Genomic DNA, 56,708 nt, shown 5'->3' on the forward strand with positions numbered 1-56,708 from the left:
ACTGCACCTGTTCGTTGGCGTTCAGATTGGGGTCATCGCTTTGTCCGGGCCGGAGCACCCAGAACGCAAAGAGCGGCTTATCCGTCGATCGCATGGCATGTCTTATTCCCGGCGGGTTGTAGAACGACCCGCCGATACCGGGTGAAAACCAGGCAGCCTTCCCGTGCTGGAACTCTCCCTCGGACATCACGAGATAAACCTCTTCGGGGGCATGGTCGTGATCGGGGTATCGCACGTTCGGCGCCATTAAGGTGGCGCCAAACCAGACGTCATTGCGCTCCTCCAAGCCTCCCGGTCCGATGATCATCGCGTTCGCATGCCCATCCTGAAAGTTCTCGCTTGCAGTACCGGAGGCATCCTGGCGGCAGCGCCAAGTGAGAAGTGGCTCAATTGCCTGGAAGCGAGCATAAAGGTCCCGCAACAGCTGCGAACCGGCATCGAGCGAAATCATGGACAAGAACTGGCACACTGGTAGTCGGCTTCCTTTCCCCGGACGCTGTTCGCCTGACACCTGGAGGATCGAAAAGACCTGGCTGAACGATTGCCGGCTTTGAGGATCCTCGGCATGACTGTCGAACGCCAGATTTGCGGCGTCGATTAGAAGCTGCAGCTGATCACAACGTTCTGCCACTGACAGATCTCCGTTCGTTCAAAACGCGTTCTTGCGCGGTCTAGAGGTCCTTCGCGATGCGCAGACCATCGTATATGGCCGCATGGGTATTGCGCGCCGCGACCGCATCGCCGATCCGGAATAGCTGGAATTTTCCTTCAGCGTTGCGGACCACCGATTGCGGCTCGCCTGCCAACAGCTGGTCGTAGGAGGTCTCGCCGAGATTGCTCGAAAGAGGCTTGAGGTCAAAGTAGAGCTCATCGAGCGGGATCGTGCCGTGGTTGACGACAATCTGGTCGACCACCCGCTGTTTTGAAACGCCGCCATAGTCGCTTCCGACGCTGGCAACGAGCTGGTTTCCGTTCCTTTCGGCGGACTCAAGGCGGAAGGTGACTGTGAAGGTCACGTCCAGCTTCTGGAGAGACCGCATATACGGGACAAGGTTCATGGCCATGACTTCGGGCGCAAAGGAGCGATCGGGCGTCATGATCTCGACCTTTGCGCCAGCCTTTGCAAGGAACTCGGCTGCCTGCAGGCCTGCGTGATCTCCGGCATCGTCGAAGACGAGGACATTCGATCCCGGTTTCACGTCGCCGGAAATGATATCCCACGACGACACGACAAGATCGTTGCCCTTGGTCAAAACCTCCGTGTGAGGAAGGCCTCCTGTCGCGATGATGACGACGTCGGGCCTTTCCGCGATGATCGTGTCTGCTTCCGCCCACCTATTGAAATGGAAGACGACGCCGTATTTTTCGCACTGGGCCATCCGCCAGTCGATGATGCTGATCATCTCTCGGCGACGTTCACTCTGGGCAGTCAGGCGGATCTGCCCGCCCGGGTTGCTCGCGGCTTCGAAGACGATGACCTGGTGGCCGCGCTCGGCAGCGACGCGGGCCGCTTCGAGGCCCGCCGGGCCGGCGCCAACGACGACGACCTTCTTACGAGTCTCGGCCTTGGGAACGACATGAGGCATGGTCTGTTCGCGGCCGGTGGCGGCGTTGTGAATGCAGAACGCCATGCCACCTTGGTAGATGCGATCAAGACAGTAGTTGGCGCCGACGCAAGGGCGGATGTCGTCCTCGCGCTTCTCGATGATCTTCCGGACGATGTGAGGATCCGTCATATGCGCACGCGTCATGCCAACCATATCGACCTTGCCCGCGGCGATAGCGTGACGGGCAGTAGCAACATCCGGAATCTTCGCGGCATGGAACGTCGGGAAATTCGTTGCAGCGCGGATCTCGCCGGCAAAATCGAGGTGGGGCGAGTTGGCCATGCCTTGGATCGGAATGACGTCGGTCAGGCCCGGATCCGTGTCGATGTGACCACGAATGACGTTCAGGTAGTCGACTAGACCGCTGTCGCGCAACCGCTTCGAAATTTCGATCCCTTCGGCCTTGCCTGTACCACCTGGAAGGCACTCGTCCGCGGTGTAACGGATGCCGAGGATGAAATCGTCGCCGACCCTCTCGCGCATCGCCTTGAACACGTCCAGACAGAAGCGCATGCGATTTTCGAGCGGTCCTCCGTACGGACCTTCGAGCTCGTTGGTCAGCGGAGAGGCAAACTGATCGATCAGGTGTCCATAGGCTTCCAGTTCCACGCCGTCCATGCCGCCCGCCTTCATGCGCTCGGCGGCGTCGGCAAAGTCCTTGATGATGCGCTCGATATCCCAATCTTCCAGCTTCTTCGGAAACGCCCGGTGGGCCGCTTCGCGGTGATGAGATGGAGCTACGACCGGAAGCCAGTCGCCTTTGTCCCAGCGCGTACGCCGACCGAGATGGGTGAGTTGGATCATGATTGCCGCGCCCTGCTCGTGCACTGCATCGGTCATCTCCCGGATCCACGGGACGATCTCGTCCTTGTAGGCGAGCAGATTGTTGAAGACGGGTGGACTGTCCTTGGACACGGCTGCCGACCCCGCGGTCATCGTCATGGCAACACCGCCTTTGGCCCGTTCGACCGTGTAGGCCCGGTAGCGTTCCTTGGGCATGCCGTCCTCAGGATAGGCCGGCTCATGGGATGTCACGAGGATGCGGTTGCGTAGCGTCAGATGCTTGAGTTGATACGGCTGCAGGAGGGGATCATTCGACATCGGTCGTGCTCCGAATTAGGAATTGGTTCGGACGCTAAGCACAATGTACACATGTGTCAATCATCAAAACACGTTAGTCGAATTGGATTGACAGTTATGTACATTTTGATTGCGTCGCCCATACCGATTTGCTAGGAGTTCGTTATGGACCAAAGTTTAAGCGACAGTGGCTGGCGTGGATCGCAGGAGGGATGGCTGGCGGCGGCCTATGACTCCCTGCTGGAGTCCGGGGTCGATTCCGTGAAGATCTTGCCTCTGGCCAAGAAGCTCAATCTCTCGCGCACAAGCTTTTACTGGTTCTTCAAGGATCGAGAGGAGCTGCTGGCGGCACTGGTGTCGCGTTGGCGCGAAAAGAACACCGGCAGCATCGTCAAGCAATCGGAAGCCTATGCCGAGACTCTGGCCGAGGCGATGCTAAACGTGTTCGACTGCTGGCTCGATTTCAGGCTCTTTGACAGCAAGTTCGAATTTGCCGTCAGAAGTTGGGCGCTCCAGTCAGACGAGATCCTCGCAGAGGTCCGCGAGGCCGATCGGACCAGAATGGAGGCGCTCACGCGCATGTTCATGCGGTTCGGCCACGCCGAGAACACGGCCGACGTTCGCGCACGAACGACTTACCTCGTGCAGATCGGCTACATCTCCATGCAGGCCAAGGAAGACGTGGCGGTAAGGATGAAGAGAATCCCGGAATACATCGCGATCTACACTGGCGAGATACCGCAGCAGCGAGAGCTCGATCGCTTTTACGCACGACACGGATACAGGCCCGGCTAGGAGGAAAGGACGATGAACGTCTCGTTGAGGATCGGAGTGATTGGCGCAGCCGGATGGCTCGGAGGCGCAATTGCCAACTCCATGCTCAATGCCGGCATCGTCAGGTCAGAGCACCTTTCGCTTTCTTATCGCAGCGCGAAACCGGAACGCTTCCCTAGCGCCTTTTGGACGACAGATAATCAGGAGCTGGTGGACAGGTCCGATGTCGTGATCATGTCAGTTCGACCGCAGGACTGGGACGCCGTCTCGATCGACGCCAAGCAGAAGCTGCTTATCTCGGTGATGGCGGGCATTCGTATTTCCGCGCTGCGGGAAAGGCATAAGACCGAACGGGTGGTGCGAACGCTTCCCAATGCTGCGGCCGAAGTTTCGATGTCCTATACCCCATGGATCGCATCGAAAGCTGTGCAGGAACACGACCGTGATATCGTCAGAGCCATCTTTAGTGCCTGCGGAATCCAAGACGAGGTTAAGAGCGAACGCGACATCGACTATCTCACCGGCTTCTCGGGCACTGGGCCTGCCTTTCCGTCCTTGCTGGCGTCGGCAATGATGGAACACGCGGTCGGCCATGGACTTTCCGTCGACGTGGCACGTCGCGCGGTGGTCACGCTCCTTGCGGGGACGGGTCGCCTTCTGGAAAAACGCCAGGAATGTCCGAACGACATCGTGCGCGCCTTTGTCGACTACCGCGGGGTGACCGCGGCGGCGATCGAGGAAATGCTTGCAGCCGGCCTCAACGACGCCGTCTCCAGGGGACTGACCGTCGCGTTCAAGAAATCGGAGAGCATGGGAGATTCCTCATGATAACCGTGGGGTGGGACTACGCGGCATCCCACTCTCAAAACATGCGCCGCCATAAAAGAGGGAACGGGAATGAAAAAACTATTGGCATCCACATGCATGATGTTCGGGCTGCTGGGAGTGGCCTCATATGCGAACGCCGCCGATTGTGGCTCCGTGACGATCGCCAGTATGAACTGGCAGAGCGCCGAGGTTCTTTCGAATCTCGATAAGATTATCTTGAACGAGGGATACGGCTGCCAGGCGGAAATTACCGTCGGCGACACCGTCCCGACGATCACCTCAATGGCCGAGAAGGGCGAACCCGACATCGCGCCAGAGGCCTGGATTGATCTTCTTCCCGACGTCGTGAAGAAAGGCACTGATGAAGGACGCATAATCAAAGTTGGTTCGCCCCTTCCCGATGGCGGTATCCAAGGTTGGTGGATCCCCAAATATCTCGCGGACGCCCACCCCGATGTGAAGACGATTCCGGACATGCTCAAGCACCCGGAACTGTTCCCTGACCCGGAGGATTCTTCCAAGGGGGCAATTTACAACGGACCGCAAGGTTGGGGCGGAACGGTCGTCACCTCTCAGCTCTATAAGGCTTTCGATGCAGAAAAGGCGGGCTTCAAGCTTGTGGACACGGGCTCGGCGGCCGGTCTCGATGGCTCGATTGCGAAGGCATACGAGCGCAAGCAGGGCTGGGTCGGCTACTATTGGGCCCCGACCGCTTTGCTCGGCAAGTATGAAATGGTGAAGCTGGAAGCCGGCGTCCCTGCTGATGCCGCTGAATGGAAACGCTGCAACACGGTGGCGGATTGCGCAGATCCCAAGCCGAATGCATGGCCCGTCGACACGATTGTCACACTGGTGGCGAAGCCATTCTCCGAAAAAGCTGGCCCGGATGTCATGTCCTACCTGCAGAAGCGCTCCTGGAGCAACGACACGGTCAACAAGGTCATGGCGTGGATGACCGACAACCAGGCAAGCGGCGAAGATGCTGCAAAGCACTTCCTCAAGGAAAACAAGGACATCTGGACAAAGTGGGTGTCGGAAGACGCAGCAAAGAAAGTCGAAGCCTCGCTTTGATAGTTGAGTGGGCGGCGCGTTCTGACGCGCCGCCACTTCAAAAGCCGAAAATAATCAAAAGACTTGCCACGGCTCTTTCAGAGAAAGGGGAACCGAATGGAATGGTTTTACAAATTTCCGCATATGAACGACGACAGTCTTCGTGATCTCAAGAAGATGATCGACGACGGATTTCGAGGTTTCACGCGCGCCTATGGCGACGCGATCGAGAGCTTCTTTTCTCCGTTGCAACACTTCCTGATCGCTGTCGACCGGTTCATGACGCAGACGCCATGGCCGATCATAACCCTTATGGTCCTCGTTATTGCGTGGCTAGCGAGCCGCAGCCTGAAGATTGTGTTGAGCTGTCTCGTGACGTTGTTGCTCATCGGTTACTTCGGCATGTGGGACGACACCATGCGGACCGTCTCGATGATCTTCGTCTGCACGGTCTTGTCCATCGCGCTCGGCTTGCCGATCGGCATTCTGATGGCGCGTTCCGACCGGTTCCAGCGCGTTGTCCATCCGATCCTCGACGTCATGCAGACAATGCCGAGCTTCGTCTACCTGATCCCTGTCGTCATGCTGCTCGGGATTGGCCGTGTTCCCGGTCTCATCGCCGTCGTGATCTATGCAATTCCGCCGATGATCCGACTGACCGACCTCGGTATTCGACTGGTCGACAAGGACGTGCTTGAGGCAGCCGATGCCTTCGGAGTTTCGAATTCCCAGAAGCTTTTCAAGGTACAGATGCCGCTTGCATTGCCAACCATCATGGCTGGCATCAACCAGACGATCATGATGGCGCTGGCGATGGTCGTGATAGCATCGATGATCGGCGTCCAGGGGCTTGGACAGCCTGTTTTAAAAGCGATTGCCAATCAGTACTTCACGCTGGGCATTTTCAACGGCCTTGCCATCGTCGGCATCGCCATCATCTTCGATCGAGTCAGCCAGGCATACGGCAAGCGGCTCCAGAAGCATCGGGAGATTGTCCATGGCTGATCATGATTTCGGCGGCATCAGGATCCGCCACCTTTTCAAGATCTTCGGTCCGAATGCCAGTTCCTATATCGAGGCGGTCCAGAACGGGCTGACCAAGTCTGAATTGAACCGAAAGCACGGCCACGTCCTTGGACTGCGCGATATCAACATCGAAATGCCGTCGGGCTACATCCAGGTCATCATGGGCCTGTCCGGTTCGGGAAAGTCGACGCTCATTCGCCACATCAACCGACTGATCGACCCGACGGCCGGCGAAGTGCTGGTCAACGGCAAAGACGTCGTCAAGATGGACGAGACCGAGCTTCGCACATTCCGCAGGCACCAGACGGCGATGGTGTTTCAGAAGTTCGCGCTCCTGCCGCATCGCAACGTTCTCGATAACACGCTCTTCGGCCTTGAAGTCCAAGGTGTGGAGCGTTCGAAGGCCGTCGACATCGCAATGCGATGGCTTGAGCGCGTCGGCTTGAAGGGCTTTGAGGAGAAATATCCGAACCAGCTTTCAGGCGGCATGCAGCAGCGCGTCGGCCTGGCGCGCGCACTCTCGAACGACGCCCCGGTCCTTCTGATGGATGAAGCCTATTCTGCGCTCGACCCGCTTATCCGAACGGATATGCAGACAGTGTTGCTCGACATCCAGCAGGAGATCAAGAAGACGATCGTCTTCATTACACACGATCTCGATGAGGCGCTGAGATTGGGAGATCAGATCGCTATCCTGCGTGATGGCGAAATCATTCAGCAAGGCAGCAGCCAGGACATCGTGTTGCGGCCGGCAGATGAGTATGTCGCCAACTTCGTAAAGGAGGTCAACCGCGGTCGCGTGGTTCAGGTAAGCGCTGTCATGAGCCCTTTGCGGCCTGGAGCCGCCGTCAGCAGTTTCACCGTCGACGCTTCGACGACTGTCGAGGAGGCCGTTCGTCTGCTCGCGTCGGCTCCCGATGGCGATGTAACAGTCGTCGGGCAAGGATCTCGTCCTGTCGGTGTCGTCACTTTCCGCCAGCTTGCGGCCGCGATGGTCAACTCGGACGTCGCTCAAATGAGCAACGATGCTGTTGCCCTCGTGCGGTGAGGCTCTTCGCACAAAAGGTTCGACCACAATGCCTGTTGGAATGGATCCCCCTGTGCATGGGAGTTGTCGCGAGTTCCATGCACGACAGCGCCTGCCAGGACACAGGGTTGCCCGTCGAAATCCTCGCAAGCATGTTCAGTCCCGACGATAGGGCGTCGACGCGCTCGGGCAAGCGCTCCTTTTCTCCGGCGCCGCAATTGTCCCCTGCTCTCAAGTCCATGACATCCGAAAGACCATCGTAGCCAAAGTCTAGCAAAGACCTGCAACCCGGAAGCGATCATGCCCGAAAAGTTTCCCCGCCTGTTCAGTCCGCTCCTGATCCGTGGGCACACCCTTCGCAACCGCATTGTATTTGGCGCTCATACAGCAAACATGGCCGTCGATGGACTGCCGACCGAGCGCCATGTCGCCTATTACGCCGAGCGCGCGATCGGCGGCGCCGCGATGATCGTCGTCGAACCGATGCCGGTCCATGCTGCTGCGGTTCTGACACAGAGAAACTTCCGTCATAGCGACGATACCGTCGTCCCCCACTTTGCCAAGGTTGTTCGGGCCATCAAGGAGAACGGGGCTGTCGCGATCCAGCAGCTCTATCACGTTGGAGCGCACGGCGACTCCGACAATTCCTTCCATCCTCACTGGTCGCCGTCTGGTCTACCGAGCTACCACGACAGCGACGGATCGCATCCGATGAGCGAAGCCGAGATCTGGGAAACGATCGACGGGTTTGTTCAAGCGGCGCGGCGATGTTGCGAGGCCGGCTTCGACGGTGTGGAAGTCTGGGCAGCGTATCTGGGCATGGTCGACCAATTCTGGACGCCATGGAGCAATCGACGTGAAGATCAATGGGGAGGGTCGCTCGAAAACCGGACACGTATGTCTCGCGAGATTCTTTCCCGGATACGAGAGGCCTGTGGACCGAATTTCATTATAGGTCTTGCGGTTAGTGACGAGCCGGACGTGAAGGCAGCTCTCCAGCGAGAAGACCTTGCCGAGATCGTGAAGCTTCACGATGCGCTCGGTCTCGTCGACTACGTAACCTGCGGGTCGGGTGGCTACCTCGACTTCTACAAGCTGATGCCGACGTTTATCTATCCAGAAAAGCTCGGCGCCGATCTTGCCGCATCTCTGAAGAAGGTCGTGAAGACCGCCGTCGTCATCGCCGAAAGTCACATCCGAACACCTGAGAATGCCGAGACGGTCCTCGGCGAAGGCGCGTGCGACCTTGTGTCCATCGTGCGCGGACAGATCGCCGACCCTCATCTGGCGCGCAAGGCCAGCGAAGGGCGTCCTGAAGACATTCGTGGGTGCATCTCTTGCAACCAGATGTGCTGGGGGCGACGCTCTAGAGACTACTGGATAAGCTGTCTGATCAATCCTTCGGCGGGGCGTGAATTCGAATGGAACGGCGATCAATTCACCAAGACCTCTGATCCAAAGCGAGTATTTGTCATCGGTGGCGGTCCAGCAGGGCTCGAGGCGGCAAGGGTAGCGGCAGAACGCGGTCATAGCGTCGTCCTCTCGGAAGCCGGCATGCGCCTCGGCGGCAACTTTCTGCTCGCTGGTCTGCAGCCCAGGCGCGCCCAGATCCTTGATCTGCTCGGCTGGTACGAACGCCAACTGGACAAGCTCGGCGTTGACGTCAGGCTGAACACCTACGTGGAAGCCGACGAAATCGACCTATCGGAGGTGGATGTCGTTGTGGTGGCTACCGGTTCTTATTCCCCTGAGACCGGGTTTCAGAAGGCTTTGCCAACCGTTGAGGCGATGCCCGGCATCGACAAGCGCAGCGTTTTCACCATCGAAGCGGTGATGGCAAAGCAGGCAAGACCAGGCAAGCGTGTCCTTCTCCTGGACGAGGGAGGAGGCTGGCGTGGATGCGGGACGGCTTGGAAGCTGGCGGAAGATGGCCATCATGTCACAATCATCACGCCCGACCCGTTTGTCGGAAAAGAACTGCAAAGAACGGCCGCCGATGTGCCGATGCGACAGGCTTTGAAAAAGCTGGGCGTTCAATGGATCACGGAGGTCAGTGTCGTCAAATGGCACGGCAACGGTGCAACGATTTTGGATCATACCACCGGTGAGCGCCGCTTCATCGAGGCGGAGGGGTTGGTCACCGCAACGACCAATCATCCGATGGACTGGCTGATGCCACGCCTTCTTGAATTGGGCGTTGCCACGCGACAGATCGGAGATTGCGCGGCACCGCGCCAGGCTCCTTACGCGTTCTACGAAGGCAGAAAAGCAGGGCTGGAGATCTGACATGTCCGACGATGTCGTGCTGAGGAGGAAGGACGCCGAGGAACTTGCAATGAAAGCGTGCCTGGCTTGCGGTAGCGCCGTATCGAGCGCACGTTCGCTCGTGGATGCTACGTTGTCGGCGGCAATCTACGGGCCACCTACCCTCGGATTTCCGCACCTCGTGGACTATCTCGATGGCTTCCGCGAGGGACGGATAAATCGTGATCCAAACCCGCAGTTGGAGCGTGCCTTTCCTGCATTTCTCGTTTCCGACGCAGATCGCGGCATCGCCCAGCTGGGGTTCGATCTTGCCTTTACGGATCTGCTCGAAGCCGTTCGCAATTTTGGTGTTGCTGTCTTCACGCAGACCAACAGCTATACGACCGGAGAGCTCGGATATTACGTCCGCAGACTTTGCAATGAAGGTGTGGTTGGACTGGCAGCGACGAATGCAAATGCCATGATGGTGGCCAAAGCCGGAGGACCTGTCGTCTACAGCACAAATCCGATGGCGTTCGGATTTCCGCTTGGCGAGTGCATGCCTCCAATGATTATCGATCAGGCGTCGAGCGCAACCGCTTACGTAAACATCGTGAGGGCAGCCGAAAAAGGAAAGGCGATCCCTGAAGGTTGGGCGGTGGACGCAGACGGTAACGCAACCCAGGATGCAGAAACGGCGCTGACGGGAGCCTTGTTGCCCTTCGGCGGCCGCAAAGGCGCAAATATCGCGCTTCTTGTGGAGATGCTGTCGGCTGGACTTTCCGGTGGCCCCTGGTCTCTGGATGCGCCGGATTTCAGGTCGGGTACGGCGTCGCCCGCAGTCGGGCTGAGTGTCGTCGCAATCATGCCTGGGCAAGCAGCTGACGGGCGGATTGATCGAGCACTGCGCCAAACACGTCGCCTGCAGGACAAAGGCGTGTTCGTTCCAGGCGTTAGCGGAATAGAGTCCACTCAGACATCAAGGGAACTATCCATCCCCCGCAGCGTCTATGAAAAGATCGTCGCCATCACGACCAAATAGGCGAGGCTTGGAAGCTTGCCAGCCTGTCGAGATTCAACAACTTTCCTGTCAAAAGACACAGAAAGCCTCACGACCAGGCCATGCTCCTTCGTTGGCGATAACACCATGCACGAAATCACCACCGTTCAGCTCTGGCCGTTAACCCCTAAGCACTCTACGCAGGCGGTGAATGTGTCCGGCGCCGATCCCGCAGCAACCGCCGACTATGGTTGCACCGGCCTCCGCCCACGAACAGGCGAAGCGCGAATAGATGTCATCATCGAGGTCACTCCGAGTCTCGTGGAGGCCTTGGTTGGCAGCAGCATCTCCTTGCTCGCCCTCAAAGGCGTTCGCATATACGCCGATTTTGAGGGGCGAGGCATAATCCTTGAAAATCTGGGCCGCCGCGCCGACGGCCGCGCGCATGACTTCCGGCTTGCTGCAGTTGAACAGGAGCGCCTGCGTACCCGATTGCGCCGCCCATGACGCAGCCTGCTCTACCAACTCGCCCGAGCGGAGCTTTGGTGGTGCGCCGCTTGTCTGCACTGCATCGTCGGCCAGGGTGAATGAGATCCAGAATGGTTTTCCGGTTTGCGCAACCGCCTCGCGAACGGCATCCCCTTCGGCGATGAGGCTCAGCGTTTCGCCTAGCCAGACATCGACATAAGGAGCGAGATTTTGCACGAGTACCGCAAGATACTTCTGTACCCGCAGAGGATCAAAATTCTGCGGCTCGTAGGAACCGAAAACGGGCGGTAGCGAACCGGCAACCAGGACCTTGCGGTCCCTGCAGGCATCCGCGGCGTCGCGGGCAAGCTTGCCTGAGCGCGCGATCAATGCGGCGCCTTCCTCCCAAAATCGGTCCTCGCCGATGTGAAACGGCACGAGAGCATAGCTGTTGGTCGTAATGACATCGGAGCCCGCGGCAACGAATTCGTCGTGGACCTTGCGAACAATGTCTGGCGAATTGATAAGCGCGAGAGCCGACCATTCCGGCTGCTTCAGCTCGGCGCCAAGCCGTAAAAGTTCGCGGCTCATGCCGCCGTCGAGGATGCAGACTTCATTCATGGAAGCATTCCGAATTTGGATCAGGGGGTTATCAGGGGCCAGAGAGCCGCAATCATCGTTGGAGCCGCTGGAAGTCGAGAAGACATGATCGTTCCTCTTGTTACCGTCGCACCGGCACCTCCGCCTCAAGCTGGCGGAAGACGCCGGCAATAGTGGCGGTGAGAATAAGATAGAACACCGTCACCACGATCAGCGGCTCGTAGACGAGCAATGTGTCCTGGCGTACTTTGCTTGCCACCGCATAGAGATCCATCACGGTGACGGTGAAGGCGAGCGGGGTCGCTTTCAGCTGCATGACGATTTCACCACCAATCGTTGGCAATGCGATGCGGATGGCCCGCGGCAGCCAGATGCGCCGGGTTAGCGTGAAGCGCGACATGCCGAACGCGCGGCCTGCTTCCAACTCACCTTTCGGTACAGCAAGCAGCGCGCCGCGCAACACTTCCGCCTCGTAGGCGGCGTAGTTCAGGGTGAAACTCACGGCCGCAAAGAAGAAACCCTCGCGCAGCATGGGCCAGAACAGGCTCTGGCGGATACCGGGAATCATCGGCAGTAGCGAACCGACACCATAGTAGAGAAGCCAAAGCTGGATGAGCAGAGGCGTGCCACGGAAGAAGGTGCAATAGCCCCTAGCGAAATACCTGACGAGGGGGCCGCCGCTTACCTGCGCAAAGGCAAGACCGATCGCAATTGCAAAGCCGAAGACGACCGAGATCACCAGGAGCAGAACGGTCTGTGCGGCGCCTGCCAGTAGAAGCGGCCAGTAAGAGGCCATCCATGTGAAGGTCATGCTGTCCACTCCTCAGACTGGCTTCGGTTGGCCGCGCCGCACATGACGCTCGATCAGACTGAAGACGACGTTGGAGACGAGCGTGATGGCGAGGTAAAGAAGCGCTGCGGCCAGGAAGAAGATGAAGTAATGCTTGGTACTCGCGCCGGCCAGGCGAGTGGCGAGCGCGAGTTCCTGGTAACCGACGACGGCAACCAGCGCGCTGTCCTTGGTGATCGACATCCAGAGATTGGCAAGGCCCGGCAACGCGTTCGGCAAGAGTGCCGGCAGGATGACACGACGAAAACGCAATTGTGGCCCCATGCCGAAGGCCTTCGCCGCCTCGATTTCGCCAGCGGGAATGGCAAGGATCGCTCCCCTCAGCACTTCCGTCATGTAGGCACCCTGCACGAAGCCGAGCACAGCGACGGCGACGACGAAGCCATTCACCTCGATCTCCGGCAGACGAAACGTTGCCAGCAGCCGATTGAGGCCGTCCATGCCGGCATAATAGAGCCCGACGATCAAAATCAGTTCCGGAATGGCTCGAATAGCCGTCGTATAAAGATCGAGTACCAGACGAAGCGGCCGGTTACCGGAAAGCTTGCCAAGAGCGCCTCCCGTCCCGAGCAGAAGGCCGATCAGGAAGGCGCCGGCAGAAATTGCAATCGTGGAGACGGCACCCACGAGCAACGTCCCACCCCATCCAGGTGGATAGGGTGAAAGAAGCTCGAGGATTCCTTGGGTAGCCGCCATCGTCCGGACCGCTTACTTTGCGCCGTAGATGTCGAAGTCGAAGTACGTCTTGGTGATTTCGTCATACTTGCCGCTGGCGCGTACCGCAGCGATCGCGGCGTTGAGCTTTGCCTTCAGTTCGGTATCTTCCTTGCGCAGGCCGCCGGACACCCCTGCCCCGAGAATCTCCTTGTCATCTGCAACATCACCGGCCTTGGCGCAGCAATCCTTGCCGCTGTCGCTTTTCAGGAAGGCATCAAGAGCAAGCGAATCCCCGAATACGTAGTCGATGCGTCCGGCGGCGAGGTCCTGGAACGCCTCATCGAGCGTCTGATAGGTCTTCTCGTCCGCGACCCCGGCAAAATACTTCTTGAAGTAATCCGACTGAATGGTGGAGACCTGGATGCCGATGGTCTTGCCCTTCACATCCTGCGCAGTTGCGCCGACCTTCTCATCCTTGGGCCCAATCAGCGTGCTGGGGGTGTTGTAGTATTTGTCTGTGAAATCGATGACCTTCGAACGCTCAGGGGTATTCGACATGGACGACCAAATAACGTCGAACTTCTTGCTCTGCAGCGCAGGAATGAGGCCATCCCAGGACAGCTCCACGATTGAGCATTGCTCTTTCATCTCTCCGCATACGGCGTTCATCAGATCGATTTCCCAGCCCTGCCATTGACCGGAGGCATCCTTGGCGAAGAACGGCGGATAAGATTCGTTCATAATGCCGAAACGAACCTCAGCCTGAGCGGTGATGGCCGAAAAAGTCAGCGTAGCGCCGGCAAGAAGCATGGGGAGTAGTTTCATTTTTCAAGATTCTCCTGATGTTGTCGTGTGTGAAAGCGCCGAGGATTAGCGCGTGAGCATGCCGGTGAATTCGCGGCAGCGCGCGCTAAGAGGAGCGTCGAAGATCTGTTCCGGGCGCCCCTCTTCCTCGATCCGCCCCTGGTGCAGGAAGAGGATGTGGCTCGAGACATCGCGCGCAAAACGCATCTCGTGGGTAACGATGAGCATGGTTCGCCCCTCCTCGGCGAGGTCGCGTATGACCTTGAGCACTTCACCGACCAGCTCCGGGTCGAGTGCCGACGTCGGCTCGTCGAAGAGCATCACTGACGGCTCGATGCAAAGGGCGCGGGCGATCGCCGCTCTTTGCTGCTGGCCGCCGGAGAGAAAAGCTGGGTAAACATCGCGCTTGTCGTAAAGACCTACCTTGCTAAGGAGCGCTTCTGCCTTCTCGATCGCCTCGCGGCGTGGAATGCGCAGGACGTGAACCGGGGCCTCGATAATGTTTTCGAGCACTGTCTTGTGTGCCCACAGATTGAAACTCTGGAAGACCATGCCGAGGCCGGCACGCATCCGCTCGATCTGCCGCCAGCTCTTCGGCTGCAATTGCCTCCGATGCGTCCGCTTCCAGGCCACTTCCTCACCATTCACGATGATACGACCGCGATCGGGAACGTCTAGCAGATTGATGCAGCGCAGAAAGGTGCTCTTTCCAGACCCGGACGATCCGATGATCGAAATCACGTCACCTTGACGGGCCTTTGCCGAAACGCCCTTGAGGACTTCGTGCGCGCCGAAGCTCTTGTGTAGATCATCGACACATAGTGCCTGAGAGGATGGTTCTGGCATTCACAATTCCGTAAAAGCAATTTGGGCAGAATATCGCGGATGTGCGATAATTTTGCGCGCAAAGCTAAACTAAAATGAATAATATGTGCAAAAATCTCTTCCCATTGCTTGTTTTCGGATAGAATGAACGAAGCAGCTTACAGCGCGATGGCCAAAGGAGACAAAATGGAAAAACTGGATCACTTTGACCGCGACATTCTCCAGCTCGTTCAGCGTAATTGCCAGCGAACCGCCGAGAGCATCGCCGACGACGTCGGCCTCTCAACGTCGGCCGTTCAACGGCGTCTGAAGCGCCTGCGCGAAGATGGGATCATCAAGGCGGAGGTGGCGGTCGTCGAGCGCAAGGCAACCGGCACACCTATGGTGTTTATCGTCGGCATGGAAATTGAGCGAGACAACTACGATGCACTGGCGAAATTCCGGCTTTGGGCGGAAAAACAGGATCATATCCAGCAGGTCTACTATGTCACGGGAGCCGTGGATCTCATTGCAATCGTCACCGCCCGTGACGTCGAGCACTATGACGATATTGCAGCCTTGATCATGGCGGAAAACCCTCAGATTCGGCGCATGCACACCAATGTGGTACTTCGCGACGTAAAGCTTGGGCTCTTCGTCCCGCTTTCAGCTGAAGCCGATGACTGATTGGGAACGCACGCACATCGACGCCAGTGTTGTCTTTACGAACCAGCGTGTTGGCCGCCCTGAATAACTGGAAACGCCGGGTTTTCTGGTCCCGAGCGGAAGGGATAGATAACCGGCTGGTTGAAGCATGGCCGCGCCACAGCCGGTTATCACGGCGCCGCTTCGGGTTGCTGTCGCAGGCCCATGTGGGAACCTTGGCGCAGAACACTCCGCGTCTCATGATGGAAGTCGGACTTGGCGTGTCCAAGCCGTCAAAGCGGCGTTATCACGGTGAGCCAGTTATACGATAATCAAGCTTTCCGCAGCCGGCCCGATTGGGCCGGCACCGACCGGTAAGGGCTGCTTCTGGCAGATGGAAGTGGCAGACAGTTCAGCGCCCGGCGCGATCCTGCTGGCGGTGGCCATCGATGAAATCTTCTTCTAAGACGGCATTCCAAGAGGGAGCGGATCGACGACGCTGCCCTTCACGGAAAGCACGAGGATCAGTGCAACCGACGCGATGGCGGCGAGAGCCGTTCCGGTTGCTGGTCGATCCAAGTGCCCTATATACCTATACAATGTGACAGCAGATGAAGACGGCGAACCTCGCAGACGCCAGGTGAAGTCTGAAGCCACGGATGCCGCATCTAAATCCCGCCTCAGGTACGCCACAATCAGGCGAAGACAATGGCACGCGCCGCAGCTATATTGGAGTTGGCTTTCCTCTGCCTCGCATCAAGTGCACAGGCGGAGGACGGCGGCTCGGCGTTTCGGTTTTTCGAGCGCCTCTGCTTGTCGCGCGGACCCGATTATGAACGCACCGTCGCGACTGCCGAGACGAGCGGCTGGTTGCCGCTCCCCGCGGAGGTGCTCGTTGGGCTCGCTCCCCTGGCCAATCCGGAAGCGGTCGAGGGATGGGCTATATCTGGCAATGACCTCCCGCAGCGAATGATCTTGGAGATCAGCAAACACACCCTGAGCGGCAAGCTGGTGCATGCCTGCACCATTGTCGCATTCGGTATCAACAGCATCGAATTCGAGAAGGCTTTCTTCCAACGGACGGATGGCGAGGCAATCCAACAAGCTCGCAGCGCGACGCACGTTCACAAGCTTTTTAGTTTGGATTTAAGCGGCCGCAGCGAACTTGTCACCCTGACGGTTCCTGTGGAATCGAATGGCGCGGATAACCTGATGGCGAGTTCGATCGCGGAAGCAGAATGGGAGAACTGACAGGAGCAAGTGCTGACTGCGGCGCGGCCCTTGGAGGCAGACGTTGAAGGCTGTCGCGGCCCTCGCAGGACTGATCCTCGTCGTCGTCTGCGTCACCCTTCCTCCGGCGGCTTCAACCGCCGGAACTGCATCAAGAGCAGCAGATCGTAGACGATCTTCAACGCACCGCAGATGATGAGCGGCCACGCTCGGAAGGAGGCGGCGAAGAGAGCGCCCGCCAGGACGGGGCTGGCGGAGGCGGCAAGACTGCGCGGCACCGACGTGAAGCTTGCAGCGGCCGCCCGCTCCGTCTCGGTGACGACGGCCATCACGTACGAGGAACGCGTCGGCACGTCCATCTGGGACAATCCAGCGCGGACAAGCAGAAAGAAGAGCGCGAAGGGCAGCGTGGGCGCAAGTGCCGCCAGCATCAGAGCGATGCTGGACGGAATGTGCGTGAACACCATCGTATTGATCAGTCCGACGCGTTCCGACAGCCATGCGGCCACGGGAAAGGACAACGCCGAGAGCACACCCGACCAGAAGAAAAAGACGCCTGCCTCTGAAAGCGACAGGCCAAATCTCTCGAAGAGCCAAAGGGCCAGCAGCGACTGCACGACGAAGCCGCCGGCGAAGGCGTCGAGACTGAAGAGAGCCGCCAGCTTGAAGACAGTGTGGCGCGAAGGGCCGAGCGTGGCTGTCGTGCCCGCTTCTGGTGCCGGGTGGCGCGGAATACGCGCGTAGAGCAGACCGCCGAACAGCCCCAGCAGCGCGTAAAGCACGAACATCGCCCTGATGCCGTCAATCCGATCGAGACCAATCGGGCCGAGAAGGTCAGGCACCGCTGAAGCAAGTCCGCCAATGGCTCCGGCGAACGCGCCGACGAGGCTGTAGCGCGCGAACATCCTGGTTCGCTCACGCTCCGTGACTTCGCGTGTGAGAACAGCGTGCTCCAATGGCACGAATACGCTGACACTGCCGGCCGATGGATTGATCGTGCCGGTAAACGCGATGACCAGGAGCAACGCGTAGTCGTGAACAACGGCGAAGGCCACGCCCGTTGCAATCATCAAGCTCGCTCCGGCCAGCAAAAGTTGGCGGTGATCGTATCGGGTCCCGATGAAGCCGACGCATATCGTCAGCAGCGCGGAGCCAAGGAGCGATGCGGTCGCGATGACGCCGACCTCAAGCGCAGTAAATCCGAGAGCGAGCAGATAGATCGGCAACAGCACGGCCACGAAGCCGTCGCCGATGTCGCGCAAGGCGCGCGCCGCGAAGAGGAAGGTTGCCGGATGAATACGCAGCACCGATCTGGTCTCTCGAGCATTGATTGCTTGCATCGGCGGCATGGCCTTTGCCAGGGGCCACGCACAACTGAAGTCGAGATGATGATGCCTGAACGGAGCGTCGATTGCCACCGGCCGCCGCAGGACGGCGCGTTGCCGTCTGTTAATTGAACGGCAACGCGCGCACCGGCCGGTTCCCTTTAGTCGTTCACCGGCTCGCCGAGCGTATGCATCAGGCGGTTCGCCCAGCCAAAGATGGCGGACGAGAGGACGAGATCGACAGCTTCGAGTTCGTCGAGCCCGACGTCGGCCAATGCCTGCGCGTCGGCCGCGGTCGCCTTGGGCGGCGTGGTCGACAGCCGTGCCGAGAAGTCGAATATCGCCTGGAGGTGCTCGTCGAGCGTCGCCGCGAGGCCATCGGCGAACACGGCTTCGATGACATCCGTGCGTTTCGTCAGGCTGTTGAACCGGGATGCATGCACGGCGGCGCAGTAGACGCAGCGGTTGACGACGGACGCAGCGACGGCGCCCAGCTCGCGCTCGCTCGACGCAAGCCCGTCCTTGCCGTACATGATCAGGTTGAACAGGGGCGAGCGGACCGCGAGCGTTTCGGGGTCGTGGGCCAGCGTCAGCACATAGGGCGAGATACCCTTGTTGGACGGCGTCGTCTGCATCGCCGCATGCTGCTCGTCGGTGGCGGTCGCGAAGTCGACTGGAACGACATAGGGCTGCCAGCGCGGCACCTTGGTGGTGAAGGTGTGGACCACCTCGCTCATCGCATCTCTCCAAGCAGCTTCAGGCCGGCTAGAACGCGGACCTGATAGTTGACGAAGGCCGCAAGCTCCGCGAGCCGGACGATGTCGGCGTCGGTTACCCCGACCTGGCGCAGGGCCTCGATATGCGCTCGCGTCGCATCGCGTGGCGCGACCGTCAGCCGGTCGGCTTGACGGACGATCTCGGCGTCGGCTGCTACGACGAGGGCAATAACAGGCATCGCCGGAGCCTGCTATTCGAGCAATCACTGATGTGTTGCTACAATCCGAAGCTTCTTGCCCTGCCCAAAAAATTGGATCGCGACACCTTTATTGGGCTAAAGCATGCGCTGGTTTCGCAGAAGGATGCCATCGAAGGATGCATCGACGATGCATTGAAGCGGATCAATGTCCGGCTCGACGCGTCGGTGGCGGCGCCGGAATTTTTGACTGTGCTGACCGCTGTCCTGGAAGCGCCATTAATATCGATGGAATGCAGGGCAGATCCCCCGACGTGGTAGCGGACCTCCTCGACCTGCGCCACGTCAATCACTCAACCGTTGCGATCCAGGAGTTGATGCATACCATCGGTGTTCTGGATCCCGGGCATCCGAGAACAAAGGCAGCTATTGGGCAGATCAAAACCATCGCCACAATGCCAGAGCATCGCATCTTCGCACCGGATGCCGATGTTCTCGGCCGCGGCGCAATGCTCTCGGGTATCTTATGCCGAATTCAGGGTTATCAGCAGGACGCACACTTAAGAGCGTTATACGATTGCGTCCTTTTCCTCCAGGCACAAAAGCTTGGCTTGACGGTTCTCACCGCGAATGTGAACGATTTTGACTACCTGCTGCAATTTATGCCGACTTCTCGGGTTTTGCTATATCGGGTGTCTAGGTGACGAACATCCATCGCCTTGAAAAGAATCGATCCGTATCTTCACGACCCGATAGCTCGTGCCGAGACATACCTTGGCCGAGTGAACCACATTGAAGCAAGCGCACGAGCACGCGCCAATGTCGCATTGACCAGCCTCGAACTAAGTGACGAGAAACGGGATATGTTACTGCGCAGCCTTACTGATGTGGGTGCGACAAAGCCCATCGGCTATCTGCCGCTCTATACAATCAAGGAGTTTTTGCGTTCTGATCCCGAAACCATTGCTGCCGATGCCGTCATGCGAGGGCTCACAACGGCGCAGTTTGCCCAAAACGCCTGCTGCATTAAGAGCGGTGCGCTTTATGCTTACCATCGCGCAGCACTTGGTGATCTCTTGCGAGAAAATGCTGCCGCTGTCCGCGTTGCGGGCCTTCCGCTCGATCCAGACGAGTTTGTAGCCCACGTTGCGGCTAACTGGTACGAGATGGGCCACGAAGCGCACCCGCTTATCGCGGCGGCTTTCGGCGAAAAGTTCGTTGAAAATCCTGCCGTCCTCTCACGCCCAGAGCACTATCAGTAGTGCGACGCGGCGGACGTCGACCATCAGCCATTGGCCGCATCTGGTATGCGGCGTCGCACCAGTGATCGCTCCAACTCGTCCCCAACCCATTCATCAGGATACGAGGCTTCCAAAATCGTCCGCCTCAATTCTTGGACCGCGAGCCCGCTATAACCTAGCTCTTCAAGGCGCATCATAAGCAAGCATGCGTCTGTTTGGACCATGAAGCGGGCGGAGTTACTCATGTGGTTCAACACGTTCAGCATTGCTGCATATGTTTTGAACCCGAAAGAGGCCGCCAGCGCTTCATCAGCATGCGACGAGCGGATAGACGGATACCGCTTGCGCAGCGCCTTTTTGAGAGCTGCTACGTTGTGCGAAGAAAACTTTATGGTCTCATAGAACATCGGCAATCCCTTATCCTCGTCGAAGTCTGCCGATTACACTTCGACCTCCGGACAGGGGACGTCATCCATCTCGATACCCTTCAACCCGGCAGCAGGTTCGGAAAGGCTCCCGTCTGAAATTAACACCGGCGCCTCAGACCATCAAGAAGGCACCGGCTAGCCACTCGGACCGTGACGCTGCACGGTGCGTGGGCGTCGCGGGAGGTCACTCTTCGTAGCGCTCAGCGATCACTGCGCCTTCCTTATTCCCCATGAGCCAGACGTGTCCGTCATCTGCCTCAAGGTCGTAAAGGGTGCGCTTCCCCAAAGCCTCCTTATCCGTAAATTGCCAACCAACCAGCACCTTATCGTACTCCCGTGGCTCAATCTCAAACGAGCAGGAGACAATCACGTCAGTGGTGGCGTTAGCGTTGCAATCAAGGTTGCGGACCGACGGCGGTATCTGAGGAATGTTTAGAATGAAGGCCAGGCGGTCAGGGTCCTTGTTGCGGTCCCAGTGGTCCAAAACCTTTGTGCTGCCCCAACCAAACGCGGCGACACCAGCCAGAAAAATTAGACCGTACCTGAACTTCAATTCTCTCACCATCGGACGCGCCTACTAATCCTAACAGGCCGTCATCGGGATTATTCCTAGTTGCTTTTGGACATCGCTGCAATCGCGGTCTCCTTCAGGATGAAGCCTCCATTTGTGGGCTCTAAAAAGCAACATGGTGCTCGTTCAATTCCGCAACAACCGAATTGTCTGTTGCGTTCCGTCGCCCAAAGAAAAGCAACAAACGAGGGGAAATTCGACGTGCAACAGACCAGTTAAAACTGCCTCGGCCAAAGCGCCTGTTACGCCACGTGATTTTGTCACTCACTCACCCAGTTTCAGTGCCGAAACCGCACTCTTTGGAACTGTTGTTAGCGCGCTGCTGCAAGCCCATTACTCCTAATCGCGTCCACCAGATTTCATGTGTTGTACCGTCTCCCAAGGTTCAGCTATTCGATTGAGGCATAATGCTCGCGCGAATAGTAGTTCTGCAATGCAAGCGTATGGCGAGCAAAGATAATCGTTTGCGTTGAACGTTTGTGTCAATCAGGCACCTTGAGTAGACCAGGTATCCTCAATTTCGCTCGGACCATGCCGAGTTGTTAGGCGTCAAAGTTGTTGAGGTCAGGTTGTACCGGGCTCCGAAGCAACAAGCGCCATCGCGGTCGGTCGGGCTGAGAGTTCGAACTTGCTGCGTCAGTGTTACAAGGTACTCAAATGCGGACCTAGACCCGATCACCTAAACGGTCCTAGGCTTGAAAGAGCCCCGCGATAACTGTGCAGGACACGGTAGCGAGCCAGACGGACGCGGCTCGCTGAAGTATCATTAGGCGCCAATGGCTTTGCGCACCGACCTGCGTCAACTGCCGATCAAACCCCAAATCACGGCAACGATGCTTGCCAAGGCAACAAAAATTGCAAGCTTTGGCAGGAAGTCCGGCGCGGTCGGCGGAGGTAGAAGAACAAGTCCGAAGACGAGGGCCTTGGGGTTAAGCGTCGTCGTCACATATATGCGTCCCGCGGTCACGCTGCGGTCCGTGATATCTTTGTTTTCCGCCACCCAAAGCTTTGTTGCGAGATACATAACCCAAATCGCCGCTGCGGCCTTCAACGTCAGGGCGGTTTCCGGCCAACGGCTGATCAGCGCTCCCCCAAGCCACGTTAGGGGCAAGATCATAGTGAGGTAACCGAGCAGTTCGGCAGGGAGTAGTCTGGGAACGAGACAAAAACGGTTGCGTGCCGATGCCAACCCCATCAACGTATTGGTCGGCCCGGGGAGAATGAACACCGCCGAGATAAATGCTGGATAGCTCATTGCAGGTTCGCCTAGTGCTTGCCGCTGGCTTTTCTCAGGTCCAACTATCTGTCTCGTCGTTGTGAGGAATGCTCGACTGGCTTCCCGGACGCGAGCAGGCAATTGCAGCGGCCTTTGCGGCTCGTCGCATCGAAGCGTCGAGCGAGAGGCCTCGATCGAGAGCCGACGCGAGGACGCCTACAAAACAGTCGCCAGCTGCAGTCGTATCCACAGCATCAACGCGCAGCGCCGGTACCCTTACCTTCTCTCCATTGATGAAAGCTTCGGCACCCTCTCCTCCCATGGTGCGTAAGACCCCGGTGTTAAGAGCATCAGACAACGATCTCGCGCTCGGCTCGCATCCAAGCCAGCCGGCAAGCCCATCGCGCTCAAGAAGAGCTAATTGTTGTTGCTCGTGAATCGCCGGCGAGTGCTGCATTGCCATGGAAGGCAGCAGCCACCTTCGCGGCCATTGTCCGCGCAGCTGATGTGACAGGTTTGGAAGCGGCAGTTGCCACGACCGGGCGTATTTGACGTGAGGCCATGCCGCTTCCGATGTTGAACTGACCTAGCAGCTGGAAAAGTGCATCGGCCTCTCTCGCGAGGCTGTGGGCAGCGGCAGTCGACTCCTCGACCATGGCTGCATTTTGCTGCGTACCCTGGTCCATTGTGTTTACGGCCATGTTGATTTCCTTCAATCCTATCGCCTGCTCCTTAGAGCTTTCGACGATTGCAAGAACATTGCCGTTGACCTGCTGAACTTGGCCGACGATCTCTTCCAAAGCCTTGCCAGTCTCGCCGACGAGAGCGACCCCGCTCTTCACATGCGCATTGGATGCAGTGATCAGCTCCTTGATTTCCTTTGCCGCTTTTGCGGATCGCTGCGCCAGTTCGCGGACTTCTTGCGCCACGACCGCGAAACCTTTACCGGCGTCGCCGGCGCGGGCCGCCTCGACCCCCGCATTGAGCGCCAACAGGTTGGTCTGAAACGCGATCTCGTCGATGACGCCGATAATATTGCCGATTTCCGCAGACGAGGCTTCAATCTTGCTCATCGCGCCAACTGCACTGCGGACCACCGTGCCGGAGCGTTCGGCATTTTCGCGTGTATCTCGGACAAGTTGGCCAGCTTCCTGGGCACGGTTACTGGAATCTGCGACGGTTGTGGTGATCTCTTCGAGGGCGGCAGCGGTTTCCTCGACGGAAGCGGCCTGCTGTTCGGTTCGCTTTGACAGATCGTCTGATGCGGAACGAATTTGCTGGGCTCCGGCAGCGATGCCAGTCGCATTTTCGGCCACGCCCTGCATCGCCTTGCGTAGCTTGCTGGTCGCAGCGTTGAAATCGAGGCGGAGCCTTTCCAGCGTGGGGATGAATGGAGTTGCGACCTCCTGGGTCAAATCCCCATCGGCTAGGGCCTGCAAAGACCCGGCAAGCTGGTCGACATTGTTCACACGGGCAGTCACGTCGGTTGCGAACTTGACAACCTTGAAGACCTTGCCGTTCATGTCGAAGATCGGATTGTACGAGGCCTGGATATAGATTTTCTTGCCGCCCTTGCCGATACGCAGGAATTCGTCGGTTACGAACTCGCCCCCTTCCAGACGCTGCCAGAAGCGTCGGTAGTCATCGCTGTTGGTGTAGGCAGTGTCGCAAAACATGGAATGGTGCCGGCCCTGGATTTCCGCAAGCTGGTAGCCGAGCGCAGACAGGAAATTGTCGTTCGCTGACAGGATCTCGCCCTTGGGCGTGAACTCGATGACCGCTTGGGCGCGCGAAAGTGCATTCAGTTTGCCGGCATCCTCGGCGCTCTTGAGCTTTTGTGGCGTGATGTCGGTTGCAAACTTGACGACCTTGTACGGTTTGCCACCGCTAAAGACGGGATTGTAGGAGGCTTCAATCCAGATCTCCCTGCCACCCTTGCCGATGCGCTTGTACTGGCGCTGATCGAACTCACCTCGATTGAGTCTCGCCCAGAACTCACGATAGTCGCCAGACGAAGCCTCTGCTGGCTCGACGAACATCCGGTGGTGCTGGCCGACGATCTCGGACAATTCGTAGCCGAGTGCGGCACAGAAATTGGCATTGGCCTTCAAGATCTTGCCGGCGAGGTCGAATTCGATAATGGCCTGTGACCGGTTCATCGCGGCTAGTATGGCCTTGGCATCAGATCCGAAGCCGAATGCTATTCTCGTCATGCTGTTCCCCCACTCAGGACTAAGAGAGCAACTGCTTCCATCCCCACGCGGATTTGCATTGGATGAGCAATCTGAGGGTAAAATCTATTAAAATCTTTAAGTATCCATTAACCGCATGGTTCCCGAATTCGATCCCGACGAATTGATCAGGCTACAGAGGAAAGTGTAAATAAAATCAGTCTGTTATAAGAGCAGCCTTCGAGCATCTCCGCGCGGTCGAAGGGTTCGCGAGGCGGGCCTTGAATGTTTGGATCGCGCATTGTTTCGGATTTTCGTATTACCCAATGGGAAGATGTATTTACCATTCGTTAAGAATAATGCCGCACTACATCACCTCACGGAGGGCTTGCAATTATCCCCCGCGAATGCCTGCTGCACCGTCGTCTATGCGTGTAGAATTTACTTCCGATGCGAGCGGACTCGGGTGGCTCATCAGTCGCCAAGCGCGCGCGGATACGACCGCTGGTTCGGAGAAGGACATGAAGCTCGAGGCGGAATTTAGTCGAATTGAGGAAGTCGCTGCGGGCTTCAACACGCATTACGAAGTGTTCAAATACATGAAGGGTCTCACGCAGGACCTTGGAATGAACGCCTTCCTGCTCATGACGCTCCCGACCGTCGACATCGTCGAAATCGGCGCGACGAAGATCATCACCAATTGGCCGGCTGAAATGGTGGATTACTATGACGCCCATAACCTCATGATCGACAGCCCCGTGATCCGCCGGATGTTGAGATCGACCAGCCCGTTCAACTATGACGTCGAAGCGATGAATGCCAATCGTGGAGAAGGCAAGAAGTCCACGGTCATCAAGCTGTTCCACCGATATGGAATGGAAAGAGGCGCCTACTTCCCTGTTCACGATGCCGCGGGCGGGCGCGGCGCGATGTCGATTTCGGGGCCACGGAATTTCAGCATGATCGAAATGGCGAAGCTCCTGTTTATCGCCTCGCTGATCTATGATCGCCTCTCACAGCTGACTTTGAACGAGAAACACAATCAGCCCATCGAGTTTACTCGGAGCGAGCTAGACTGCCTCAGATTGACTGCCGGCGGTAAGAAGGGCAATGAAATTGCTAAACTTCTCGACCTGTCAGAAGTTGCAGTTAACAATCACATCGGCAGCGCGGTCAAGAAGCTGGGATGCAGCACAAGAACGCAAGCAGTCGTCAGCGCTCTGCGCCTCAATATCATTCGTGTTTAAAGTTCCAGGAACGGTCGACATCGACGAGTTCGGGCTTCGACCATGACCAGACGGCCGGCTGCGACGAGTTGGAAGGTACTTTGGCAAAGCGTTCGATCGCGACTCGTTGCCCAACGGTCAGACTCTTATCAATTCGCCGCGCCGTTCAGCGTGGGGTTGTTTTCGCCGGAGGGCGTTGCTCGTGGAGCTGCTCACTTCAAGCTACTGAACAGCTTCGCTCGATACAGGAAATCAGCATGACCAGCATCCTCATTCTCGGTGCCAACGGACAGTTGGCGCGCAATACGACGCGGATGCTCCTCGATAGGATGGACGCGAATCTCACCCTCTACATAACTGCCAGTCTTTTCGGTCTGCTAGTTGGCCACCCGCAGTGGTACTATAATGAAGGCGTTCACATCTACCCAATCAGGACATCCCAATGCCGAATCCGGCTCTTTCGTAGTCGCTGACGTGGCCATGTTGACAGCGTCCGCGCGGCGCCCGCCAGACATTATGGTCGCGATAGACCGCAGCCTTTGCACTTCTGCCGACACGTCGTCGCCAACGAGGGACGCAAGAGGTTCAAGCGCCTCTCTAGGCTCGCGAGCTTCAATCAGCAGCGCTGCCATCAGGTCCCGTTCTCGTCGACTGTCCGGATTTTGCAGGTAGGGCTCTTGCCGCTGCACCGCCGCTCTTCGCCCTGAGGAGAAGGCCGCGAGCCGTCCGGTCTGGTTGAGGTTCAAGACCGTCGGCCTCCTCCAACAGCCTTTCGGCTCCGGTGACATCTTCCTCGCCGAGGATCACCATCGCCGTTGCACGCAGACCCTTTGCCTTGAGCGAAGGATCCGCGCCTTGCCAGGTGAACGCGTCAGCGCGGGCATCTTGCAGCCATTGCTTCATCTTGGACCGCTTGCCCCGGCGGAGGTCTGAGATCGCCGCCTCCAGCGCCTTGGACAGCATCTGGTTGAGCCGACATAGAGGCTCTCAAGCTGTGTGAGGATTGCTCCCTGCGAGGCAGAAATTCCGCGAGTGGAAAACAAGGCGCCGGCTCCGGATGTCGGATCAGCATCGAAACCTGAGGAAAGCGCCCTGACCCAGGCTTCGTTGAAATAGCGGTCGACCAGGCGCGGATCCTTGCCGAGCATTTCCGATATCTCGACTGAATCCCAGATCCTGAACGTGATGCCTCTCACCTTGAGGTCACGGGCAAGTTCACGGGCGGCGTCGTTTATGTCGTCATTGTCCCGCTCGATCGAGACGGCGATGATGAATTCTCTGACGTCCTTTCCTTTCCAGTGGCCGTCAAGGTGTTTCGTGAAATCCTCGATCCACGCTCGGAACTCCCAGGCTTCGATGTCCTTGTAACACTTGGCGGAAACAACGACCTCCGGCTCCTGCAGATCGTTGAATCCTTCGACGTCGACGCCAAACTGAGCTTGTCCGCCGCGTCGTTTCATGACGGGGCGCAGATCGGGATAGCTCTGACGCATCAGGTCGCGGCAAACTTCCTCGAAAGCCCGGCTTCCGATGTCGACGAGCGGCAAGACGGAATTCCGCTTAAGCGACGGCGTTGGAATGGTGTCGGCAGCGGGAGTGTCATTCCTGCGCGGCTCCTGCGGCGCCTTTGTCCTGCTCTTCTTCCTGCCGCTCATTACCGCCTCGTCGATTCGGCGGTTATCCTATGTCAGGCCGTGTTGCCGCAACCGTCGTGGTCCCTATCCCCAACTCATGCAACCTGAACAGTCCCTTTGGTCGCCGACCGAGGACCCAGCCACGTTTGTTGACGTCTGCAAAACCACCCAATTGCGGAAAAAAGAACGCCGATGTTTCCACCGGCGCTGCGAATAGGGAGTATTTTGGGGAGGCAAGCCCTCGACAGTACCAGAGGGCGATCTGAAAGGCGTTGCCCCTGCCGAGCGACAAACCGATAACCTCGATACGAGCTGGAGGTTCCATCTCGGTTGACATCGTACGCATGGAACGTGCGGTTCCTCACCAAGGCGAGGCCGCATTGGACGGCTTGAATTCGCCGAGAGGTTGCCGAGCAGTAGGCGCCCGAGTTCGCGATTGTCCTCACCGAGAGGTCTTTCGTCGATCACCCTGCCCGCGCGCTGGACGTACTTTGGGATGCCTCCGGATCGTACATGAACGTCGGAAATTTCGCGCGGATCACGTCGATCACGGAAAGGGTTCCCGACAGATGCTTGCGCAGAGCGGCAACGGCACCCTCTTCATTTCCCGCCCGAATAGCGTCGACGACCACCTGATGCTCCTGGAGGAGTGACTGGATCTTGCCTTCCATCGGGAGATTCAGGCGCCGCAGTCTATCAAGGTGGACGCTCTGCTGTCGGATGACCTTCCAGAGAAGCGTGTTTCCGCTCTGCTCGTACAGCACACGGTGGAACTCCCGATCGAGAGCATCAAACCTGTCGTAGGTCGAAGGATCTGCGACGGCCTGCTGCTGCCGCAACACGCGGTCCAGTGCATCCGCCGTCTCATGCGGCGAACTTTTCGCTAGCCGTCGAACGGCTTCGACCTCGACGGAGAGGCGAAGGAATTGAGCTTGCCTCGCGTGATCGACATCGATGCGTGAGACGCGAGTGGCGTACTGTGGAAAAATGTCGACGAGACCATCCTCTTGCAGTCTCAGAAGTGCATCCCGCACCGGAGTCTGGCTCACGCCGAACTCCTCCATAAGCGTGGCACGCGATAGGACGGTGCCAGGTTCGAGGGCCACACTCAGGATTCTTTCCTTAAGAATCTCATGCACTTGCACCGCCACCTGTCTGGAGCGGTCGAGCAAGAGAAATCCGGTTTTCGTCGCCATTCATAGCCTCCAATTCATGCGTTGAACCTTCATAGCGCATATTTTGCGTTGATGCACTGATGTTTTAGTGTACTAATGGCGGTCGACCGCGCAAGGAGGCGCGGACCTAAAAACCGATCTTCTTGGGAGGATGAAATGTTCAAATTCGCCCGCGGACTCGCCGCGATCGCCGCCGTTGTAGGAATGGCGCTACCTGTTGCTGCGCAGGAAAAGACGACGATTTCGATCACGCGTCAGCCAGGCATCCTTTATCTCGCAAGCCATGTCATGGAGACGCAGAAGCTCATCGAAAAAGAAGCCGACGCTCTCGGAGTGAAGGACTTAACCGTCGAATGGCGGACGTTCAGCGGCGGCGGCGCACAGACCGACGCGCTTCTCGCAGGTAACGTCGATATCGTTAACACCGGCACCGGAAACCTGCTGCTGCTCTGGGACCGCACCAAGGGCAAGGTAAAGGGCATCATCACCAGTTCTGCCCAGCCGGTCATCATGGTCTCCAACGATCCACACATCAAGTCGCTAGACGACATCACCCCGCAAGACAAGATCGCAGTTCCAACCGTCGGAGTGTCGACCCAGGCCATTCTTCTTCAGATCGCTGCTGCAGCCAAGTATGGCGACGACCAGGTCAAGAAGTTCGACGCGAATACGGTCCAGCTTGGCCACCCGGACGCACTTGCCGCAATCGCTAACCCGAACCATGAAGTGAAGAACCACTTCTCGGCTCCGCCTTTCCAGTACATCGAACTGAAGCAGAAGGGCGTCCACCGCGTTACGGACTCCCGCGAGATTCTTGGCGGCGCTCTGACCCAGGCGACGTTCTTCACCACGACGAAGTTCGCCGAAGAGAACCCGACGCTCGTGAAGGCTGTCCGCGAAGCGACGAAGAAGGCTATCGCCTCCATCAAGGCGGATCCGAAAGCCGCGCTGGATGCTTACAAGAAGGTTTCAGGAGACAAGACGTCGATCGAGGATCTCATGTCGATCCTCAACGAACCGGGCTTCATCGACGACTATCGTACTGACCCGCAGGGCACGATGAAGTTCGCTACGCATCTGCACAAGATCGGCACTTTGAAGAAAATGCCCGCCGCATGGACGGACTACTACCTTCCAGAATCGGCTGATCTGAACGGCAACTAAGGCGCCTCAGTGCATCGGCGCGGAATCGCGCCGATGCACGCGCAATCACACAAGGAATTCTCCAATGCTACAAGCGACCGTCTCGGCCGGGCCAAGTCTCGTCCAACAACCAGCGCGGCAGCCGCTTCTCAGCGTCGACAAGGTCACCTTGCGATACAAGACGCCGAGCCTTCTGGTCACAGCCACTGAAGGCGTGAGCTTCAACGTCTGTCAGTCCGACCGTTTCGTCCTTCTTGGTCCGTCGGGATGTGGCAAGTCGACTCTTCTGAAGGCGGTCGGCGGCTACATGAAACCATCGGCTGGAACTATTACGATCAATGGCAGACAGGTAACAAAGCCTGGGCCGGACCGGATGATGGTTTTTCAGGAATTTGACCAGTTGATGCCATGGAAGACGGTTCTACAGAACGTGATGTTTCCGCTCCTTGTGGCACGGAAGCTCCCGGAGAAGGAAGCCGAGGAGATCGCAAGGTCATACATCGAGAAGGTGAAGCTCACCCGCGCTGTCGACAGCTTCCCGCATACGCTTTCGGGCGGCATGAAGCAGCGTGTCGCGATCGCTCGTGGCATGGCGATGCAGCCGGACATCCTGCTGATGGACGAACCCTTTGCGGCATTGGACGCTCTGACACGTCGTCAAATGCAGGACGAACTGCTCCAGCTATGGCAAGACACCAAGTTCACGGTGATCTTCGTCACCCACTCCATCGCCGAAGCGATCAAGATTTCGAACCGAATTCTCCTTCTTTCGCCGCATCCTGGCCGCGTCAAAGCCGAAGTCATCAATGCAGACGCCGCATCCACAGAGGATGGCAGTGCCGCAGCGCTGGAGAAGGACATCCACGATCTGCTCTTTTCAGAGCCAGGACATCGGGAGTAGAAACATGAACAAGCCACAGATCCTGCTTGCCGAAACCACTTCCGGCTTGCCCTCCCACGGGAATATCGCCGCAGTCGAGCAAAAGCTCTCCCCCTTCGAACTCGTCTGGGGAATTGGGGCATTTCGCAAGACCCTCATCATCGTAGTGCTCGCCGTGCTCTGGCAGGTCTATGCGGTGCATCTCGACAACCCGCTGCTCTTTCCGACATTGACCGACACGTTCCACACCCTTGTAGATCGATTTGCTGACGGGACGTTGCCCGCGCGCATCTGGACGACATTGAAGATCCTGCTCATGGGCTACGCCGCGGGGACAGTGCTCGCAGCAATTCTCACGGTCCTGGCCATCAACACGCGCATCGGCACCGACTTCCTCGAGACGATGACGGCGATGTTCAATCCCCTCCCGGCGATCTCTCTGCTGCCGCTCGCCCTGATCTGGTTTGGCCTCGGGGCTTCGAGCCTCGTCTTCGTCCTTATCCACTCCGTTCTGTGGGCGGTTGCGCTGAACACGCATTCCGGCTTTCTGGGAGTATCGCGGACGCTACGCATGGTTGGTGCGAACTATGGCCTGACTGGCTTCAGGTACGTCACCCGCATCCTTATTCCGGCTGCGTTCCCATCGATCCTGACGGGCCTGAAGATTGGCTGGGCGTTCGCCTGGCGAACCCTCATCGCCGCGGAACTCGTTTTTGGCGTCTCTTCCGGCCAGGGCGGCCTTGGCTGGTTCATCTTCGAGAACCGGAACCTGCTCGACATCCCCGCAGTTTTCGCTGGCCTGCTCACGGTCATCGTCATCGGCCTCATCGTCGAGAACCTCGTGTTCCAGACGCTGGAGCGCCACACCATCCAGAAGTGGGGAATGAAGGAATAGTCGTCGCCCGCCGCCGGCGGGCTCCGACAACTCCGAACATGCATGCTGACCGTCATGCGCCCTCAGCAAGCAAGACATGTGGAATAAACTCATGACGAAGAAGACACCTGACACCCTGCGGTCCGCGCGCTGGTTCTCTCCGGACGACCTGCGCAGCTTCGGTCACCGGTCCCGTCTGATGCAGCTCGGTTACGCAGAGGAGGATTTCCGTGACAAGCCCATCATCGGGATAATGAACACCTGGTCAGAACTGAACTCCTGCCACTCGCACTTTAAGGAACGAGTGCAGGACGTGAAGCGCGGCGTAGCGCAGGCTGGCGGCTTCGCGGTCGAGATGCCGTCGCTCTCCGTAGACGAGAGCTTCACCAAGCCTACTTCGATGCTCTATCGCAACATGCTGGCGATGGAAGCAGAGGAAATGATCCGCTCGCACCCACTCGACGGGGTGGTGCTCATGGGAGGTTGTGACAAGACCACTCCTGGTCTTGTCATGGGAGCGCTTTCAGCGGGCGTCCCGATGATCTATCTGCCAGCCGGTCCAATGCTCCGTGGCAACTATGCTGGCAAGATCCTCGGCTCCGGTTCGGATGCGTGGAAGTACTGGGACGAGCGTCGCGCGGGAAACATCTCCGACGACGAATGGCTTGGTATTCAAGGCGGCATCGCACGTTCCGCTGGAACATGCATGACGATGGGAACAGCGAGCACCATGACGGCGATTGCCGACGCCATGGGTCTCACCCTTCCCGGCGCCTCTTCCATTCCTGCCGTCGATGCCAACCACCAGCGTATGTCGGCCTCGTGCGGGCGCCGCATCGTCGAGATGGTCTGGGAAGACCTCACGCCGGACAAGATCGTCACCGACGCCTCGTGCCGGAACGCTGCGATCGTAGCGATGGCGACCGGATGCTCCACCAACGCCGTCGTGCACCTCATCGCTATGGCGAGACGTGCGGGCGTCGAACTCACGCTTGATCACCTTGACGAACTCGGCCGGGTCACGCCGCTCATTGCCAACGTCCGTCCATCCGGCAAGGACTACCTGATGGAAGACTTCTTCTATGCGGGAGGTCTTCGCGCCCTGATGAAGCAGTTGGACGATCGTCTCGACCTCACCGCACTGACGGTCACGGGAAAGACGATGGGTGAAAACCTCGAAGGGGCGCAGGTATTCAATGACGATGTCATCAGGCCACTGAGCAACCCGGTCTATCACGAGGGCTCGCTCGCTGTTTTACGCGGGAACCTATGCCCTGACGGTGCGGTCATCAAGCCTGCGGCATGCGATCCCAAATATCATGTCCACGAGGGCCCGGCGCTGGTGTTCGACAGCTACCCGGAAATGAAAAAGGCGATCGACGATGAAAATCTGGATGTGACGCCTGATCACGTCCTGGTGCTTCGCAATGCGGGCCCGCAGGGCGGTCCGGGCTTCCCTGAATGGGGAATGCTCCCGATTCCGAAAGCGCTCATCAAGAAGGGCCATCGAGACATGCTCCGGATTTCGGACGCTCGCATGTCGGGCACCTCCTATGGAGCCTGTGTTCTGCACGTCTCCCCCGAAAGTTTCGTAGGAGGGCCGCTCGCTTTGCTGAAGACAGGCGACATCGTCCGGCTCGATCTTCCTAACCGCACGCTCGACATGCTTGTCGATGAACAGGAGCTTAAGCGCCGCAAGGAGACATGGCAGGCGCCAGAGCCACGTTTCCAGCGCGGTTGGGGGTGGATGTTCTCCCGCCATGTCACGCAGGCGGACAAGGGCTGCGACTTCGACTTCCTTCAAACCGACTTCGGCCGCGCAGCGGGCGAACCAGATATCTTTTGAGGTGACCATGACCGACTATGTGCTCTCAGACGCAACGCGCGCTAAGTTCAAGAAAATCTCGACTGCGTCGATCGCCACCGCGCTCTACAAGCGCGGCCTTCGCAACCAGTTCATCCAGGGCGTCGTACCTGTCTCCCCGAAGGCCGAAACAATGGTCGGCCAGGCGTTCACGCTCCGGTACATCCCTGCCCGCGAAGACCGCAACCCCATCACGGTATTTCGCAACTCAGATCATCCGCAGCGCGTCGCCGTAGAGACCTGCCCGGCCGGACACGTCCTCGTCATGGATGCACGCAAGGATGCTCGAGCGGCGACAGCTGGTTCCATTCTCATCACTCGGCTCGCTCTCCGGGGTGCCGCGGGCGTCGTGTCTGATGGCGGATTCCGCGACGCGGAAGGGATCGGCGCGTTGAACATGCCCGCCTATTATTCCAAGCCGTCGGCCCCGACCAACCTCACTCTGCACGAGGCGCTGGATATTAACGTTCCGATTTCTTGCGGCGATGTTGCAGTGTTTCCGGGAGACGTCCTCGTGGGAGACCGTGATGGGGTCATGGTCGTCCCAGCTCACCTCGCCGACGAACTGGCCGACGAATGCGCCGAAATGGAAAGCTACGAGGACTTTGTCCTTGAGCAGGTGAAGGGCGGCGAGCAGATCATTGGCCTCTATCCGAGAACGAAAGAAGAGTACGAACAGCGCTATGCAGATTGGCGCGTTCAAAACAACCGTTAGCAAAAGCCAGCCGGGGGATTTGTCATCCCTCGGCTTGCTCATTCATGGTCCTTTCAGCCTCGTCCGTAGAGCGGCATGCCTCGTGGCATGATCGTCATGAACGGAATGACCGCATCTGCTGGGAGATCAGCAAGTTCCGCCACCTGTCGTGCGACGAGATCAACGTCGATCCGAGGTTCGGATGTGACAGTCCCATTGGCCTATAGCACCCCATCATCCATTCTGTGGTTCTCGGCACGGCGGCGTTTCCGATATCGATTTGGCAGCAGGTGATACCCGCTCTCCACCCGTCTACGTTCAGACTTTTCGTCAGACCTGTGACGCCATGCTTGGCCGCCGTGTACGATGGGCTGAAGGGTCGGGGGCCCATGCCGAAACCCAGCCGTTGTTGATGATGCGCCCACCATGCGGCGATTGCCGTGTCATCCCCATGCCAGATAGTAGACCGTTCGCTAACACACAAAGGCAATCTTCACAGATGCCGCAGCAGACGTCATCCATCTCGGCGCTGGGCGCCCGCAGAAGTTAAATTATCGGAGATCGTCCGCGTTCGTCGTCCAGATCCGCAGGGATGATCTCGATCAGCGGGTCAGCCCCCCGCAGAATGGTCGCGCGAAAGCTCAAATCGCTCCGCGCGGTCCGACCGGACGCGCGGAGCGAAGGCGGGAAACAACCAGGCTACATTGATTGACCCCGAGGCGGCAGGTTCTGTTGCCAGGGCTTGCACCCGATCAAGTGGTCAGCGAATTGAGTCGCGGCCTGACTTAAGCATTTGCGCCTCCGTCTACGGTAACGGTTGTACCGGTGATCATATTTGCGCCGGGGCTTGCCAGAAATGCAACAACACCCGCGATTTCGCGGGGGTCCGCAAAGCGCCCGATTGATGACAGGCTCCGTTGGAAATCAGCGGTCGCGCCGTCTGCCGGATTTGCCTCGGTATCGGTCGATCCGGGCGAGATCAGGTTGACCGTAATGCCTTGTGGCCCAAGTTCTCGCGACAGGCCGCGTGTGAACGAGTGCAATGCCGATTTCGACATCGCGTAGGCTGTCACACCCGGAAAAGGAACGCGGTCGCCGAGAGCGGATCCGATCGAGATGATACGCCCGCCATTGGAAAAGTGCGGAATAGCCGCTTTTGAAAAAGCGACAGGCGCGCGCACGTTGATGTCCATGAGGGCTTGAAATTGCGTCAGATCGAGGTCAGCGATTGGTCCGGCCAGTCCGATGGCCGCGCTATTCACCAAAATGTCGAGGCCACCGAGCTTTTCGACAGTCTCGGTCACGACCCGCATAGCAGCGTCCGGATCGGCATTGTCGGCCCGGACGGCCAGCGCACGGCGGCCCAGCTTTTCGATCGAAGACACGACGCCGTCCGCTCGCTCCGGCGACTTGTTGTATGTAATTGCCACGTCTGCGCCCTTCTCGGCCAACACCAGCGCGATCGCGGCGCCGATCCCCCGAGACCCTCCGGTAACGAGAGCGCGCTTCCCCATAAGATCAGCCATTTTACATCCTTTTGCTTCATGTTTCGGAGGCCCACTTTCGGGCCCGGGAGGTCGTCATTTCCGCTCCCCTCCGGCCCTTAGATAAGCGGTCACGAGAAAATAAACATCTCCGATCCCACCTCATGCTTGCCTGATCCTTCCAAATTTGTCATATCGCCGGGAATGAACATCTCCGAGAACGTGACAGGTCGCCTGCTGGACGACGTCGCTCCTGTTGTTGCCGGCCGTACGGGAACCGTCGGGATTACGACACCTGTCCCACGTCTGACGGTCTGGACGAGTACGGTCCCGACTTTACCGACGCCAGCCGTGTTCGAACCCATGTTTTACGCAGTCCTGCGTGGAACAAAGGTATTAATCATGGGCGCCAATCGCTTCGAACTGTCGGCTGGCCTGTGCGCGGCATCATCCTTTGGTCTGCCCTTTATCCATCAATTCACCGACGCCACGCCCGATCTGCCTTACGTCGCGATCAGCCTTCATCTTGATACGACTATGCTTACGCGCGTCATGCTCAATATGCCCAAACGCGACGACCGCTGGACCTGCGCGGTAGCGGCGGGAGAACTGAACGGCCTGGTCGGTGAGCCACTGGCTCGGCTTGTTGGGCTCTTGAACACTCCGGACGACATCGGCATGCTTGCGCCGCACTATGAGACTGAACTCTACTACCGCCTTCTCCAGAGTACGATGGGAGATACGCTACGTCAGATCGGTCAGCGAAACGAGCGGTTCCAGCAACTCAAGGCGGCGGCCGATTGGCTTGCTTCTAACCACAACGAGCCCGTCAATATCCCCGATTTGGCAGCGTCCGCGGGAATGAGTGTCACTTCGTTTCATCGACACTTCAAGGGTGTGACGGGATTCAGCCCGCTTGCTTTTCAACGCCATATCCGTCTTTTGGAAGCTCGAAGGCTCCTCGCCTCCGGTTCCGCCAACGTGTCGCGTGTTGCTTATGAGGTCGGCTACGTTAGCCCGTCGCAATTCAGTCGGGAGTACAAGAGCATGTTCGGCAGTCCGCCCGTCGCTGACTTGCAACGGTAAGCCTTATCAGCCGGGCATCTTTCGGACTTGGATTACCCACTGACAACTACACCAAAGCGCACGGCGGCGGGCGGGACTGTCAAGTGGCGTGGCGCGAAACGTGGGGGATCTTCTCGGGTCTGCTCGCGGACTGGCCCGGAAGATCTTCCAGCTTCACGGGCCGGTTGACCGGCCTGGCCGGCGATGTCATGGGGCGCAAGCAAACATGCGGCCGGGAGGGCCTCAGTTCCGGGTGCGCGAGCAGCCAACTGGACAAGCGATCGTTACCGGGATCGGCGGAGACGGGCGGTGGCTCAAGGATGCGACCACATAAATATTCTGCGGACGGCTATGAGCCCTCTTTTCGAAACTAGGTTGAAGAGTTGGGCTATGACTTCGGCGTGGGATAACGGTGATTTATGGAACTTAGTCGTTAGGCTCGCGCGGCATGTCGACGGATCGCTTCAAGTCGATACCGACCAGCCGGAGAAACCAAGCGAGCAGCCGAGATTACATTACGGTTTGAAGTGAGGCGCAGGTGGATGGACAAACACGGCTTGGTCGGAAGGATTGCAAGGAGCGTCTGTTCCCATCCCTCTGGCGAAACCGCTCTTATGGAATATTCGTTTCTGGCACCCTGCGCGGCCTCTAGCAGATAAGAAGTAGGCGTACGCTCCGTGAAATCCTGCGCGAGGTAAGCAGGAACGGCGCTCGGAAGTACGAAGCGATCTTCCAGCTGCACCGGAATGTTGTCTTTGTGATGCAGGATCACGGAATGAAAAACTGTGGAGCCGACCTCAACCCCGAGTTCATTGCCAATCTCGAAACTGGCTGGATTTTCAGACAATGTGATAACATTGGCCGTATGAATTTCTCCACGCTGGCGAATATCTTCAGCAATATCGAGCATATCGAGGGCCGCCGGGAAGCATTTTGGTTTGGCTACGAACGAACCGATTCCGGGTATCCGCCGCAGTACGCCTTCGCTGGCAAGTTCGTACAACGCGCGCTCAGCAGTGATCTTGCTGACTCCATACGATACCACGAGTTGATTTTCGGACGGCACACGGTGGTGTGGCGGCCATTTTCCGGTTCGGATGCAGGCAAGAATAAATTGTTTAACGTCCTTGTAGGTTCGTAACCTTCCTGCCGGAGTTGGACCGCTTATGTGGTTATCCTGCCCGCGCGGCGTCTCCACGGCTTACCGTCCCCTGAACTGCGGCCGTTCCTTTGCGGCAAAGGCACGCATCCCCTCCGCCCGGTCGTCGCTTGCCGCAATCAATGCGGACAGCGAACGCTCGTAACGAATTCCAGCAGACAGCGGAGTCTCGAAACTTTCGAGAACAGCGGCCTTGGCCATGGTGACTGCGATGGGGGCAGCTTGAGCGATACGCTCGGCGATTGCGCAGGCTAGATCGTCCACCGTCTCGCCATCGACGGCGATGCTGCTGATCAGGCCGCAGGCCCTTGCCTCTTCCGCGTCGAGCTTTCGCCCCGCCAGGACCATCTCCATCGCCATGGACTTGCCGACGGCGCGCACGAGGCGCTGGGTTCCGCCGGCGCCGGGTATGGTGCCGATCGCGGTTTCCGGAAGGCCGAGCACCGCCGTGCGATCGGCGACGACGATGTCGCAGATCAGCGCCAGCTCAAGACCGCCGCCAAGGGCATAGCTCGAGATCGCAGCGATGAGCGGCTTGGTGATGGCCGCCACCTCGTCCCATTTCTCGCTGAAGCCGCTGGTATAAAGCTCGATGGGACTTGAGGCGGCGAGCGATCCGATATCGGCGCCAGCGGCAAAGCCGCGCTCGCTGCCGCTGATGACGATCGCACGCACGGTTGAATCCGCCTGGCAGTCGCACAACGCATCGACAAGCCCGGTCAGCATCTCGATGTTAAGCGCGTTTCGCTTGGCTGGCCGGTCGAGGATGACGCGCGCGAAGCCGCATTGCTTCTCGGTTTTGACGAGAGATGATGTCATGGCTTGCGCCTTTCCGTCAGCAGGCGGACGGTATCGTCGCGGCGCGCGATTGCAGCCGCGATCTCTTCAGCCGTCCAGTCGTAAAAGCCGTGACCGCTCTTCGTTCCGAAAGCACCTTCCTCACACAGCCGGCGAACCAGGGAGGGGATGCCTTCGCTGCGATCGAGCGCCGGCATCAGAATGCGCGACACTTTCTCGACCGTGTCGAGACCGGCCAGATCCATCAGCCGCAGCGGCCCTGCCGCAGACCAGCGCGGCGCAAGCGTCGTTTCGACCGCCCGGTCGACATCCTCGATGGAGGCGGCGCCTACTTCGACGAGATGGAGCGCCTCGCGCAGGATCGCGTATTGCAGCCGATTGACGACGAAACCCGCTATATCGGTCTTCACCTCGATCACTTCCTTGCCGATATCGGCGCAGAGCGCGCGGGCGCGTTGGACGACCTCATCCGAGGTTTTCTCGCCGCGCACGATTTCGACAAGCGGCATGACGGCCGGCGGATTGAACCAGTGAATGCCGACGACCCGCTCCGGCCGGGCAAGCCCTGCCGCGATCAGCGTGATCGGAACGCTGGAGGTATTCGTCGTCAAAAGGCAATCGACCGGCGCCATGGTTTCGATCTCGCCGAAGATCCGCTGCTTCAGCGTGACGTCTTCCGCGAGATTCTCACTGACGATGCCGGCGCCGGCGACACAATCCTTAATCGAGGTCGTGTACGTGACGGCCGCTTCGCCGGCGATGCCGACGATCCGGCTCCTCGCCTTGTCGAGCGTCTCCGCGCTGCGGGAATAGACGGCGACGGGATAGCCTTGTGCTGCAAATACGCCGGCGATGCCGGCACCCATCGTGCCCGCACCGAGGACGGCGACCTTCGGCCGAATGCGGGTCTTGTCGTTAATGTCCTGCGCCATGGTCAGATGACTCCCCGCAGCCGGAGATTCTCGATATCGGGCCCATCCAGCCCCAGCTCATCGCTCAAGACTGCATCCGTATGTTGCCCCAGGGTCGGCGCGACATAGTCCCCGCCCGAAGCAATGCCGCTGAAGCGAACCGGCTGCGGCATGACCTGGAATTCGCCGGCGTTGCGATGCTGCACGGTATGCAACAGCTGGCGGTGCTGCGCATGCGGCGTAGCGAGCGCCTGGGCGAGATCGTAGATCGGCGCGGCCGGGACACCCGCCTCGTCGAGCAGCTGCGTCACCTCCTCCGTCGAGCGGGTGCGCGTCCAAGCCTCGATGATGGCTCGCAGCTCCTCCTGGTGGCCTTGCCGGTCGGGATCCGTCTTGAAGCGGGGATCCTCGGTCAGGCTCGGATTGCCGAGCGCGCGCGCCAGTCGGGCAAAGAGCGCATCGTTGGCAACGGCGATGACAATATAGCCATCGGTCGCCTGATAGGAATCCATCGGCGCACTGATCGGATGTGCGTTGCCGACGCGGCCGGGAGCGCCCTTGCCGCCTGTGATCTGCGACAGCGAGACCATTTGCAGGGACATGATGGAATCGAGCATGGCGACATCGACATGCTGACCCTTGCCGGTCCGATCGCGCTGAAACAGCGCCGCCAGCGCGCCCCAGGAGCCGTAGATGCCGGCGACAACATCGCCGATCGCATCGCCCACGCGGGTCGGCGGCCCATCCGGCCAGCCGGTGACGGTCATGATGCCGCCCATCGCCTGGACGACATGATCGTAGGCGGCACGGTGGGCAAGCGGCCCGTCCTGGCCGAAGCCGGAAATACTGACATAGATGAGGCACGGATTGAGTGCTTTTACGGCCTCGTAGTCGATGCCCAAACGCGCCGTGACGCCCGGCCGGAAATTCTCGACGAGAATATCGGCCTGCTTGATCAATCCGAGCAGCAGTTCGCGACCCTCATCCGATTTCAGATCGAGCGTGACGCTCTTCTTGCCGCGATTGACCAACATGAAATAGCTGCTCTCGCCGCCAATATGCGGGGAGAAGGCGCGAGAATCGTCGCCATGATCGGGGATTTCGATCTTAGTCACCGTTGCGCCGAGATCGCCGAGCATGGCGGAGCACAGTGGCCCCGCAAGCACGCGCGCCAGATCCAGCACCTTTATTCCATCCAGCGGCCGTACGGCCTGCGTTGCGTCGGTCACGAAAGTCTCCAAGCTCTTAAATGTCGACTGCGAGGGCACGGTCGACGGCCCTCGCGATGGTGCCGTTGTCGATGAGGTCGCGGACGGCCTGCAGTTCCGGATACATGGCACGATCGCTGTCGCGCGGCGGAACGACCTGCCGGATCGCGTCATAGGCCGCACCCGTGCCCTTGCCTGGCCGCAAAGGACGGTGGAATTCCAGTCCCTGGGCGGCGCAGATCAGCTCGATCGTCAAGATATCGGCGAGATTGTCGGCCGCTGTGCGCGCCTGCAATGCGGCGGAGACGCCCATGCTCACATGGTCCTCCTGGCTGGCGCAGGTGGTCACCGTATGGACCGAAGCCGGCGCCGCAAGGCTGCGATTGTCGCCGGCAATTGCGGCGGCCGCATAAGGCGGGATCATGAACCCGGAATTGGCGCCGCTCGCGCCCATGAGGAAAGGCGGCAGCTCGCTGATATGGCCATTGGTCAGGCGGTCAGACCTTGCCTGCGACATGGTGCTCACATGCGCGATTGCGATCGCCAGCACATCCAGCGCGAGCGCCGTTGGCGCGCCATGGCCGTTGCCGCCGGGCAGAGGCACAAGCTCCTCATCTTCGATGACGAAAACGGGGTTGTCGGTCACGGAGTTGATCTCAATGGTCAGGACATCACGGCAATAGGCGAGCGCGTCGCGAACGCCGCCATGAACCTGCGGAATGCAGCGCAGGCTGAGCGCATCCTGAAGGCGATGATCGCGGTGCTTCGCCAGTACCTCGCTATCCGACAACAGGCTTCGCAGCCGGCTCGCCGTCTCGGCCTGTCCGGGATGCGGCCGCATCCGCTGAAGGCGCTCGTCATAGCCCCGGCTGTTGCCTTTCAGCGCTTCCAGGCTCATGGCGCCGGCGACATCGGCAATCGCCACCAACTGCTCAGCCTGATGGACGGCGAGTGCGCCGATGCCGGTAATTTCATAGGTGCCGCTGATCAGCGCATGCCCTTCGCGCGGACCGGGCGCCTTGATGGCAATGCCGGCGCGGGTCATCGCCTCGCGTCCCGAAAGCAGCTCGCCTTCGTACCAGGCGCGTCCCTCGCCGAAAATGACGAGACCGATATGCGAGGTGGCGATCAGATAACCGACCGAACCTTTCGCAGGCGACCAGGGGATGACGCCGCGGTTGAGCATCTCGCTCATGGTCTCGACAAGCCTGGCGCTGACGCCGCTGCAGCCCTGCAAGAGCGCCTTGATCATCGTCGCCATGATGGCGCGCACGGCCGGCGGATCAAGCGGCGTGCCCATGCCGCTCGCGTGGCTGAGCAGCATATTGAGCTGCGCACGGGAAATATCCTCGGGCTGAAGCTTCACGGTGTAGAGGTCGCCGACTCCCGTCGTCAGGCCATATATCGGCCTGTTTGCCTCAATGGCTTGGAGCAGAAGAGTCTGAACTTTGCTCATGCCGTCTACTGCCTCGGGGCAAAGGGTCACTCTTGCTCCGGCGGCGATGTCCGCGATATCCTGGATCGTGGTCGGCGACGCGCCGAGCCGAACGGTCGCGGAGTTCTGTGAACGTTTGTTGCTGTGTGGCATTTCCGGTTTCCTTGGGCGGACGCCGGCTTTCCCCGTCTGGAGACAAGCGGCCTCTCTTCTTCCCTCTGTCCAGGTGCCGGCGGCCGAACATGGCTCGGCCGCCGTGATATCGATTAATTCAGTTTGTTCTTCGCCAGCCAATCGCCGGCAACGGTGTCGAAGCGTTCCTGATTGGCGAGGCGGCCGTTCATCTCGATCAGGTCCTCGGTCGTCAGCGCGGCGGAGACGGCATTGAGCGTCGCGGTGACCTTGTCGCTGACCTTGCTAGTGGCGATTATCGGCAGGATGTTCTGCGCCGGGAACAGGTTCTTCGTATCCTTCAGCGCGACGAGCTTGCTCGCCTTCATCGCCGGATCGGTCGAGGTCATATCAGCGGCATGAACCTGACCGTTGATCAGAGCCGAAAGGGTCAGCGGACCGGCCACGTCAAGTGTTTTGAAATCCTTGAATACCAGGCCATAGACGTCCTTCAGACCGACGACGCCTTCCTTGCGCGTCTTCCATTCCGGCGGACCGCCGAGGATGAATTCGCCGGCGACCGGCTTCAGATCCTCGATCGATGTCAGGGAGTATTTCTTGGCGGTTTCTTCGGTGACGGCAAGCACGTCCGAATCCTGGGCATCGGATGCGGTCAGCATCGACACGCCCTTCGGCAGCACCTTGCCGAGCGCCTCGACGACATCCTTCGGGGCATGCGCGGTCGCGCTCTTGTCGAGGTAGCTCAGCGTCGCGCCGGCATATTCGGGAAGAAGATCGATCGAGCCGTCGAGCAGCGCCGGCATGTAGACTTCACGGCTGCCGATATTGAGCTTCGTGTCCACCTTCATGCCCTTGGCAGCGAGCGCCAGGGCATAGATCTTGGCAAGAAGCTGGCTTTCCGGGAAGTCCGCGGATCCGACGATGATCGTATCGGCATCCGAGCGTGGCGTGCTCGAGGACAAGGGGTCTTCAGCCCGCGCGAGCGGAGCGACCGTGAAAAGGGCAGAAATGGCAATAGCGCCGATTGCAAGCATGTTTCGCTTTATCATCATCGTTCTTCCTAGCTGTTCCGTTGTTTTTCGTTTGCAAGCTGGCGTCGGATGGCGACGCCTTTCACAGTCCGGCGCGTCAAGCCGGGCGAGACTGCGATCCTGGATGCGAGGCCGAAGAACAGGTCGACGATCAGGGCGAGAACACCCACGAGAACGGCGCCAGCGGCCATCTGCATGTAGTCGTTTTGGGCGCGGCCATCGATGATGAGCCGGCCGAGGCCACCAAGCGAGACGTAGGCAGCGATTGTCGCTGTCGAAATCACCTGCAAGGCCGCACTGCGGAAGCCCGAAAAGATCAGCGGCAATGCACAGGGAAACTCGACGGTAAGCAGCAAGGCGAGTGGTCTGTATCCCATGCCTCTGGCCGCATCGACAGCCGCCGGATCCACCGAGGCGATCCCTGAATAGGCGCCCATCATGATCGGCGGCACCGCAATCAGCACCAGGACGGCGATGCTTGGTACCAGATAGGCCAGGTCCGTTTTGAAATAGGGTCCGACGAGGATGACGAGCAGGACGATCAGGCCGAGGCTCGGCAAAGCGCGCGTGGCGTTCGCAAGCCCGGCGATCAGGAATGTCCCCTTGCCGGTATGCCCGACATAGAGGCCGGCAGGCAGGCCGATGAGCGCCGCGATGAAAAGAGAGATGAAACTATATTCCAGATGCTGGGCGAGAAGGTTCGGGATGCCCTCCGAACCGTGCCACTGCGCTGGGTTGAGAAACCATTCGATCATGAGCTCACACCTTTCTCGGCAGCCAGGGCGTCAGCCAACGATTGAGGTGGATCACCAGACCGTCGAGGACGACGGCAAGCAACAGGCAAAGCACGATGCCGGCGATCAGCGGCGTGACGAACCGAAGCTGAAGACCTTGCGTGAAAAGCAGGCCGAGCTGCGGCGTCCCGATCAATGCCGCGACGGAGACGATGCTGACATTGGACACGAGCGCGACGCGCAGGCCCGCCGCGATTACAGGCACGGCAATCGGCAACTCGACCATGAAAAACCGCTGGAAAGACCGATATCCCATGGCGGTGGCTGCTTGCAGCGTATCCGGGGGCACGGCGCCAAGGCCGTCGCTGACGGTGCGGACAAGCAGGGCAAGGGAGTAGACCGTCAGCGCCACGACCACGTTGAGCGGATCGAGGATCTTCGTGTGGAGCACCAGAGGCAGAAGAACGAAGAGCGCGAGCGACGGGATGGTGTAGAGCAGACCGGCAACGCCAAGGATCGCCGATTTGAACAGCCCGCTCTTATGCGCCAGCCATCCAAGCGGCAGCGAAAGGATGAGGGCGGCGATGACGGGAATGACGGAAAGACCGACATGCCACAAGAACAGGTTGGCAATGTTCCCGGACTCACGCAGCAGCCAGTCAAACCGCATGGTCCGCTCCCTTCACCGGAGCCGCCGGATCTTCCGATCCGTCGAGCAGCGCAACCAGATCCGCAACCCCGATGGAGCCCATCAGCTGGCCCTTGTCGTCGACGACGACACCGCGGCGGCTGGGCGAGCTCAAAGCCGCGTCTAGAAGCTGTCGTAGCGAGCCGTCAGCCGAAGCGAGCGTGCCGCTGAGATTGAGGTCGCCCATCCGGACTGGTCCCTGCAGGCTTGCCGGTTCCGTCCAGCCAAGCGGCTCTCCGCGCTCGTTGGTGACAAGCAGCCACCGATCCTTGGTAGCACCTCGCGCTGCTTCCGGCGTATCGCCGAGGCGCACGGTCGGCTCGGTCTTGACAGCCAGCCGTCCATTGGCGCCGACAAAACCCAGGAAACGATAGCCTCGGTCGCGGCCAACGAAATTGGCGACGAAGGCATCGGCCGGTTTCGTCAGCAGCTCCTGCGGCGTCGCGATCTGCGCGAGCTCGCCGCCGACGCGCAGGACGGCGACCTGGTCGCCGAGCTTCAGCGCCTCGTCGATATCGTGGGTGACCATGATGATGGTCTTGCCCATTTCTCGCTGAAGACGCAGGAACTCGTCCTGAAGCTGTGTGCGGACGATGGGATCGACCGCGCTGAAGGGCTCGTCCATCAGCATGAACTTGGGATTGGACGCCAAGGCGCGCGCCACGCCGACGCGCTGCTGCTGGCCGCCCGAAAGCTGCCAGGGATAACGATGCGCAAAGCTTTCCGAGAGACCGACACGCTCGAGCAGTTCAAGGGCGATAGCGCGGGCCTGGTTCTTCGGCATGCCGTTCAGGCGGGCGGTCGTCGCGACATTGTCGATGATCGTCCGGTGCGGGAAGAGGCCGGCATGCTGGATGACATAGCCGATCCGACGCCGAAGCACCGCTTCGTCCATCCGCGATGTCGGTTCGTCGCCCAGCCGGATCGTGCCAGAGCTCGGAGCCACGAGGCGATTGATCATGCGCAGCGATGTCGTCTTGCCGCATCCGGACGGCCCGACAAGCACCGTCAATTTACCGGTCGGCGCCGTGAACGACAGTTCGTTCACCGCCACAACATCGCCGTGATAGCGCTTCGTCACATTTTCGAAAGTGATCAACCTAGCTCACCATACCTATATGTACCTGTATATATAGGTTACATAAAAGCGAGGGGCGCGCAACCGGGCAAGACCAGTTTTTAGCCTTCATGCTGTATTGCACATAAAATGTGCGATTGGAGGGTGGGGCGTCTAAAGACGCGCCACAAGCTGGATCAAATGCGCTACCACGGACGCGAGGTCTCCCCGGTCGATGCACCGATTCTTGGATTTGGGTGGCCAGCAGCGCTCATTCCGAGATCAAAGCTTCCGCCTTCGCGCCGGTCATCAGCGGCTATCTTGAGTGATGAAAGTATGGCGGGTCCCCGGATGGATGAAACGTGTGAATGTTGTGACATCATCACCGACCCAAGTCTTTCTCGTGACAACAAGGCAAGGATCACTCTCGTTGAGTTCGAGAAGTTGTGCTTCTCTGGCAGTTGGAAGGACGGCCTGAATTTCGTTCTCCGTGCGCGTTGGAAGCGCGATCGACTGGAGATAATCTGTCGTGGAATAACTGGTGAAGTTCTGGTTGAGATAGCCGGGAGCGAAGCCAGGAGATACAAATCGGTCTTCTAGTTGCACCGGGCTGCCGTTTGCACAGTAGACGATAAGCGAGTGGAAGACGGGAACGCGAGCTCTTGTTCCCATTCGCTGGGCAATGTCGGGCGGGACACTTGTCTGCTCGACGGCGTGCACGCGAATCGATAGAACTTCTCCGCGGTTTCGTATGTCGTCCGCAATGTTGTGCAATAGCACGAAAGTAGACGAAGCTCGGGGCGGAGCAACAAACGTTCCAACGCCGGCAATCCGCTGCAGCACGCCGCTGACGGTCAGCTCACGCAGCGCGCGATTGGCGGTCAATCGAGATGATCCCAACTCGGCGGCAAGCTGGTTTTCGCTTGGTATTTTCGCGCCGGGGCGGAATGTGCCATCCGCGATTCTCTCTAGCACATGGAGTTTGATTTGTTCGTATAAAGGCTGCGGCTGCGAGAGCATGCAATCTCCATGTCAAAATTCAGGGCGAGCGCTGACGCCAGCGAGTTCTCTTCTTTTTCGCTGACAATGCAACCTTATAGCACGCGAACTTGTATAGGCGATGGCTCTTGGAGAGAGACCCAATGACGACCGCCCCTCGATTGTTGAAGGCTACCCCTGCAAAAGGAGTTGTATGAGCGCTTCCGTGTTGGGCGCGTCGTACTTCCGGGGCAAACGCGTCCGATAAGCATCAGCCGTAACACTGCCGTCACGCCCGCGGCGAAGTAAGTCTTAATTTTCAAGTAATGGCGCGCCCGTCGGCGCGCTTTCGCTGTGGACAACACCTGAACCTGTAAGACCTGATAGCAAATTTTCTTTACTGGTTGTAAATGCGGAGGAAGTCGCGACCGAACCTATCCGCGGCTCTCAACCTTTATCGCCTGCGTCTCGCCGATGCGATCTGTCCAGCAGGTTGAATGAGCGAGCTCTTCGATCAAGGCGATCGTGAACCTTGCTCTGCCCGTAAATATGGTGATGTCAGATTAACTTTCCTTGAAGGCGTTCGCAATTAGCTCGCCGCCATGAACCTGAATCCTGTCAGCTACAAACGGCATCGCTTTGCGCCCTCTTTGATCGCCCATGCGGTCTGGCTCTACACCCGATTTCCGCTGAGCTTGCGACTGGTCGAAGAAATGCTGCTAGAGCGCGGCATCGTGGTTTCCTATGAGACGATCCGGTGTTGGGCGAGGAAGTTCGGCCCGGATTATGCGCGCCGCTGGCGGCGGAAGGCGCCAAGCCCAGATGATGTGTGGCATCTGGACGAGGTGGTCGTGACGATCGGCGGACGCAAACACTGGCTCTGGCGCGCCGTCGATCAGGACGGCTACGTTCTCGACGAGATCGTCCAGACCCGCCGCAACACCAAGGCTGCCAAGCGTCTGCTAACGCGGTTGATGAAGAAGCAGGGATGTCTGCCGAAGCGGATCGTCACCGACAAGCTTCGCTCTTATGGCGCAGCACGGCGGCATGTGATGCCCACCGTCGAGCATCGATCACACAAGGGGCTGAACAACCGCGCCGAAAACTCGCATCTTCCTCTGCGGAAACGGGAGCGGATCATGCAGCGATTTCGCTCGCCGGGTTCGCTGCAACGTTTCGTCAGTGTGTTCTCCGCGATCGGAAATTTCTTCGTCCCGGCACGCTCCAACCACTCTGCCATCGCTGTTCATCTGCATCGTCTCACGGCGATGGCGCATTGGAAGGCGGTCACCGCGACAGCAGCCTGATCCAACCAGCATTCCGAAAGCTCACTTGATCGAGTTAACCTGACATCACCCTGCCGTGCCATGTCGATAAATAGCTGCGGGAACACGTAGACCTGCTGCCGTTGACCCCACGGTTCCTAGCTTGCCCGGTTAATCGATAGGAAATCGCGTATGCTGGTGGCAGTCGCGCATGCGTTCACGGAAGGCTATCAGTTGACACTATGCTTACAATATCCTGTGCCGCTTTCGCAGAGAAATCCTTCCTCATCTCCAGCCGGATCACCCCCTGACGTGGCGCCGACAGGTTCATGCTCCCCAGCGCGATGGGTGGGTCTTCGCTATTAGGTATCATCGGTTCGACGGGGGAACCTGACAGGCCTAAGCCCCTTGCTAGTTCCTCAACGGTAATCCCGAGCATCGTCGCTAGGGTAAGGGCTTTTGATAGTTGTGGGTCCTGCATTTCTTCGCCTGCGATGAAACGGCTTACGGTGAGTTCTCATTTGTTCAGCTTTTTCCTGCCGTTTCTGCATTGCTCAGCCACGACAAAAATTGACCATTTGGTCAGTTTTTAGCCCCTTGCCGCGACATGGCAAAATGTGGATCTGAAAATAAACAGCAAATTCAATGCGATCACCACATGGCATGCTACTTGCCTATTGCCTGATGATGCCACCAACGCCATCAGGGGAACGACATGACAGACAAGACTTCCTTGCAGGACAAGACCGTATTCGCCAGCGCGACGGAGGTGTCCCGCCGTACGCTGCTGGGCAGCGCCGCAGCCGGTGCCGCGGCTGCAGCCTTCGGCAATTTCACGATCTTCTCTCGCCAGGCGCAGGCCGCCGAGCCGCTGCGCGTTCTGTGCTGGCCGGGTTATGAGGAGAAGGACGTCATCGCCGAGTTCGAGGACCTCCACAAGACCAAGGTGGAGTTCAAGATCTATATCGGCGGCGAGCAGATGCTGCAGTTCTTCGCCCAGACCGCGCCTGGCACGTTCGACGCGATCATCTCGGATGCCGAATATGTCCAGAAGCTGAAGGCCAACAGGGCGATCGAGGCCTACAAGACCGACGGCATTCCGGAACTTGCCAACTACCACCCGAAGTTCCGCGACTTCGCGCCGACCAAGGGTGAGACCGCCGGCACCGTCTACGGCATTCCGACCCGCTTCTCCTTCTACGGTATTTCCTACAATACCGACGAGATGTCGGCGGAACAGGCAGCCGACTGGAACTCGCTGCTCGACCCGAAATTCGCTGGCAAGATCGGCATGTTCGACTGGTACCTGCCGAACCTCGGCAATGCCAGCCTGGCAGTGAATCCCGGCAATCAGACGCCTTACGCGATCACCGACGACCAGCTGAAGAAGGTCAAGGAATTCCTGACGAAGCTGCGCCCGCAGATCGGCATGTTCGGCTCCTCCAACCAGCCGATCGCCCAGGCAATGCTCGCCGGCGACATCGTCGCCTCGCCGACCGGCGACCTCGATATCGACCTGAAGCTTGCCGGTTACGACAATTTCTCCTCGACGATCCCCAAGCAGGGCGGCATCCGCTGGCAGGAAGTGGCTTGCGTATGCTCGGCTTCCAAGAACAAGGACCTCGCCATAGAATGGGTCAAGTACATGACCTTGCCCAAGGTGCAGTCCAAGCTCGTCTATACCAAGGCCTTCAAGGCGCGCGGCCCGAACATGAAGATCGTCGATTACTGGGACGACGACCAGAAGAAGCTGCTCTCGTACGTTCCGGACCCGGCCAACCCCGGCAAGATGCTGATCGAAACGCTAGTCGACCGCTCTATGCCGCGTGGCCTGCCCGCGAACCAGCCGGAACAGGCCTGGATCGACATCTTCAACGAGTTCAAGACGGCTTGAGCCGGTTGCCAGGTGGCGGGGCCCTCTCCTCCCCGTCATCCCGGCCTTGAGCCGGGATGACGGGGAAATGGCGCTGCCCGAAGACTCCGCCGAACTGCTGAGAACGTCACGTCCCAATCCTCGCGGGCGTTGGCAAACATCCAATTTGGGTATGACAATGACGACCACGCCTCCAGACCTCGAACTTCTCGCGATCACCAAGAGCTTCGACAGCTTCAAGGCGGTCGACAGCATCAACCTGAAGGTCGGCCGCGGCGAGTTCGTGGCGATCATGGGGCCGTCCGGCTGCGGCAAGACCACGCTTCTGCGCATCCTCGCGGGGCTGGAGACGGCAACTTCGGGCCAATTGCATATCCGCGGCCGCGATGTTTCCGATGTGCCGGTCAATCTGCGTTCCACCCGGCTGGTCTGGCAGAATTATGCACTTTTCCCGCATCTGGATGTCGCCGGCAATATCGCCTTCGGCCTGACGCTGAAACCGCATGACAAGGCCGTCGTCGCCGGCAAGGTGAAGGCCATGGCTGAGCTCGTCGGCCTGTCCGACCTGATGAACCGCCGCATCAGCCAGCTTTCCGGCGGCCAGAAACAGCGCGTGGCGCTGGCTCGCGCGCTCGTTACCGAACCCGAGATCTTGCTGCTCGACGAACCGCTGTCGGCGCTCGACGCGCACCTGCGGATCCGCATGCAGGGGGAACTGCGCCGTATCCAGCAGCAGCTCGGCATGGCCTTCATCTATGTCACCCACAACCAGGTCGAGGCCTTTTCCATGGCCGACCGGGTGGTTGTCATGAACAAGGGCAGGATCGAGCAGATCGACAGCCCCGAGGAAATGTATGCCCGGCCGAAGACGGATTTCGTCGCCCGTTTCGTCGGCACCAACAATCTCTTCGCCGGCCGCATCCAGGAGGTCGGGCAGGATCGTGTCATCGTCCATTGCGGCCACGGACAGGTGGTCGTCGCGACCGACGATCCACCGCCGGTCGGCGCCTCCGTTTTCGTGGTGGTGCAGGCCGACAAGCTGACGCCCGCCCCCACCGGTGTCGCCGGTGACAACCGGCTCGACGCGACCCTGCGCGGCCGCGAGTATGCCGGCTCCCACAATGTCTACCTGCTCGATCTGATCGACGGCACCGAAGTGAAAATGACCGTGCCACAGGTCCTGCCCGTCGAGATCAACCGGCCGGCGTCTGCCTGGTTTTCGCCCGAACACGCCTCGCTGATCCGCGGGGCCGCATGACGGATATGGCTTCATCTCAAAAGCGGCTGAAGACGCCGAATGACAGTCCGTTGAAAATCCTGTTCCTGGCGCCGCTCGGCCTGTGGCTGGCCGTGCTTTTCCTGCTGCCGCTTGCCTTCCTGCTGTGGATCGGTTTCTGGCGGGTAGAGAATTTTCAGGCCATCCCGGATTTCTCCCTCCGCAATTACACCGAGATCTTCGCAAGTTTCTTCTCCAAGTCGCGTTACGGCCTGGCGCTCGTCCAGTCGCTCTGGGTGGCGTTCACGACCGCCGTTTTCGCCACCGTGCTGTCCTACCTCGTGGCACTGTCGATCGCCTTTGCGGTGCCGGCTCGCTGGCAGCGGCTGGCGCTGCTCTTCGCCATCGCCCCGTTCTGGTCGAGCTACGTGCTGCGGCTTTATTCCTGGCAGACCATCCTGTCGCGCAACGGGGTGATCAATTCGATCTTCAAGCAGGTCGGACTTTCCGATTACCGGATCGACATCATCTATACCCAGATCGCCACCCGCATCGGCCTCATCCACTATCTGGCGCCGATCCTGATCGTCATCCTCTATGTCAGCATCCTCGCGATCGATCGGGTGCTGATCGAGGCGGCGCGGGAACTGGGCTGCACCCGCTGGCAGGCCTTCACCCGGGTCATCCTGCCGCTTTCCCGATTTGGCCTGATGACGGCGGCAAGCTTTGCGGTGATCGTTTCGCTCGGCGATGCGCTTTCCGGCAATCTCCTGGGCGGCGGGGCCGGCACCTCAATTATCGGCAAATTGCCCACCTATGCCTCGATGATCATGTCGGACTATTCGAGTTCCACCAACCTGCCGCGGACCTCAGCGCTCGCAACCGTCCTGATCGCCGTCATGGTTCTCGCCCTGGCACTCGGCTTCGTCGCCGCCGACCGGGCCCGCCGGAGGACGTCCTGATGTCTGCAAGCTCGCGCCGCAATCCCTGGATCCTGGCCGGCCGCCTGTGGCTTGGCCTCGCTTATGCCTTCATGTTCCTGCCGCTTGTCGTGCTGGTGCTGTTCTCCTTCCAGAAGAACCGTTTTCCCGGCTTTCCGTTGCAGGGCTTCACGCTGCAATGGTACGACAAGCTGTTTTCCGACGGAACGTTGCTGAAGGCGCTTGGCAATACGATGATCGTTTCGCCGGCGGCCGCCACGATCGCCGCGGTGATCGCGTTTTTCGCCGCCTATGCCTTCAACCGCTTCACCTTCCGCGGCAAGACCACGTTCCTGGCGCTCGTCACCTTGCCGATCCTCATCCCGCCGCTGATCCTCGGCGTCGGTTTCCTCGGTCTGCTTGCCCGCCTGCATCTGTCGGGCACGCTGTTTGCGGTCTTCCTCGCCCATGTGGTGCTGATCACCGCACCGGCGCTCGCCATCATCCAGCTCCGCCTCGCCCAGATGCCGGCAGCACTGGAAGAGGCCGCCTGGGATCTCGGCGCCACCGAATGGCAGGCGGTCACCAAGGTCGTTTTGCCTTTTGCGCTGCCCGGCATCTTTGGCGCCTGGCTGCTCGCGTTCACCTTTTCCTTCGACGAATTCATCATCGCCTGGTTCGTGTCCGGCTTTCAGCCGACGCTGCCGGTCGCGATCTATTCCGTCCTCGTTGCCGCCATCGACCCGTCGCTGAATGCCATCGGCACCATCGTCTTCGGCATTTCCTGCCTTGTCCTGATCGGCCTCGAACTCGTGCTGTTGCCGCTTCTGGTCGGCAGGCCCGACAAGAATTCCTGAGCCAATCCCGAGCATTGAACATGAAGCTTCTCTTCAAGAACGCCACCATCCTCGCCATGGACAAGACCCATGGCACGACGCCGTTTTCGGGCGATCTTCTGGTCGACGGTGACCACATCGCGGAGATCGGCAGGGACCTGCCCACTGCGGCCGACGTACGGGTGATCGACGCGACGGACCGGCTGATCATGCCGGGCCTCGTCAACGCCCACCTGCATTCCTCCGAAACCTTCTTCAAGGGGCGATACCAGGGCACGCCGCTCGAAGTGTGGATGCTCTATTCTTATCCGATCCTGATGAAGGGACCGATCCCCGAACGGCTGCTCTATCTGCGCAGCCTGCTCACCGCGATGGAGTCGCTGAAGGCCGGCGTCACCACGCTGGTCGACGATTTCTTCGATCCGCCTGGCTTCGAGATCTCCCGTCTCGCCCGTGTCTTCGATGCCTATGTAGATGCCGGCATCCGCGCCAACGCCTCGCATTGCGTGATCGACCGCCACGTTTTCGACACCATGCCTTACCTCCGGGAGATCATGCCCGGCGCGTTGCAGGACGAGGTCGAAGGCCCGTCGATCACCACCGCCGACTACATGGCCTATTGCGCCGATGTCTTCGCCTCACAACACGGCCGAGCCGGCCGGCTCGGCTTCATGGTCTCGGCCTCGGCGCCGCAGCGCTGCTCGGTGGAGATGATGCAGGCCTGCGTCGCACTCGCCAAGGACAAGGGCGTGCCTTACCACACGCATGTGCTGGAAACGAAAACCCAGGCCGTCACCGGACCGGAATTCTATGGCCGCAGCCTGATCCGCTACATGAAGGATATCGGCGTTCTGACCGCCAACACCACCATTGCCCATTCGATCTGGGTCAGTGACGCGGATATGGCGATGATGGGTGAAGCCGGCTGCTCGGTCGCCCACAATGCCGTGTCCAACCTGAAGCTCGGCTCGGGCATCGCGCCGGTCCGTCGGCTGCTTGATGCCGACGTGCACGTCGGGCTCGGCACCGATGGCCTGTCCAGCAACGATACCGCCCGCATCTTCGACGTGATGCGTTTCGCGGCCCTGTTGCACGATATTGCTGCGCCCGATACCGAGCGCTGGATGACGGCGGCCGAGGTGCTGCGCGCAGCGACGATCGGCGGCGCCCGCACCGCCATGCTCGACACGGTCACCGGATCTCTGGAAGTCGGCAAACGCGCCGACCTGATCATGCTCGACGTAACAGGCTACGACTACATGCCGATGAACAGGCTCGACCATCATCTTGTCTTTTGCGAAAACGGCGCGAACATCCGCCTGGTGGTGGTGAACGGCGAGATCGTCGTGGAAGACAACAGGCTCACCACCGTCAACGAGGTGGAAATCTTCGCCGAACTGCGCGAGCTCCTGCCGGCCTATATTGCGGAGCATGAAGAGCTCGAACGGCTGAACGCCCGTTTCGAGCCCTATATGCGGGAAATGTACCGCCGCGCGACGATCCAGGACATCGGCATGAACCGTTACCAGGGTGATCTGCCGCTCTGGCCCGGCGTCAATCGTCGCGAGGGCTGAGGGATGTCGGTCTTTCTCCCCGCCCAGGTCATTCGTGCCAAACGTAGTGGCGAAGCTCTGTCTGGGGCCGAGATCCGCCGTTTCGTCGAGGGCATCGGTGCCGGCGAGGTCTCCGAGCCACAGATCGCCGCCTTCACCATGGCCTGCTTCCTGAATGGCATGGCGCCGGAAGAGACCGCCGCGCTGACGCTTGCTATGCGCGATTCCGGCGAGGTGGTCGACTGGGCCGATAGCGGCATCGATCCCCGCACCATCATCGAGAAACATTCGAGTGGCGGCACCGGCGACGAAAAAGTCAGCCTGATCCTTGCGCCACTTGTCGCCGCCTGCGGCATCCACATGCCGATGATTTCCGCCCGCGGACTTGGGCATACCGGTGGCGAAGTGGATCTGATGGAAGCGATGCCGGGCGTTGCCATCGCCCCGTCGACCGACGTTTTCCGTCAGGCCGTGCTGGATGCGGGCGCGGCGATCATCGGCCCGACACCAAAACTGGCACCGGCCGATGCAGCCATCTATTACGTGCGCGACGTCACCGCGACGGTGGAATCGATCCCGCTGATCACCGCCTCGATCCTATCGAAGAAACTGGCATCCGGCGTCTCCGGACTTGTCATGAGCGTCAACTACGGCTCCGGCGCCTTCATGCCCACCTATTCGGATGCCGAGGAACTGGCAAAAAGCCTGATCTCGGTTGCCCGTATCGCCGGCCTGCCAATGATCGCACCGATCGTCGAGATGGACGAGGTGATGGGAGACGCAATCGGCAGCCGCCTGCAGCTGAAGGAAACGATCGATTTCCTTGCCGGCCGCAGCCAGGAACCCCGCATGCGGAAGCTGGTCATGGATCTCTCCGCCGAGATCCTCGTCATGGCCGGGATTGCCGTATCTATCGGTGAGGCGGAGGTCTTGCTGGAAGCGCGCCTCGCCGATGGTTCTGCGCTCAAGCATTTCGGCCGCATGGTCGCCGCGCTCGGCGGCCCGGGCGATCTCGCCGAAAACGTGGATGCCTATTTCCCGCCGGCGCCGTTTATTGCCTCCGTCCCCTCGCCTCTCTCCGGTTTCGTCCACAAGGTCGATGCCTATCGGGTGGGGCTCGTCATGGTCGGTCTTGGCGCCGGCCGGAAGATCGCCAGCGACGCACTTGACCACGACGTCGGCCTGACCGGCATCGTGCATGTCGGCGAGCGGGTCGCCGAGGGCGAACCGCTCTGTATCCTGCATTGCCGGTCGGAAGTCGCCTTTGCCGCGGCATCAGAGGCGATCACCGCCGCCATCCTCATCGGCCCAGACCAGCCCAAACGCCGGCCGGTCGTCACCGGCCGCCTGTCCACATCCGACTGAAAGAATTTCAAGCCATGCCCTTTGCCCAGGACCACGCAATCACCGACATCTGCATTCTCGTCAAGGACACCCAGCGCTCGATCGATTTTTACGTCGGCAAGCTCGGTTTCGAGCTCAACCGCCGCGCCGAAGGGTTTGCAGAGTTCAACGGCGCGGGCCTGAGGCTTGCCTGCTGGGAGATCGACCATCTGAGCGACAATACCGGCGTGTCGAATGCCAAGGCGGCAGGACCACACAAGGCCTGTATCGCCGTCCGTGTCCCCTCGCCGCAGGTGGTGGATGAAGCCTATGCCGAGCTCAAGGAAAAGGGTGTGCCCTTTTACGGCGAGCCGGCCGATTATGTCTGGAACGCCCGCGGCGCCTATTTTTCAGGCCCGGACGACGAGCTTTGGGAAATCTATGCCTGGAAGGAAGGCGGCTCGATGGGCAATTTCTGAGCCGCCATCCCTCTTGTCCTTACGTCGCCGATGCTTCGACCGGCGCGTAACGCCAGGGCTCGACAGTTGGCGGCCGGCCTTCGATCGACAGGCTTGCTGTGCGCGGCTGCGTTTCGGCGATCACCTTGCCGCGGCGCACGACTGCCAGTCGGTTCGGCTTCATTCGCACTGCCTCGATCGCGTCGCGGGCTTCGAGCAGCACGAAATCGGCGTTGCAGCCGGGGTTCAGACCGTAACCCTCGAGACGAAAGGTCTTTGCCGGATTTTCGGTGATCGCCCGGAAGCAAGCCTTCACCGCGTCGCGGCTCGTCATATGGCCGGTATGGACAGCCATATGTGCCACTTCCAGCATGTCGGCGCTGCCGAAGGAATACCAGGGGTCCATGCAACTGTCCTGGCCGAAGGCGACATTGACGCCGATCGCCATCAGTTCCGGCACGCGCATCATGCCGCGCCGCTTCGGATAGGTGTCGTGGCGGCCCTGCAGCACGATATTGGCGAGCGGGTTCGGCAC

Annotated in this window: 55 protein-coding genes and 1 pseudogene (1 of these 56 running past the window's edge); 26 read left to right on the forward strand and 30 right to left on the reverse strand. The window is 59.4% G+C overall.

Annotation, left to right across the window (positions count from 1 at the left end; genetic code table 11):
• Both K9B32_RS07400 and K9B32_RS07405 read right to left on the reverse strand, forming a co-directional pair.
• The coding region (locus tag K9B32_RS07400; RefSeq protein WP_224561305.1) for a dimethylsulfonioproprionate lyase family protein at positions 1-631 on the reverse strand (631 nt) is incomplete at its 3' end.
• A gap of 40 nt (positions 632-671) precedes the next feature.
• The gene (locus K9B32_RS07405) at positions 672-2,708 is read right to left on the reverse strand and encodes an NADH:flavin oxidoreductase (protein ID WP_224561306.1); all 2,037 of its coding nucleotides are present in this window, start codon (positions 2,706-2,708) and stop codon (positions 672-674) included.
• 144 nt (positions 2,709-2,852) lie between these two features.
• Here K9B32_RS07405 and K9B32_RS07410 point away from each other — a divergent pair, with 144 nt between their 5' ends.
• The 7 genes from K9B32_RS07410 to K9B32_RS07440 all read left to right on the forward strand — a co-directional run bounded on the left by K9B32_RS07410 (position 2,853) and on the right by K9B32_RS07440 (position 10,678).
• On the forward strand, positions 2,853-3,482 hold the full coding sequence (locus K9B32_RS07410; protein WP_224561307.1) for a TetR/AcrR family transcriptional regulator: 630 nt from the start codon (positions 2,853-2,855) through the stop codon (positions 3,480-3,482).
• Positions 3,483-3,494: 12 nt separating this feature from the next.
• Entirely contained in the window at positions 3,495-4,289 is a 795-nt protein-coding gene (locus K9B32_RS07415) for a pyrroline-5-carboxylate reductase family protein (protein ID WP_224561308.1), read from the forward strand.
• A gap of 69 nt (positions 4,290-4,358) precedes the next feature.
• Entirely contained in the window at positions 4,359-5,360 is a 1,002-nt protein-coding gene (locus K9B32_RS07420; protein WP_224561309.1) for an ABC transporter substrate-binding protein, read from the forward strand.
• Positions 5,361-5,456: 96 nt separating this feature from the next.
• On the forward strand, positions 5,457-6,344 hold the full coding sequence (locus K9B32_RS07425) for an ABC transporter permease (protein ID WP_224561310.1): 888 nt from the start codon (positions 5,457-5,459) through the stop codon (positions 6,342-6,344).
• The gene (locus K9B32_RS07430; RefSeq protein WP_224561311.1) at positions 6,337-7,413 is read left to right on the forward strand and encodes a glycine betaine/L-proline ABC transporter ATP-binding protein; all 1,077 of its coding nucleotides are present in this window, start codon (positions 6,337-6,339) and stop codon (positions 7,411-7,413) included. The genes K9B32_RS07425 and K9B32_RS07430 overlap by 8 nt, the downstream gene beginning before the upstream one ends.
• Positions 7,414-7,692: 279 nt before the next feature.
• Positions 7,693-9,678, forward strand: coding sequence for an FAD-dependent oxidoreductase (locus K9B32_RS07435; protein WP_224561312.1), 1,986 nt, complete (start codon positions 7,693-7,695; stop codon positions 9,676-9,678).
• Position 9,679: 1 nt separating this feature from the next.
• Positions 9,680-10,678: an Ldh family oxidoreductase gene (locus K9B32_RS07440; protein ID WP_224561313.1), complete on the forward strand. Its 999-nt coding sequence runs from the start codon at positions 9,680-9,682 to the stop codon at positions 10,676-10,678.
• A gap of 138 nt (positions 10,679-10,816) precedes the next feature.
• Here K9B32_RS07440 and K9B32_RS07445 read toward each other — a convergent pair whose 3' ends face one another.
• The 5 genes from K9B32_RS07445 to K9B32_RS07465 form a co-directional block, all read right to left on the reverse strand.
• Positions 10,817-11,725 (reverse strand): homocysteine S-methyltransferase family protein, encoded by a 909-nt coding sequence (locus K9B32_RS07445; protein WP_224561314.1) that lies wholly within the window; start codon positions 11,723-11,725, stop codon positions 10,817-10,819.
• Positions 11,726-11,825: 100 nt separating this feature from the next.
• The gene (locus tag K9B32_RS07450; protein WP_224561315.1) at positions 11,826-12,515 is read right to left on the reverse strand and encodes an ABC transporter permease; all 690 of its coding nucleotides are present in this window, start codon (positions 12,513-12,515) and stop codon (positions 11,826-11,828) included.
• Positions 12,516-12,527: 12 nt separating this feature from the next.
• Positions 12,528-13,250, reverse strand: a complete 723-nt coding sequence (locus tag K9B32_RS07455) for an ABC transporter permease (RefSeq protein WP_007800583.1) — start codon at positions 13,248-13,250, stop codon at positions 12,528-12,530.
• A gap of 12 nt (positions 13,251-13,262) precedes the next feature.
• Positions 13,263-14,036, reverse strand: coding sequence for a transporter substrate-binding domain-containing protein (locus K9B32_RS07460; RefSeq protein WP_224561316.1), 774 nt, complete (start codon positions 14,034-14,036; stop codon positions 13,263-13,265).
• 45 nt (positions 14,037-14,081) lie between these two features.
• Positions 14,082-14,861: an ABC transporter ATP-binding protein gene (locus K9B32_RS07465; protein WP_224561317.1), complete on the reverse strand. Its 780-nt coding sequence runs from the start codon at positions 14,859-14,861 to the stop codon at positions 14,082-14,084.
• A gap of 165 nt (positions 14,862-15,026) precedes the next feature.
• On the opposite strand from K9B32_RS07465, the gene K9B32_RS07470 reads away from it, so the two are divergent.
• Both K9B32_RS07470 and K9B32_RS07475 read left to right on the forward strand, forming a co-directional pair.
• Positions 15,027-15,506: an Lrp/AsnC family transcriptional regulator gene (locus K9B32_RS07470; RefSeq protein WP_224561318.1), complete on the forward strand. Its 480-nt coding sequence runs from the start codon at positions 15,027-15,029 to the stop codon at positions 15,504-15,506.
• Positions 15,507-16,172: 666 nt separating this feature from the next.
• Positions 16,173-16,715: a hypothetical protein gene (locus K9B32_RS07475; RefSeq protein ID WP_224561319.1), complete on the forward strand. Its 543-nt coding sequence runs from the start codon at positions 16,173-16,175 to the stop codon at positions 16,713-16,715.
• A 92-nt stretch (positions 16,716-16,807) separates the two neighbouring features.
• Here K9B32_RS07475 and K9B32_RS07480 read toward each other — a convergent pair whose 3' ends face one another.
• From K9B32_RS07480 to K9B32_RS07490, 3 genes and pseudogenes are all read right to left on the reverse strand, one after another.
• Positions 16,808-18,034 carry an MFS transporter gene (locus K9B32_RS07480; protein WP_224561614.1) on the reverse strand — a complete coding sequence of 409 codons (1,227 nt, stop codon included), beginning with the start codon at positions 18,032-18,034 and terminating at the stop codon, positions 16,808-16,810.
• Between the two features lie 146 nt (positions 18,035-18,180).
• The gene (locus tag K9B32_RS07485; protein ID WP_224561320.1) at positions 18,181-18,756 is read right to left on the reverse strand and encodes a peroxidase-related enzyme; all 576 of its coding nucleotides are present in this window, start codon (positions 18,754-18,756) and stop codon (positions 18,181-18,183) included.
• Positions 18,753-18,941 (reverse strand): annotated as a pseudogene (locus tag K9B32_RS07490) (hypothetical protein); the annotation flags it as partial. The gene K9B32_RS07485 and the pseudogene K9B32_RS07490, both read right to left, overlap by 4 nt.
• A 305-nt stretch (positions 18,942-19,246) precedes the next feature.
• Here K9B32_RS07490 and K9B32_RS07495 point away from each other — a divergent pair.
• Both K9B32_RS07495 and K9B32_RS07500 read left to right on the forward strand, forming a co-directional pair.
• Entirely contained in the window at positions 19,247-19,636 is a 390-nt protein-coding gene (locus tag K9B32_RS07495; RefSeq protein ID WP_224561321.1) for a DNA-binding protein, read from the forward strand.
• A gap of 15 nt (positions 19,637-19,651) precedes the next feature.
• A complete protein-coding gene (locus K9B32_RS07500; RefSeq protein ID WP_224561322.1) occupies positions 19,652-20,194 on the forward strand; it encodes a hypothetical protein in 543 nt (180 codons plus the stop codon).
• A gap of 23 nt (positions 20,195-20,217) precedes the next feature.
• Here the strand turns inward: K9B32_RS07500 and K9B32_RS07505 are convergent, their stop codons facing one another.
• The 5 genes from K9B32_RS07505 to K9B32_RS07525 all read right to left on the reverse strand — a co-directional run bounded on the left by K9B32_RS07505 (position 20,218) and on the right by K9B32_RS07525 (position 24,601).
• Positions 20,218-20,580 (reverse strand): hypothetical protein, encoded by a 363-nt coding sequence (locus tag K9B32_RS07505; protein WP_224561323.1) that lies wholly within the window; start codon positions 20,578-20,580, stop codon positions 20,218-20,220.
• A gap of 205 nt (positions 20,581-20,785) precedes the next feature.
• Complete coding sequence (locus K9B32_RS07510) at positions 20,786-21,166, reverse strand: hypothetical protein (RefSeq protein ID WP_224561324.1); 381 nt, start codon at positions 21,164-21,166, stop codon at positions 20,786-20,788.
• A gap of 805 nt (positions 21,167-21,971) precedes the next feature.
• A complete protein-coding gene (locus K9B32_RS07515; RefSeq protein WP_224561325.1) occupies positions 21,972-22,427 on the reverse strand; it encodes a hypothetical protein in 456 nt (151 codons plus the stop codon).
• Positions 22,428-22,461: 34 nt separating this feature from the next.
• Positions 22,462-22,851, reverse strand: coding sequence for a PfkB family carbohydrate kinase (locus tag K9B32_RS07520; protein ID WP_318013316.1), 390 nt, complete (start codon positions 22,849-22,851; stop codon positions 22,462-22,464).
• Positions 22,796-24,601, reverse strand: a complete 1,806-nt coding sequence (locus tag K9B32_RS07525; RefSeq protein WP_224561326.1) for a methyl-accepting chemotaxis protein — start codon at positions 24,599-24,601, stop codon at positions 22,796-22,798. The genes K9B32_RS07520 and K9B32_RS07525 overlap by 56 nt, the downstream gene beginning before the upstream one ends.
• A 479-nt stretch (positions 24,602-25,080) precedes the next feature.
• Here K9B32_RS07525 and K9B32_RS07530 point away from each other — a divergent pair, with 479 nt between their 5' ends.
• Positions 25,081-25,806 carry a LuxR family transcriptional regulator gene (locus K9B32_RS07530; protein WP_224561327.1) on the forward strand — a complete coding sequence of 242 codons (726 nt, stop codon included), beginning with the start codon at positions 25,081-25,083 and terminating at the stop codon, positions 25,804-25,806.
• Positions 25,807-26,397: 591 nt separating this feature from the next.
• On the opposite strand, the gene K9B32_RS07535 is transcribed toward K9B32_RS07530, so the two are convergent.
• From K9B32_RS07535 to K9B32_RS07545, 3 genes are all read right to left on the reverse strand, one after another.
• Complete coding sequence (locus K9B32_RS07535; protein WP_224561328.1) at positions 26,398-26,688, reverse strand: hypothetical protein; 291 nt, start codon at positions 26,686-26,688, stop codon at positions 26,398-26,400.
• Complete coding sequence (locus K9B32_RS07540) at positions 26,685-27,440, reverse strand: hypothetical protein (RefSeq protein ID WP_224561329.1); 756 nt, start codon at positions 27,438-27,440, stop codon at positions 26,685-26,687. Before K9B32_RS07540 ends, K9B32_RS07535 begins: the two co-directional genes overlap by 4 nt.
• Before the next feature lie 443 nt (positions 27,441-27,883).
• Positions 27,884-28,615 (reverse strand): GntR family transcriptional regulator, encoded by a 732-nt coding sequence (locus tag K9B32_RS07545; protein ID WP_224561330.1) that lies wholly within the window; start codon positions 28,613-28,615, stop codon positions 27,884-27,886.
• Positions 28,616-28,750: 135 nt separating this feature from the next.
• Here K9B32_RS07545 and K9B32_RS07550 point away from each other — a divergent pair, with 135 nt between their 5' ends.
• The 5 genes from K9B32_RS07550 (at position 28,751) to K9B32_RS07570 (ending at position 34,070) form a co-directional block, all read left to right on the forward strand.
• Positions 28,751-29,758: an ABC transporter substrate-binding protein gene (locus K9B32_RS07550; protein WP_411969684.1), complete on the forward strand. Its 1,008-nt coding sequence runs from the start codon at positions 28,751-28,753 to the stop codon at positions 29,756-29,758.
• 64 nt (positions 29,759-29,822) lie between these two features.
• Positions 29,823-30,638, forward strand: a complete 816-nt coding sequence (locus tag K9B32_RS07555; RefSeq protein ID WP_224561331.1) for an ABC transporter ATP-binding protein — start codon at positions 29,823-29,825, stop codon at positions 30,636-30,638.
• Positions 30,639-30,642: 4 nt separating this feature from the next.
• A complete protein-coding gene (locus K9B32_RS07560) occupies positions 30,643-31,512 on the forward strand; it encodes an ABC transporter permease (protein WP_224561332.1) in 870 nt (289 codons plus the stop codon).
• A gap of 91 nt (positions 31,513-31,603) precedes the next feature.
• Entirely contained in the window at positions 31,604-33,337 is a 1,734-nt protein-coding gene (gene araD, locus K9B32_RS07565) for an L-arabinonate dehydratase (protein WP_224561333.1), read from the forward strand.
• 7 nt (positions 33,338-33,344) lie between these two features.
• Complete coding sequence (locus K9B32_RS07570; RefSeq protein WP_224561334.1) at positions 33,345-34,070, forward strand: ribonuclease activity regulator RraA; 726 nt, start codon at positions 33,345-33,347, stop codon at positions 34,068-34,070.
• Between the two features lie 764 nt (positions 34,071-34,834).
• Here the strand turns inward: K9B32_RS07570 and K9B32_RS07575 are convergent.
• Positions 34,835-35,575, reverse strand: coding sequence for an SDR family NAD(P)-dependent oxidoreductase (locus tag K9B32_RS07575; protein ID WP_224561335.1), 741 nt, complete (start codon positions 35,573-35,575; stop codon positions 34,835-34,837).
• 162 nt (positions 35,576-35,737) lie between these two features.
• On the opposite strand from K9B32_RS07575, the gene K9B32_RS07580 reads away from it, so the two are divergent.
• A complete protein-coding gene (locus tag K9B32_RS07580) occupies positions 35,738-36,619 on the forward strand; it encodes an AraC family transcriptional regulator (protein ID WP_224561336.1) in 882 nt (293 codons plus the stop codon).
• 412 nt (positions 36,620-37,031) lie between these two features.
• Here K9B32_RS07580 and K9B32_RS29020 read toward each other — a convergent pair whose 3' ends face one another.
• The 10 genes from K9B32_RS29020 to K9B32_RS07630 form a co-directional block, all read right to left on the reverse strand.
• Complete coding sequence (locus K9B32_RS29020; RefSeq protein ID WP_411969691.1) at positions 37,032-37,766, reverse strand: UTRA domain-containing protein; 735 nt, start codon at positions 37,764-37,766, stop codon at positions 37,032-37,034.
• 33 nt (positions 37,767-37,799) lie between these two features.
• Positions 37,800-38,576, reverse strand: a complete 777-nt coding sequence (locus K9B32_RS07590; RefSeq protein ID WP_224561338.1) for an enoyl-CoA hydratase-related protein — start codon at positions 38,574-38,576, stop codon at positions 37,800-37,802.
• Entirely contained in the window at positions 38,573-39,487 is a 915-nt protein-coding gene (locus K9B32_RS07595; protein ID WP_224561339.1) for a 3-hydroxyacyl-CoA dehydrogenase family protein, read from the reverse strand. The genes K9B32_RS07590 and K9B32_RS07595 overlap by 4 nt, the downstream gene beginning before the upstream one ends.
• 2 nt (positions 39,488-39,489) lie before the next feature.
• The gene (locus K9B32_RS07600) at positions 39,490-40,695 is read right to left on the reverse strand and encodes a CaiB/BaiF CoA transferase family protein (protein ID WP_224561340.1); all 1,206 of its coding nucleotides are present in this window, start codon (positions 40,693-40,695) and stop codon (positions 39,490-39,492) included.
• Positions 40,696-40,711: 16 nt separating this feature from the next.
• Positions 40,712-42,262, reverse strand: coding sequence for a histidine ammonia-lyase (gene hutH / locus K9B32_RS07605; RefSeq protein WP_224561341.1), 1,551 nt, complete (start codon positions 42,260-42,262; stop codon positions 40,712-40,714).
• A gap of 113 nt (positions 42,263-42,375) precedes the next feature.
• Complete coding sequence (locus tag K9B32_RS07610; protein WP_224561342.1) at positions 42,376-43,293, reverse strand: ABC transporter substrate-binding protein; 918 nt, start codon at positions 43,291-43,293, stop codon at positions 42,376-42,378.
• Positions 43,294-43,301: 8 nt separating this feature from the next.
• Positions 43,302-44,027 carry an ABC transporter permease gene (locus K9B32_RS07615; protein WP_224561343.1) on the reverse strand — a complete coding sequence of 242 codons (726 nt, stop codon included), beginning with the start codon at positions 44,025-44,027 and terminating at the stop codon, positions 43,302-43,304.
• Between the two features lie 4 nt (positions 44,028-44,031).
• Complete coding sequence (locus K9B32_RS07620) at positions 44,032-44,676, reverse strand: ABC transporter permease (protein WP_224561344.1); 645 nt, start codon at positions 44,674-44,676, stop codon at positions 44,032-44,034.
• Positions 44,666-45,793, reverse strand: a complete 1,128-nt coding sequence (locus tag K9B32_RS07625) for an ABC transporter ATP-binding protein (RefSeq protein WP_224561345.1) — start codon at positions 45,791-45,793, stop codon at positions 44,666-44,668. The genes K9B32_RS07620 and K9B32_RS07625 overlap by 11 nt, the downstream gene beginning before the upstream one ends.
• Before the next feature lie 267 nt (positions 45,794-46,060).
• Positions 46,061-46,771 (reverse strand): UTRA domain-containing protein, encoded by a 711-nt coding sequence (locus K9B32_RS07630; RefSeq protein ID WP_171603240.1) that lies wholly within the window; start codon positions 46,769-46,771, stop codon positions 46,061-46,063.
• A gap of 560 nt (positions 46,772-47,331) precedes the next feature.
• Here K9B32_RS07630 and K9B32_RS07635 point away from each other — a divergent pair.
• The 8 genes from K9B32_RS07635 (at position 47,332) to K9B32_RS07670 (ending at position 56,194) form a co-directional block, all read left to right on the forward strand.
• Positions 47,332-48,036 carry an IS6 family transposase gene (locus K9B32_RS07635; RefSeq protein WP_224561346.1) on the forward strand — a complete coding sequence of 235 codons (705 nt, stop codon included), beginning with the start codon at positions 47,332-47,334 and terminating at the stop codon, positions 48,034-48,036.
• Positions 48,037-48,709: 673 nt separating this feature from the next.
• Positions 48,710-49,888: a PotD/PotF family extracellular solute-binding protein gene (locus K9B32_RS07640; RefSeq protein WP_224561347.1), complete on the forward strand. Its 1,179-nt coding sequence runs from the start codon at positions 48,710-48,712 to the stop codon at positions 49,886-49,888.
• Between the two features lie 157 nt (positions 49,889-50,045).
• On the forward strand, positions 50,046-51,125 hold the full coding sequence (locus tag K9B32_RS07645) for an ABC transporter ATP-binding protein (RefSeq protein WP_224561348.1): 1,080 nt from the start codon (positions 50,046-50,048) through the stop codon (positions 51,123-51,125).
• Positions 51,122-52,045: an ABC transporter permease gene (locus K9B32_RS07650; RefSeq protein ID WP_224561349.1), complete on the forward strand. Its 924-nt coding sequence runs from the start codon at positions 51,122-51,124 to the stop codon at positions 52,043-52,045. Before K9B32_RS07645 ends, K9B32_RS07650 begins: the two co-directional genes overlap by 4 nt.
• Positions 52,045-52,860, forward strand: a complete 816-nt coding sequence (locus K9B32_RS07655) for an ABC transporter permease (RefSeq protein WP_224561350.1) — start codon at positions 52,045-52,047, stop codon at positions 52,858-52,860. The genes K9B32_RS07650 and K9B32_RS07655 overlap by 1 nt, the downstream gene beginning before the upstream one ends.
• A 20-nt stretch (positions 52,861-52,880) precedes the next feature.
• Positions 52,881-54,413 carry an amidohydrolase family protein gene (locus K9B32_RS07660; RefSeq protein ID WP_224561351.1) on the forward strand — a complete coding sequence of 511 codons (1,533 nt, stop codon included), beginning with the start codon at positions 52,881-52,883 and terminating at the stop codon, positions 54,411-54,413.
• A gap of 3 nt (positions 54,414-54,416) precedes the next feature.
• Positions 54,417-55,757, forward strand: coding sequence for a thymidine phosphorylase (locus K9B32_RS07665; RefSeq protein ID WP_224561352.1), 1,341 nt, complete (start codon positions 54,417-54,419; stop codon positions 55,755-55,757).
• 14 nt (positions 55,758-55,771) lie between these two features.
• On the forward strand, positions 55,772-56,194 hold the full coding sequence (locus K9B32_RS07670; protein ID WP_224561353.1) for a VOC family protein: 423 nt from the start codon (positions 55,772-55,774) through the stop codon (positions 56,192-56,194).
• 19 nt (positions 56,195-56,213) lie between these two features.
• Here K9B32_RS07670 and K9B32_RS07675 read toward each other — a convergent pair whose 3' ends face one another.
• On the reverse strand, positions 56,214-56,708 hold the 3' end of the coding sequence (locus K9B32_RS07675; protein WP_224561354.1) for an amidohydrolase family protein. The gene runs 807 nt beyond the window's last position; only the last 495 of its 1,302 coding nucleotides appear in the window; its start codon lies off the right edge, out of view — the gene reads right to left on this strand; its stop codon occupies positions 56,214-56,216.

Source organism: Rhizobium sp. 3T7, assembly GCF_020166565.1.
Classification (GTDB): Bacteria; Pseudomonadota; Alphaproteobacteria; order Rhizobiales; family Rhizobiaceae; genus Rhizobium.

What these genes read in the sequence shown, in the direction of transcription:
- K9B32_RS07405 (WP_224561306.1), bottom strand. Translation starts at nt 2,708, where the DNA reads ATGTCGAATGATCCCCTCCTGCAGCCGTATCAACTCAAGCATCTGACG.
- K9B32_RS07410 (WP_224561307.1), top strand. Translation starts at nt 2,853, where the DNA reads ATGGACCAAAGTTTAAGCGACAGTGGCTGGCGTGGATCGCAGGAGGGA.
- K9B32_RS07415 (WP_224561308.1), top strand. Translation starts at nt 3,495, where the DNA reads ATGAACGTCTCGTTGAGGATCGGAGTGATTGGCGCAGCCGGATGGCTC.
- K9B32_RS07420 (WP_224561309.1), top strand. Translation starts at nt 4,359, where the DNA reads ATGAAAAAACTATTGGCATCCACATGCATGATGTTCGGGCTGCTGGGA.
- K9B32_RS07425 (WP_224561310.1), top strand. Translation starts at nt 5,457, where the DNA reads ATGGAATGGTTTTACAAATTTCCGCATATGAACGACGACAGTCTTCGT.
- K9B32_RS07430 (WP_224561311.1), top strand. Translation starts at nt 6,337, where the DNA reads ATGGCTGATCATGATTTCGGCGGCATCAGGATCCGCCACCTTTTCAAG.
- K9B32_RS07435 (WP_224561312.1), top strand. Translation starts at nt 7,693, where the DNA reads ATGCCCGAAAAGTTTCCCCGCCTGTTCAGTCCGCTCCTGATCCGTGGG.
- K9B32_RS07440 (WP_224561313.1), top strand. Translation starts at nt 9,680, where the DNA reads ATGTCCGACGATGTCGTGCTGAGGAGGAAGGACGCCGAGGAACTTGCA.
- K9B32_RS07445 (WP_224561314.1), bottom strand. Translation starts at nt 11,725, where the DNA reads ATGAATGAAGTCTGCATCCTCGACGGCGGCATGAGCCGCGAACTTTTA.
- K9B32_RS07450 (WP_224561315.1), bottom strand. Translation starts at nt 12,515, where the DNA reads ATGACCTTCACATGGATGGCCTCTTACTGGCCGCTTCTACTGGCAGGC.
- K9B32_RS07455 (WP_007800583.1), bottom strand. Translation starts at nt 13,250, where the DNA reads ATGGCGGCTACCCAAGGAATCCTCGAGCTTCTTTCACCCTATCCACCT.
- K9B32_RS07460 (WP_224561316.1), bottom strand. Translation starts at nt 14,036, where the DNA reads ATGAAACTACTCCCCATGCTTCTTGCCGGCGCTACGCTGACTTTTTCG.
- K9B32_RS07465 (WP_224561317.1), bottom strand. Translation starts at nt 14,861, where the DNA reads ATGCCAGAACCATCCTCTCAGGCACTATGTGTCGATGATCTACACAAG.
- K9B32_RS07470 (WP_224561318.1), top strand. Translation starts at nt 15,027, where the DNA reads ATGGAAAAACTGGATCACTTTGACCGCGACATTCTCCAGCTCGTTCAG.
- K9B32_RS07475 (WP_224561319.1), top strand. Translation starts at nt 16,173, where the DNA reads ATGGCACGCGCCGCAGCTATATTGGAGTTGGCTTTCCTCTGCCTCGCA.
- K9B32_RS07480 (WP_224561614.1), bottom strand. Translation starts at nt 18,034, where the DNA reads ATGCAAGCAATCAATGCTCGAGAGACCAGATCGGTGCTGCGTATTCAT.
- K9B32_RS07485 (WP_224561320.1), bottom strand. Translation starts at nt 18,756, where the DNA reads ATGAGCGAGGTGGTCCACACCTTCACCACCAAGGTGCCGCGCTGGCAG.
- K9B32_RS07505 (WP_224561323.1), bottom strand. Translation starts at nt 20,580, where the DNA reads ATGTTCTATGAGACCATAAAGTTTTCTTCGCACAACGTAGCAGCTCTC.
- K9B32_RS07510 (WP_224561324.1), bottom strand. Translation starts at nt 21,166, where the DNA reads ATGGTGAGAGAATTGAAGTTCAGGTACGGTCTAATTTTTCTGGCTGGT.
- K9B32_RS07515 (WP_224561325.1), bottom strand. Translation starts at nt 22,427, where the DNA reads ATGAGCTATCCAGCATTTATCTCGGCGGTGTTCATTCTCCCCGGGCCG.
- K9B32_RS07520 (WP_318013316.1), bottom strand. Translation starts at nt 22,851, where the DNA reads ATGGCAATGCAGCACTCGCCGGCGATTCACGAGCAACAACAATTAGCT.
- K9B32_RS07525 (WP_224561326.1), bottom strand. Translation starts at nt 24,601, where the DNA reads ATGACGAGAATAGCATTCGGCTTCGGATCTGATGCCAAGGCCATACTA.
- K9B32_RS07530 (WP_224561327.1), top strand. Translation starts at nt 25,081, where the DNA reads ATGAAGCTCGAGGCGGAATTTAGTCGAATTGAGGAAGTCGCTGCGGGC.
- K9B32_RS07535 (WP_224561328.1), bottom strand. Translation starts at nt 26,688, where the DNA reads ATGAAGCAATGGCTGCAAGATGCCCGCGCTGACGCGTTCACCTGGCAA.
- K9B32_RS07540 (WP_224561329.1), bottom strand. Translation starts at nt 27,440, where the DNA reads ATGAGCGGCAGGAAGAAGAGCAGGACAAAGGCGCCGCAGGAGCCGCGC.
- K9B32_RS07545 (WP_224561330.1), bottom strand. Translation starts at nt 28,615, where the DNA reads ATGGCGACGAAAACCGGATTTCTCTTGCTCGACCGCTCCAGACAGGTG.
- K9B32_RS07550 (WP_411969684.1), top strand. Translation starts at nt 28,751, where the DNA reads ATGTTCAAATTCGCCCGCGGACTCGCCGCGATCGCCGCCGTTGTAGGA.
- K9B32_RS07555 (WP_224561331.1), top strand. Translation starts at nt 29,823, where the DNA reads ATGCTACAAGCGACCGTCTCGGCCGGGCCAAGTCTCGTCCAACAACCA.
- K9B32_RS07560 (WP_224561332.1), top strand. Translation starts at nt 30,643, where the DNA reads ATGAACAAGCCACAGATCCTGCTTGCCGAAACCACTTCCGGCTTGCCC.
- araD (WP_224561333.1), top strand. Translation starts at nt 31,604, where the DNA reads ATGACGAAGAAGACACCTGACACCCTGCGGTCCGCGCGCTGGTTCTCT.
- K9B32_RS07570 (WP_224561334.1), top strand. Translation starts at nt 33,345, where the DNA reads ATGACCGACTATGTGCTCTCAGACGCAACGCGCGCTAAGTTCAAGAAA.
- K9B32_RS07575 (WP_224561335.1), bottom strand. Translation starts at nt 35,575, where the DNA reads ATGGCTGATCTTATGGGGAAGCGCGCTCTCGTTACCGGAGGGTCTCGG.
- K9B32_RS07580 (WP_224561336.1), top strand. Translation starts at nt 35,738, where the DNA reads ATGAACATCTCCGAGAACGTGACAGGTCGCCTGCTGGACGACGTCGCT.
- K9B32_RS07590 (WP_224561338.1), bottom strand. Translation starts at nt 38,576, where the DNA reads ATGACATCATCTCTCGTCAAAACCGAGAAGCAATGCGGCTTCGCGCGC.
- K9B32_RS07595 (WP_224561339.1), bottom strand. Translation starts at nt 39,487, where the DNA reads ATGGCGCAGGACATTAACGACAAGACCCGCATTCGGCCGAAGGTCGCC.
- hutH (WP_224561341.1), bottom strand. Translation starts at nt 42,262, where the DNA reads ATGCCACACAGCAACAAACGTTCACAGAACTCCGCGACCGTTCGGCTC.
- K9B32_RS07610 (WP_224561342.1), bottom strand. Translation starts at nt 43,293, where the DNA reads ATGATGATAAAGCGAAACATGCTTGCAATCGGCGCTATTGCCATTTCT.
- K9B32_RS07615 (WP_224561343.1), bottom strand. Translation starts at nt 44,027, where the DNA reads ATGATCGAATGGTTTCTCAACCCAGCGCAGTGGCACGGTTCGGAGGGC.
- K9B32_RS07620 (WP_224561344.1), bottom strand. Translation starts at nt 44,676, where the DNA reads ATGCGGTTTGACTGGCTGCTGCGTGAGTCCGGGAACATTGCCAACCTG.
- K9B32_RS07630 (WP_171603240.1), bottom strand. Translation starts at nt 46,771, where the DNA reads ATGCTCTCGCAGCCGCAGCCTTTATACGAACAAATCAAACTCCATGTG.
- K9B32_RS07635 (WP_224561346.1), top strand. Translation starts at nt 47,332, where the DNA reads ATGAACCTGAATCCTGTCAGCTACAAACGGCATCGCTTTGCGCCCTCT.
- K9B32_RS07640 (WP_224561347.1), top strand. Translation starts at nt 48,710, where the DNA reads ATGACAGACAAGACTTCCTTGCAGGACAAGACCGTATTCGCCAGCGCG.
- K9B32_RS07645 (WP_224561348.1), top strand. Translation starts at nt 50,046, where the DNA reads ATGACGACCACGCCTCCAGACCTCGAACTTCTCGCGATCACCAAGAGC.
- K9B32_RS07650 (WP_224561349.1), top strand. Translation starts at nt 51,122, where the DNA reads ATGACGGATATGGCTTCATCTCAAAAGCGGCTGAAGACGCCGAATGAC.
- K9B32_RS07655 (WP_224561350.1), top strand. Translation starts at nt 52,045, where the DNA reads ATGTCTGCAAGCTCGCGCCGCAATCCCTGGATCCTGGCCGGCCGCCTG.
- K9B32_RS07660 (WP_224561351.1), top strand. Translation starts at nt 52,881, where the DNA reads ATGAAGCTTCTCTTCAAGAACGCCACCATCCTCGCCATGGACAAGACC.
- K9B32_RS07665 (WP_224561352.1), top strand. Translation starts at nt 54,417, where the DNA reads ATGTCGGTCTTTCTCCCCGCCCAGGTCATTCGTGCCAAACGTAGTGGC.
- K9B32_RS07670 (WP_224561353.1), top strand. Translation starts at nt 55,772, where the DNA reads ATGCCCTTTGCCCAGGACCACGCAATCACCGACATCTGCATTCTCGTC.